55 protein-coding genes and 1 pseudogene (1 of these 56 cut by a window edge) are annotated in these 55444 nt (G+C 71.4%); 22 read left to right on the top strand and 34 right to left on the bottom strand.

The annotated features are described in order from the left end of the window. Window positions 1-80: 80 nt before the first annotated feature. The 3 genes and pseudogenes from IH50_RS0127800 to rpmG all read right to left on the bottom strand — a co-directional run. Window positions 81-395, bottom strand: a pseudogene (locus IH50_RS0127800) (cobalamin biosynthesis protein CobW); the annotation flags it as partial. Window positions 396-412: 17 nt separating this feature from the next. Further along, complete coding sequence (locus tag IH50_RS0127805; RefSeq protein ID WP_030868016.1) at window positions 413-670, bottom strand: type B 50S ribosomal protein L31; 258 nt, start codon at window positions 668-670, stop codon at window positions 413-415. Window positions 671-675: 5 nt separating this feature from the next. Beyond that, window positions 676-840, bottom strand: a complete 165-nt coding sequence (gene rpmG, locus IH50_RS0127810; protein WP_017949758.1) for a 50S ribosomal protein L33 — start codon at window positions 838-840, stop codon at window positions 676-678. Window positions 841-921: 81 nt separating this feature from the next. Here rpmG and rpmB point away from each other — a divergent pair, with 81 nt between their 5' ends. After that, window positions 922-1158 carry a 50S ribosomal protein L28 gene (gene rpmB, locus IH50_RS0127815; RefSeq protein WP_030868018.1) on the top strand — a complete coding sequence of 79 codons (237 nt, stop codon included), beginning with the start codon at window positions 922-924 and terminating at the stop codon, window positions 1156-1158. Further along, window positions 1158-1463 (top strand): 30S ribosomal protein S14, encoded by a 306-nt coding sequence (gene rpsN, locus IH50_RS0127820; protein WP_030868021.1) that lies wholly within the window; start codon window positions 1158-1160, stop codon window positions 1461-1463. The genes rpmB and rpsN overlap by 1 nt, the downstream gene beginning before the upstream one ends. Before the next feature lie 40 nt (window positions 1464-1503). Here rpsN and IH50_RS40135 read toward each other — a convergent pair whose 3' ends face one another. Next, on the bottom strand, window positions 1504-1782 hold the full coding sequence (locus IH50_RS40135) for a hypothetical protein (RefSeq protein WP_078914117.1): 279 nt from the start codon (window positions 1780-1782) through the stop codon (window positions 1504-1506). Between the two features lie 326 nt (window positions 1783-2108). Here IH50_RS40135 and IH50_RS0127830 point away from each other — a divergent pair, with 326 nt between their 5' ends. Beyond that, window positions 2109-2603: a VOC family protein gene (locus IH50_RS0127830; protein WP_030868026.1), complete on the top strand. Its 495-nt coding sequence runs from the start codon at window positions 2109-2111 to the stop codon at window positions 2601-2603. Between the two features lie 13 nt (window positions 2604-2616). Here IH50_RS0127830 and IH50_RS0127835 read toward each other — a convergent pair whose 3' ends face one another. The 5 genes from IH50_RS0127835 to IH50_RS0127855 are packed head-to-tail and all read right to left on the bottom strand — an operon-like array spanning window position 2617 to window position 5461. Next, a complete protein-coding gene (locus IH50_RS0127835) occupies window positions 2617-3510 on the bottom strand; it encodes an alpha/beta hydrolase (RefSeq protein WP_030868028.1) in 894 nt (297 codons plus the stop codon). A 15-nt stretch (window positions 3511-3525) separates the two neighbouring features. After that, the gene (locus IH50_RS0127840) at window positions 3526-4491 is read right to left on the bottom strand and encodes an amidohydrolase family protein (protein WP_030868031.1); all 966 of its coding nucleotides are present in this window, start codon (window positions 4489-4491) and stop codon (window positions 3526-3528) included. Next, complete coding sequence (locus tag IH50_RS39145; protein ID WP_030868033.1) at window positions 4481-4750, bottom strand: DUF1427 family protein; 270 nt, start codon at window positions 4748-4750, stop codon at window positions 4481-4483. The genes IH50_RS0127840 and IH50_RS39145 overlap by 11 nt, the downstream gene beginning before the upstream one ends. Continuing rightward, the gene (locus IH50_RS40140) at window positions 4747-4893 is read right to left on the bottom strand and encodes a DUF1427 family protein (RefSeq protein ID WP_078914118.1); all 147 of its coding nucleotides are present in this window, start codon (window positions 4891-4893) and stop codon (window positions 4747-4749) included. The genes IH50_RS39145 and IH50_RS40140 overlap by 4 nt, the downstream gene beginning before the upstream one ends. A gap of 7 nt (window positions 4894-4900) precedes the next feature. Continuing rightward, window positions 4901-5461, bottom strand: coding sequence for a quercetin 2,3-dioxygenase (locus tag IH50_RS0127855; RefSeq protein WP_030868035.1), 561 nt, complete (start codon window positions 5459-5461; stop codon window positions 4901-4903). 144 nt (window positions 5462-5605) lie between these two features. Here IH50_RS0127855 and IH50_RS0127860 point away from each other — a divergent pair, with 144 nt between their 5' ends. Beyond that, the gene (locus IH50_RS0127860) at window positions 5606-6511 is read left to right on the top strand and encodes a helix-turn-helix domain-containing protein (RefSeq protein WP_051767468.1); all 906 of its coding nucleotides are present in this window, start codon (window positions 5606-5608) and stop codon (window positions 6509-6511) included. Window positions 6512-6550: 39 nt separating this feature from the next. On the opposite strand, the gene IH50_RS0127865 is transcribed toward IH50_RS0127860, so the two are convergent. Continuing rightward, window positions 6551-8017: an MFS transporter gene (locus IH50_RS0127865; RefSeq protein ID WP_030868039.1), complete on the bottom strand. Its 1467-nt coding sequence runs from the start codon at window positions 8015-8017 to the stop codon at window positions 6551-6553. Window positions 8018-8262: 245 nt separating this feature from the next. Here IH50_RS0127865 and IH50_RS0127870 point away from each other — a divergent pair, with 245 nt between their 5' ends. The 3 genes from IH50_RS0127870 to IH50_RS0127880 all read left to right on the top strand — a co-directional run bounded on the left by IH50_RS0127870 (window position 8263) and on the right by IH50_RS0127880 (window position 12642). Beyond that, a complete protein-coding gene (locus tag IH50_RS0127870; RefSeq protein ID WP_030868042.1) occupies window positions 8263-8886 on the top strand; it encodes a TetR/AcrR family transcriptional regulator in 624 nt (207 codons plus the stop codon). A gap of 175 nt (window positions 8887-9061) precedes the next feature. Continuing rightward, on the top strand, window positions 9062-11353 hold the full coding sequence (locus IH50_RS0127875) for an alpha-L-rhamnosidase (protein ID WP_037873007.1): 2292 nt from the start codon (window positions 9062-9064) through the stop codon (window positions 11351-11353). A 44-nt stretch (window positions 11354-11397) separates the two neighbouring features. Next, complete coding sequence (locus IH50_RS0127880; RefSeq protein ID WP_030868047.1) at window positions 11398-12642, top strand: family 1 glycosylhydrolase; 1245 nt, start codon at window positions 11398-11400, stop codon at window positions 12640-12642. Window positions 12643-12660: 18 nt separating this feature from the next. Here IH50_RS0127880 and IH50_RS0127885 read toward each other — a convergent pair whose 3' ends face one another. The 3 genes from IH50_RS0127885 to IH50_RS0127895 form a co-directional block, all read right to left on the bottom strand. After that, on the bottom strand, window positions 12661-13539 hold the full coding sequence (locus IH50_RS0127885) for an RNA polymerase sigma-70 factor (RefSeq protein WP_051767469.1): 879 nt from the start codon (window positions 13537-13539) through the stop codon (window positions 12661-12663). Window positions 13540-13719: 180 nt separating this feature from the next. Further along, entirely contained in the window at window positions 13720-14901 is a 1182-nt protein-coding gene (locus IH50_RS0127890; protein WP_030868053.1) for a cellulose-binding domain-containing protein, read from the bottom strand. Window positions 14902-15030: 129 nt separating this feature from the next. Then, the gene (locus IH50_RS0127895) at window positions 15031-16401 is read right to left on the bottom strand and encodes a cellulase family glycosylhydrolase (protein ID WP_030868056.1); all 1371 of its coding nucleotides are present in this window, start codon (window positions 16399-16401) and stop codon (window positions 15031-15033) included. A gap of 359 nt (window positions 16402-16760) precedes the next feature. On the opposite strand from IH50_RS0127895, the gene IH50_RS0127900 reads away from it, so the two are divergent. Next, entirely contained in the window at window positions 16761-17249 is a 489-nt protein-coding gene (locus IH50_RS0127900; protein WP_030868062.1) for a carboxymuconolactone decarboxylase family protein, read from the top strand. Between the two features lie 82 nt (window positions 17250-17331). On the opposite strand, the gene IH50_RS0127905 is transcribed toward IH50_RS0127900, so the two are convergent. Together IH50_RS0127905 and IH50_RS38040 are read right to left on the bottom strand one after the other, a co-directional pair. Further along, window positions 17332-18801 (bottom strand): aldehyde dehydrogenase family protein, encoded by a 1470-nt coding sequence (locus tag IH50_RS0127905; protein ID WP_030868063.1) that lies wholly within the window; start codon window positions 18799-18801, stop codon window positions 17332-17334. A 28-nt stretch (window positions 18802-18829) separates the two neighbouring features. Then, entirely contained in the window at window positions 18830-19576 is a 747-nt protein-coding gene (locus tag IH50_RS38040) for an aquaporin (protein ID WP_051767470.1), read from the bottom strand. 224 nt (window positions 19577-19800) lie between these two features. Between IH50_RS38040 and IH50_RS0127915 the strand changes: the two genes are divergently transcribed. From IH50_RS0127915 to IH50_RS0127925, 3 genes are all read left to right on the top strand, one after another. Continuing rightward, window positions 19801-21495, top strand: coding sequence for an IclR family transcriptional regulator domain-containing protein (locus tag IH50_RS0127915; RefSeq protein ID WP_030868070.1), 1695 nt, complete (start codon window positions 19801-19803; stop codon window positions 21493-21495). Between the two features lie 256 nt (window positions 21496-21751). Continuing rightward, the gene (locus tag IH50_RS0127920; RefSeq protein ID WP_030868072.1) at window positions 21752-22288 is read left to right on the top strand and encodes an RNA polymerase sigma factor; all 537 of its coding nucleotides are present in this window, start codon (window positions 21752-21754) and stop codon (window positions 22286-22288) included. Window positions 22289-22314: 26 nt separating this feature from the next. Beyond that, on the top strand, window positions 22315-22623 hold the full coding sequence (locus tag IH50_RS0127925; protein ID WP_037873010.1) for a hypothetical protein: 309 nt from the start codon (window positions 22315-22317) through the stop codon (window positions 22621-22623). 86 nt (window positions 22624-22709) lie between these two features. Here IH50_RS0127925 and IH50_RS0127930 read toward each other — a convergent pair whose 3' ends face one another. Further along, window positions 22710-23126, bottom strand: coding sequence for a hypothetical protein (locus tag IH50_RS0127930; protein ID WP_030868078.1), 417 nt, complete (start codon window positions 23124-23126; stop codon window positions 22710-22712). Window positions 23127-23326: 200 nt separating this feature from the next. On the opposite strand from IH50_RS0127930, the gene IH50_RS40145 reads away from it, so the two are divergent. Further along, window positions 23327-23605, top strand: coding sequence for a DUF397 domain-containing protein (locus tag IH50_RS40145; protein ID WP_107062160.1), 279 nt, complete (start codon window positions 23327-23329; stop codon window positions 23603-23605). On the opposite strand, the gene IH50_RS0127935 is transcribed toward IH50_RS40145, so the two are convergent. Beyond that, a complete protein-coding gene (locus IH50_RS0127935; RefSeq protein ID WP_037873012.1) occupies window positions 23561-24430 on the bottom strand; it encodes an SMI1/KNR4 family protein in 870 nt (289 codons plus the stop codon). The genes IH50_RS40145 and IH50_RS0127935 overlap by 45 nt on opposite strands. Beyond that, a complete protein-coding gene (locus tag IH50_RS0127940) occupies window positions 24427-24759 on the bottom strand; it encodes a hypothetical protein (RefSeq protein ID WP_030868422.1) in 333 nt (110 codons plus the stop codon). The genes IH50_RS0127935 and IH50_RS0127940 overlap by 4 nt, the downstream gene beginning before the upstream one ends. Window positions 24760-24883: 124 nt before the next feature. Here IH50_RS0127940 and IH50_RS0127945 point away from each other — a divergent pair, with 124 nt between their 5' ends. Beyond that, entirely contained in the window at window positions 24884-25540 is a 657-nt protein-coding gene (locus tag IH50_RS0127945; protein ID WP_030868083.1) for a hypothetical protein, read from the top strand. Window positions 25541-25554: 14 nt separating this feature from the next. Here the strand turns inward: IH50_RS0127945 and IH50_RS0127950 are convergent, their stop codons facing one another. Both IH50_RS0127950 and IH50_RS0127955 read right to left on the bottom strand, forming a co-directional pair. Then, a complete protein-coding gene (locus tag IH50_RS0127950; protein WP_030868086.1) occupies window positions 25555-25737 on the bottom strand; it encodes a hypothetical protein in 183 nt (60 codons plus the stop codon). A gap of 155 nt (window positions 25738-25892) precedes the next feature. After that, on the bottom strand, window positions 25893-26573 hold the full coding sequence (locus IH50_RS0127955) for a hypothetical protein (RefSeq protein WP_158801306.1): 681 nt from the start codon (window positions 26571-26573) through the stop codon (window positions 25893-25895). Between the two features lie 71 nt (window positions 26574-26644). On the opposite strand from IH50_RS0127955, the gene IH50_RS0127960 reads away from it, so the two are divergent. Continuing rightward, entirely contained in the window at window positions 26645-27004 is a 360-nt protein-coding gene (locus IH50_RS0127960) for a Scr1 family TA system antitoxin-like transcriptional regulator (RefSeq protein ID WP_030868093.1), read from the top strand. Beyond that, entirely contained in the window at window positions 27001-27207 is a 207-nt protein-coding gene (locus tag IH50_RS0127965; protein ID WP_030868095.1) for a DUF397 domain-containing protein, read from the top strand. Before IH50_RS0127960 ends, IH50_RS0127965 begins: the two co-directional genes overlap by 4 nt. Window positions 27208-27249: 42 nt before the next feature. Here the strand turns inward: IH50_RS0127965 and IH50_RS42765 are convergent, their stop codons facing one another. Beyond that, window positions 27250-28185 carry a hypothetical protein gene (locus IH50_RS42765; protein WP_234328248.1) on the bottom strand — a complete coding sequence of 312 codons (936 nt, stop codon included), beginning with the start codon at window positions 28183-28185 and terminating at the stop codon, window positions 27250-27252. Between the two features lie 320 nt (window positions 28186-28505). Between IH50_RS42765 and IH50_RS38045 the strand changes: the two genes are divergently transcribed. Continuing rightward, a complete protein-coding gene (locus IH50_RS38045) occupies window positions 28506-28952 on the top strand; it encodes a DUF6086 family protein (protein WP_051767472.1) in 447 nt (148 codons plus the stop codon). A gap of 289 nt (window positions 28953-29241) precedes the next feature. Here the strand turns inward: IH50_RS38045 and IH50_RS0127980 are convergent, their stop codons facing one another. Beyond that, window positions 29242-29814 carry a TetR/AcrR family transcriptional regulator gene (locus tag IH50_RS0127980; RefSeq protein WP_030868103.1) on the bottom strand — a complete coding sequence of 191 codons (573 nt, stop codon included), beginning with the start codon at window positions 29812-29814 and terminating at the stop codon, window positions 29242-29244. 127 nt (window positions 29815-29941) lie between these two features. Between IH50_RS0127980 and IH50_RS0127985 the strand changes: the two genes are divergently transcribed. Continuing rightward, the gene (locus IH50_RS0127985; protein ID WP_030868105.1) at window positions 29942-30838 is read left to right on the top strand and encodes an SDR family oxidoreductase; all 897 of its coding nucleotides are present in this window, start codon (window positions 29942-29944) and stop codon (window positions 30836-30838) included. 91 nt (window positions 30839-30929) lie between these two features. On the opposite strand, the gene IH50_RS0127990 is transcribed toward IH50_RS0127985, so the two are convergent. Next, window positions 30930-31250, bottom strand: a complete 321-nt coding sequence (locus IH50_RS0127990) for a hypothetical protein (RefSeq protein ID WP_030868108.1) — start codon at window positions 31248-31250, stop codon at window positions 30930-30932. Between the two features lie 60 nt (window positions 31251-31310). Here IH50_RS0127990 and IH50_RS0127995 point away from each other — a divergent pair, with 60 nt between their 5' ends. Next, window positions 31311-32033 (top strand): hypothetical protein, encoded by a 723-nt coding sequence (locus IH50_RS0127995; protein ID WP_030868111.1) that lies wholly within the window; start codon window positions 31311-31313, stop codon window positions 32031-32033. Window positions 32034-32953: 920 nt separating this feature from the next. Here IH50_RS0127995 and IH50_RS0128000 read toward each other — a convergent pair. From IH50_RS0128000 to IH50_RS0128010, 3 genes are all read right to left on the bottom strand, one after another. Beyond that, a complete protein-coding gene (locus IH50_RS0128000; RefSeq protein WP_234328249.1) occupies window positions 32954-34444 on the bottom strand; it encodes a competence protein CoiA in 1491 nt (496 codons plus the stop codon). 150 nt (window positions 34445-34594) lie between these two features. Continuing rightward, window positions 34595-39289 carry a DEAD/DEAH box helicase gene (locus IH50_RS0128005; RefSeq protein WP_030868118.1) on the bottom strand — a complete coding sequence of 1565 codons (4695 nt, stop codon included), beginning with the start codon at window positions 39287-39289 and terminating at the stop codon, window positions 34595-34597. A gap of 90 nt (window positions 39290-39379) precedes the next feature. After that, entirely contained in the window at window positions 39380-42406 is a 3027-nt protein-coding gene (locus tag IH50_RS0128010; protein WP_158801310.1) for a hypothetical protein, read from the bottom strand. A 750-nt stretch (window positions 42407-43156) separates the two neighbouring features. Between IH50_RS0128010 and IH50_RS0128015 the strand changes: the two genes are divergently transcribed. Then, window positions 43157-43336, top strand: a complete 180-nt coding sequence (locus IH50_RS0128015) for a hypothetical protein (RefSeq protein ID WP_030868124.1) — start codon at window positions 43157-43159, stop codon at window positions 43334-43336. Window positions 43337-43362: 26 nt separating this feature from the next. Here the strand turns inward: IH50_RS0128015 and IH50_RS0128020 are convergent, their stop codons facing one another. Then, window positions 43363-45507, bottom strand: a complete 2145-nt coding sequence (locus tag IH50_RS0128020) for a UvrD-helicase domain-containing protein (protein ID WP_030868127.1) — start codon at window positions 45505-45507, stop codon at window positions 43363-43365. Between the two features lie 121 nt (window positions 45508-45628). On the opposite strand from IH50_RS0128020, the gene IH50_RS0128025 reads away from it, so the two are divergent. Next, entirely contained in the window at window positions 45629-46291 is a 663-nt protein-coding gene (locus tag IH50_RS0128025) for a hypothetical protein (protein WP_030868130.1), read from the top strand. Window positions 46292-46315: 24 nt separating this feature from the next. Here IH50_RS0128025 and IH50_RS0128030 read toward each other — a convergent pair whose 3' ends face one another. The 6 genes from IH50_RS0128030 to IH50_RS0128055 all read right to left on the bottom strand — a co-directional run bounded on the left by IH50_RS0128030 (window position 46316) and on the right by IH50_RS0128055 (window position 51302). Continuing rightward, window positions 46316-46864: a hypothetical protein gene (locus IH50_RS0128030; protein WP_030868133.1), complete on the bottom strand. Its 549-nt coding sequence runs from the start codon at window positions 46862-46864 to the stop codon at window positions 46316-46318. Further along, the gene (locus tag IH50_RS0128035) at window positions 46861-47931 is read right to left on the bottom strand and encodes a ParA family protein (RefSeq protein ID WP_199822143.1); all 1071 of its coding nucleotides are present in this window, start codon (window positions 47929-47931) and stop codon (window positions 46861-46863) included. The genes IH50_RS0128030 and IH50_RS0128035 overlap by 4 nt, the downstream gene beginning before the upstream one ends. A 104-nt stretch (window positions 47932-48035) precedes the next feature. After that, window positions 48036-48518, bottom strand: coding sequence for an ATP-binding protein (locus IH50_RS0128040; protein ID WP_030868140.1), 483 nt, complete (start codon window positions 48516-48518; stop codon window positions 48036-48038). A 113-nt stretch (window positions 48519-48631) separates the two neighbouring features. Next, window positions 48632-49318 (bottom strand): hypothetical protein, encoded by a 687-nt coding sequence (locus IH50_RS0128045; protein WP_030868142.1) that lies wholly within the window; start codon window positions 49316-49318, stop codon window positions 48632-48634. Continuing rightward, window positions 49315-50829 (bottom strand): hypothetical protein, encoded by a 1515-nt coding sequence (locus IH50_RS0128050; RefSeq protein WP_030868144.1) that lies wholly within the window; start codon window positions 50827-50829, stop codon window positions 49315-49317. Before IH50_RS0128050 ends, IH50_RS0128045 begins: the two co-directional genes overlap by 4 nt. An 8-nt stretch (window positions 50830-50837) precedes the next feature. Beyond that, window positions 50838-51302 carry a hypothetical protein gene (locus IH50_RS0128055; protein WP_030868148.1) on the bottom strand — a complete coding sequence of 155 codons (465 nt, stop codon included), beginning with the start codon at window positions 51300-51302 and terminating at the stop codon, window positions 50838-50840. A gap of 383 nt (window positions 51303-51685) precedes the next feature. Here IH50_RS0128055 and IH50_RS0128060 point away from each other — a divergent pair, with 383 nt between their 5' ends. Both IH50_RS0128060 and IH50_RS0128065 read left to right on the top strand, forming a co-directional pair. After that, on the top strand, window positions 51686-52558 hold the full coding sequence (locus IH50_RS0128060; protein WP_030868151.1) for a helix-turn-helix domain-containing protein: 873 nt from the start codon (window positions 51686-51688) through the stop codon (window positions 52556-52558). After that, on the top strand, window positions 52555-52755 hold the full coding sequence (locus IH50_RS0128065) for a DUF397 domain-containing protein (RefSeq protein ID WP_030868152.1): 201 nt from the start codon (window positions 52555-52557) through the stop codon (window positions 52753-52755). Before IH50_RS0128060 ends, IH50_RS0128065 begins: the two co-directional genes overlap by 4 nt. A gap of 24 nt (window positions 52756-52779) precedes the next feature. Here the strand turns inward: IH50_RS0128065 and IH50_RS0128070 are convergent, their stop codons facing one another. Beyond that, window positions 52780-55444: the 3' portion of an Eco57I restriction-modification methylase domain-containing protein gene (locus IH50_RS0128070; protein ID WP_030868154.1), read on the bottom strand. Its footprint extends 1484 nt past the window's final position; only the last 2665 of its 4149 coding nucleotides appear in the window; its start codon lies off the right edge, out of view — the gene reads right to left on this strand; the stop codon is at window positions 52780-52782.

The raw sequence follows: 55444 nt of genomic DNA on the forward strand, positions 1-55444 counted from the left end.
CGAGAACGCGGGCGACCAGGACATCCAAAACCGTTCGGGGTGTCCGCAGCGGCCAGGAATGGGTCCAAGACTCACTCCTGCTCACTGATTAGGAACGGTTCGACGGAGTCCCACAGTTCCACGACGGCCAGCCGGTGACCGCCCGCTTCCGCGAGCCGCGTCAGTTCCGGGACGAGGTCCTCGCGCAGCGCGCAGCACGCGCAGTCGTTCACCAGGGGCGCGTCGCCGCTGCCGAGCAGGCCGTCGGCGTCGCGCACGGACCGGTGCACCGAGCCGTCGACGGCGGACGTCAGGTCGTGGTGCAGGGCGACCGAACCGGGCACCGCGCGCAGGATCTCGTCGACGGCCGCCCGGCGGGCGTCGGCGTGGAGTCCGGCGACGATCGCGACCGGCAGCCGTGCCCGGCCCCCGCTCACCGCCCGCTCCGTTCGCGTCCGTAGCGCCGCTCGAAGCGCTCGACCCGGCCCGCGGTGTCCAGTACCCGCTGGGTGCCGGTGTAGAAGGGGTGGCTCGCCGAGGAGATCTCGACGTCGATGACCGGGTAGGTGTTGCCGTCCTCCCATTCGACGGTCCGGTCGCTGGTGGCCGTCGACCGGGTGAGGAAGGCGAAGTCGGCGGCCCGGTCACGGAAGACGACGGGGCGGTACGGGGGGTGGATTCCGGGCTTCACGGTACTCAGCGCTCCTCACGGAAGTCGACGTGGCGCCCGGCGACCGGGTCGTACTTGCGCAGCGTCAGGCGGTCGGGGTCGTTACGGCGGTTCTTGCGGGTCACGTAGGTGTAGCCGGTGCCGGCGGTGGACCTCAGTTTGATGATCGGACGCAGTTCGTTACGGGCCATGGACCGCACTCTACACGGTATTGAATTTCATTTTCATCTAGCTGTTAGTGTGCTGCCATCGATCGACATCGAGGAGGAACTTTGTCCGCTCACTGCCAACTCACCGGCCGAAAGCCCGGCTTCGGGCATCAGATCTCGCACTCCCACCGGCGGAGCAAGCGCCGCTTCGACCCGAACATCCAGCGCAAGCGCTACTGGCTGCCGAGCGAAGGCCGCCACGTCCGGCTCACGCTCTCCGCCAAGGGCGTCAAGACGGTCGACACGATCGGCATCGAGGCGGCGGTCGCGCGCATCCGCGCCCGGGGAGGGAAGGTCTGATGGCGAAGAAGAGCAAGATCGCGAAGAATGAACGGCGACGGCTCGTCGTGGCCCGCCACGCCGAACGCCGTGCCGAACTGAAGGCGGTCATCTCGTCCGTCCGGACGTCCGACGAGGATCGCGCCGCCGCCCAGCGGGAACTGCGCCGGCAGCCCCGCGACGCCAGCGCCACCCGCGTGCGCAACCGCGACTCCGTGGACGGCCGTCCCCGCGGTCACCTGCGCGCCTTCGGCCTGTCCCGCATCCGCCTGCGCGAGATGGCCCACGCGGGCGAGCTTCCGGGGGTGACCAAGAGCAGTTGGTGATGCGTGCCCGGCCCGCGCCCGGTGTGCGGTGCCGGGTGGTTCAGTGGCCGTCCCGGTGCCCCTCGTGGGCGGCGTGCCGATGGCCGTCGTGCACATGGTCGACATGGCCGTCATGGGGCACGGCGACATGACCGCAGCCGATTCCGTGCCGGTGTCCGTGGCCCTCGTGCGGCCGGGGCCCGGTGGTCACGCACTCGTCGATGTGTCCGTCGCGCACATGGTCGACGTGGTCGCCGCGCCGGACGGCGACGTGCCCGCGGCTCTCCTGGTGCCGGTGGTCGTGGCCCTCGTGGGTGCGGCGCTCGGTGGCGGGCGTCATGGCGTGCTCCCGGTGCGACGGTGACGGGTGGCCGCCTGGCCGCCGCCGGCAGCCGGCTCCCCGGGTCCTCCCCGGCGTCGGCCGGGTGCCGTTCGACGCCCGGTGTCCACACCGCCTCACAGCGCACCGGCTCACGGTCCACGACCGTCCGCGTCTCCGACACATCGCCGGTCCGCCCCGGAACGGCCCGCTTCGTCCGTCATCCGGAGAGTTCCGACGAACAACCACCGGCGAGGGCCGCGCGCTTGACCTGAACCGGACTTGAGCTTCTACGTTCGTTCACAGCCGCGGGAACCGACCGGCGGTGTCTTCGGAGGAGGTCCGTCATGGCCGAGTACGCGGCCGGCACAGCAGACATCGGGATTCCCGACCGTTACCGCTACGCCGTGGTCCCGCACATCATGGTCGACGACGCCGCCGCGGCGATCGACTTCTACCGGCGGGCGTTCGGCGCCCGTGAGGACTTCAGGATCGACGCCCCGGGCGGCGGGATCCTGCACGCCGAGATCACCGTCGGGCGGTCGGCGCTGATGCTGGGCGACGCGAGTGTGGACGAGGCGGAGGCCGGGTCCTTCGCCGCGCCGTCCTCGCTCGGCGGGGGCACCTCCGTCACGCTGCACGTCTTCGTGCCGGACGTCGACGCTCTGGCGGAGCGCGCGGAGGCGGCCGGCGCCGAGATCCTCCAGCCGCCGACCGACATGTTCCACGGCGACCGCACCGTCATCCTCAAGGATCCCTCGGGCCACGTGTGGGTCTTCCTGACTCACCTGGAGGACGTCTCGGAGGAGGAGTTGCGGCGGCGCCTGGCCGCCGCCGGGTGAGGGCGGCCCGGGTTCACCCGCCGTCCGTGCGGCGGCGGATGAAGTCCACGGTGCGGGTGAGGCAGTCCTCGACGTCCGTGTCGGTCAGGCCCACCCAGAGGTGGTTGCCGCCGTCGAGGAGGCACAGGTCGGGTTCGTGGCCCGCCGCCCGCAGGGCGTCGGCGAGGCGGACGGACTGCCGGGCGGGGATCAGGGTGTCGTCGGTGCCGTGCAGGATCAGGAAGGGCGGCGCCTGGGGGCCGACGTGGGTGACCGGGCTGGCGTCGCGGGCCGCGTCGGTCCGCTCCGCCGGGGCGCCGCCGAGCAGCAGGGCCTCGAAGCCGGCCGGGTCGTGGGCGTCGTAGGCACCCTCGGGGTGGTCCTCGGCGAGCGCGGGCAGGTCGGTGGGGGCGTACCAGGTGACGCAGCCGGAGACGGTGCCGGCGGGCCGGGTGAGGGCGGTCAGGGCGGCGAGGTGTCCGCCGGCCGACTCCCCCCACAGGACGGTCCGCGCGGTGTCCAGGCCGAGGTCGGCGGCGCGGGTGCGCAGCCAGGTGAGGCAGGCGGCCAGGTCGTCCCTCTGGGCGGGGTGGGGGGCCTCGCCGCTGAGGCGGTAGTCGGGGCAGGCGACGGCGAACCCGGCCCGGGCGAGCCGGGCGAAGGGGCCGGGGTTCCAGTGGCGGAAGCGGGGGCCGAGGTCGTCGCGCAGGCCCGTGCGCCAGGCGCCGCCGTGGACGAAGACCACGACCGGGACGGGGCCGGGGATGTCCTCGGGAAGCCACAGGTCGACGGTGAGCGGGCGGCTGCCCTCGGGGACCGCGTAGACGGCGCCGCGCAGCAGCCGTACGCCGTCGGCGGGGTGCGCGGGGTGCGGCAGGGGCAGCACGGCCGGGTCGGGCGGGGCCAGCAGGTGGAAGGGGAACGTCACGGTGGGTGCCTTACGTCAGCGGGCCGTACGGGGCAGGATGCGGCGGGCGTTGGCGGTGGTGAGCGCGCGCCAGCTGCCGGCGCCGTCGGGTGCCGGGGCGGCGTCCAGGCCGGCGACGTGGGCCTCCACCCCGGCGGCGGGGGTCCAGCAGTGGTCGCTGCCGTACAGGAGCCGGTCGCTGCCGACGAGGTTCAGCAGGGCGGGGAGCTGACGGGGCAGCGCGGGTCCGGCGAGGTCGTAGTGGAGGCGGCGGAGCTGTTCGACGGCGCCGGGGACCGCGGTGCCCTCGGGCATGAACATCCTCATGAAGCCGTCGATGCGGTCGGCCAGCACCGGCAGGGCGCCACCGCAGTGCGGCACGATCACCGTGAGGTCGCGGTGGCGGTCCAGCGTCCCGGCCATGAGCAGGTCGGTGACGGTGCGGGCGGTGTCGAAGATGAACTCGATCATCGGGCGGGGGCGTCCGAGGGCGGACCGCTCCCAGCACACCGGGGAGGTGGGGTGCAGGAAGACGACGGCGCGGCGCCGGCCGAGCTCGGCCCATACGGGCTCCAGGTCCGGGTCGCCGAGGTAGGTGCCGTGGGTGTTGGTCTCCAGGACCACCCCGTCGGCGTGCAGGGTGTCGTAGGCGTACGCGATCTCCTCCAGGGCGCCGTCGACGTCCGGGAGCGGCAGCGAGGCGAACAGGCCGAAGCGGCCGGGGTGGTCGCGTACGGCCTGGGCGCCGGCCTCGTTGACCTCGCGGGCCAGGCGGCGGGCGGCGGTGTCGTCGCCGAAGTGGACGCCCGGCGAGGAGATCGAGAGCATCGATGTCTCGATACCGCAGCGGTCCATCAGCTCCAGGTGCGCGGCCGCCGACCAGGTGGGCCAGGCGGGGACCCCGTCGGGGAGTTCGTGTCCGGCCTCGCGGGCCCGGCGGACGTAGGAGTCGGTGAGGAAGTGGGCGTGGACGTCGAGGTATCCGGGGGTGTCAGGGGACACGGGGGGTTCCTTCTTCTGCGGCGGACGGATCTTCTGCGGCGGACGGAGGAGGAGCGGGACGGCGCCGGGCCGGGCGGTGGCGTACGGCGGTGGCGGCGCGTTCGCCGAGCACGATGCCGGCCAGCCCGGTCAGGCCGAGGAGCGGCGGGGCGGGCGAGGTGACGTCCAGTGCCCAGTACAGCGCGCCCATGAGCAGACCGGCGGCGAAGGAGAGGCCGGCCTTGCGGAGGAAGCCGCGCGTGGCGCCGGCGGCGCTCACAGGGTCTCCAGCACGGCCTGGCCCAGCAGCATGCCCAGCAGTCCGGCCAGCGCGACGGGGGGCGGTGCGGGCGACTCGGTCCGCACCAGCACGTAGGCCACGCCGACCAGCGCTCCGGCGAGCAGTGCCTTCAGGTACGGCATGGAGCGCTCAGCTCCCGGTGCGCCACTTGTGGTCGGGCAGGAAGTTCACGTCGTACCGCTGCGGCACGGTGCCGAACTTGTGCGGCTCGGGGACGAACGGCTTCTGCGGCAGGCCGAGTTCGTCGGTGGGGGTGCCGAGGTTCTCGAAGAACCGCTCGAAGGTGCCGCCCGGTCCCGCGGCCACGCCGACGATCCGGCTGTGGTGGCGTTCGATGCGGTAGGCGTGCGGGCAGTTCTTGGGCACGAACCCGAAGTCGCCCGCCGTGAGCAGCTTCTCGTACTGCTCGCCCTCGAGGTCCTCGACGAACAGCCGCACCGCGCCGTCGGTGATGTAGAAGACCTCGTAGGTGTCCGGGTGGGAGTGGGCGGGGATGATGTCGCCCTTCGGGCCCTCGCAGGTGAAGAAGTTGAAGGTGTTCTCGGTCTGCTCGCCGCCGGCGTAGACGGTGAACAGGTCGGTGAACAGGTGGGCGCGGTCGCCCTGGCCCTTCTCGATGAAGTACGGCTTGCCCGGCTCGGGCGGGATGTGGGAGCGCTCGCGGTAGCGGGTGGCGAACTCGATGGTCATGGTGGTCCTTCCCGTTGAAGAAGTTGAAGGAAGAAGAAAATGGGACTCGTCCGGGGCGTCGGCGGCTCGCGCCCCGCCCTTTCGTGGCTCGTCCTTCACGCTAGACCGGCCGGGAGGGACGGCCTGCGTACACTCGGGCACGCGATGAAGGAAAACGGACAGTTCCCCGTGGGCCGTGCGGCGGCCGGTGTCCCGGCCGTGTCGTACCGGCCGACCCCCGGCAGGCCGCCGGGCCTGGAGGTCCTCGACCTGCCCGGACTCGCCGCCCGCGCCGTGGAGCGGGGGCTGCCCCTCACGGTGCCCGGACGTCCGGCGTTCCACGTGGTCGTCGCGGTCCGCGGCGGGCGGCTCGCGTGCTCGGTGGACTTCACCTCGTACCCGCTCACGCCGGGTGACTGGCTGTGGGTGTGGCCCGGACAGGTGCTGCAGTTCCCCGACGGGCACCGGGGCTGCGACGCCACCGTCCTGGTCTTCCCCACCGGCTTCCCCAGCGCCGCGACGGACGCGCTGATCCGGGACGGCGCGCACGTCCCGTACCGTCTCGTCACGCCGGACGGGCCGCGGCAGGCGGCCCTGCTGCGGCTCCTGGACGCCCTGGTCGAGGAGCACGCCGCGCTGTCCGACCTGCCGCTGGAGGCGTACGTCGAGACGGTGCGGAACCTGCTGTCGGTGGTCCTGATCCGGCTCGTCCACCTCGCCGACCCGCGACGGCGGGGGCGTTCCGACGGCGGCGAGCCGTTCCGGCTGTTCCGCGAGGCCGTCGAGGAGGACTTCCGCCGGACCCACCGGGTCGAGGACTACGCCGCCCGGCTCGGCTACAGTCCGCGCACCCTGACCCGGGCCACCCGGGCCGCCCTCGGCTGCGGCGCCAAGCGCTACATCGACGACCGGGTGCTGCTGGAGGCGAAGCGTCTGCTGATCCACAGCTCGCTGCCGCCCGCCGCCATCGGCGAGCACATCGGGTTCACCTACCCGACGGTCTTCAGCGCCTTCTTCCGTCAGCACACCGGTATGACGCCGACCGAGTTCCGGTCGCTGACGAAGCCCTGAAGGCGCGGGGTCAGCCGCCGGCCGGGGCCCTCCGCGGGGTCAGCCGCCGGCGGGGTCCTCCTCGGGGTCGCGCAGCCGCGGGATGAAGACGGAGAGCACCAGGGCCACGACCGTGACCGCGGCGCCGAGCCAGAAGATCCCGGAGTAACCGGCGTCGAGGTAGAAGGCGGTGCCGTCGACGGTGGTGCTGTGCGCGCCGAGGACGGCGTAGGCGCCGGCGGTCACGACGGCGCCGAACAGGCTGATGAGCATGTTGAGCATGCCGCTGCCCAGCCCCTGTTCGTCGGGCGAGACCACGCCGATCACCAGGACCGGCGCCACCGCGACGACCACGCCGGCGCCGAGGTTGGCGACGCAGGAGGTGACGACGAGCTGGAGTTCGTCGCCGTGGAAGAAGCCCACGAGGGTGTAGCCGACGGCCATGACCGCAAGGCCCGCGCACCACACCCGGCGCGCGTCGAAGCGGCGCAGGTACCGGCTGACCAGCATGCCGGTGCCGAACATCACCAGGTTCCAGCTCACGCTGACGACGGCGTTGTGGTGGGCCGTCCAGCCGAGCCCGTCCGACACGCCCGGGATGGCGGGGTAGAGGGCGAGCAGGATGGCGAGGCTCGGCAGGGTGAAGGCGACCGTCTGGCCGAGACCGCCGGCCGTCAGCGCCAGGGCGACCGGGCGGCGGCGCAGGACCTTCAGGTCCAGGATGGGGTGGGCGCTGGAGCGCTCGACGAACAGGAAGGCGGTCAGCGCGGCTGCCCCCGCTCCGAGCCAGCCCAGGGTCCGTACGTCCGTCCAGCCCCAGCTCTGCCCCTGGCCGAGGGCGTAGACCACGGCCGTCAGGCCGCCGCCGAGGACCAGGCCGCCCGGCCAGTCGAGACGGGACCCGAAGGCGTGCCGGGGGGTCTCCGGGACCAGCAGCGCGATCAGCGCGAAGGCGACCGCGGTGGCGACGGCGAGGAACCACAGGACTCCTCGGTACCCCCAGGCTTCGATCAGCCATCCCGCGAGGAACGGGGAGCCGAGGGCCACCAGGCCGACGCTGCTGCCCATGATGCCGCTCGCCTGCTTCACCAGCCGGGCCGGGAAGACGTCCCGTACGGCGGCGAACGACAGGGCGCCGAAGGGCCCGTAGAACCCGGCGATCGCCCGGCCGGCGAGGACCAGCCAGAAGCTGCCGGCCAGCGCGGCCAGCAGCTCGCCGAGGGTGCCCAGGGCCGTCATCGCGAGCATGACGCGCCGCTTGCCGTACAGGTCGCCCAGCTTGATCACGAAGGGGGTGAGCAGGGTCGACACCAGGGTGAGGGTCAGGCTGAACCACACCACCTGGGTGGTGTGGAACGCCTGGGCGACACCCGCGATGGCGTTGGCCCCGAGGATGCCGCCCGCAGCGAGCAGCTGGGTCGGCCAGGCGAGTGCGATGAGGATCAGGACCAGACGGGGTGTCCACCGCCCGTCCGCGGGGTCGCGGGGCGCGTGGTCGACCGTGGGGCTTGATGACGACGTCGTCATGCCAGCCCTCCTTTCACGGAGGTGCCGAAGGAAGGGGGGAGCATGTGGGGGAAGGGCTGAGGACGGGCTGCCGTGACGCGTGGTTCACGGGGAGGTGACAGCGCGGCAACCTGTCGTCGCGTGGGTCGATGATGACCCGAACACCTAGTGACCGCTAGGTTTCGAGAGTGTGGCCCACCTCACACAGCACGCCCACAGCCGGCACGGCCGGCCGCCGTCCCGCGCCCCGCCGGTACTGTTCTGGCATGGCGACACCCAGGGGACCTCGCGGCCACTACACGGCGGGCCGGGCACGGCGTACGCAGATCCTGGAGGCCGCCCTGCTGCGTTTCGGCAGGGACGGCTACCGCAAGACCTCCCTCGCCCGCGTCGCACGGGACGCCGAGATCACCGACGCCGGACTGCTGCACCACTTCCGCGACAAGCAGCAGCTGCTGCTCGCGGTCGTCGAGTACTGGCACGAGCGCATGGACGTGCGCTGGGAGCGCGTCTCCGACTCGGTGCGGGACGCCTTCCGCTGCCATCTGGAGGACACGGCCGAGACGCTCGGCATGCCCGGCATGGTGGAGCTGGCGGTCGTGCTGACCGCCGAGGCCACCGCGCCCGACCATCCGGCCCACGACCACTTCACCACCTGGCAGGAGAAGGGCGTCGCGGAGCTCGCCGACCGGCTGCGGGCCGGCAGCGGCAGCGGCGAGCTGCTCCCCGGACTGGACCACGAGGGCATCGCCCGCGAGTGCGTCGCCGTGGACGCGGGCCTGCTGCAGCAGTGGCTGGCCTCGGGGCGGTCCTTCGACCTGATCGCGGTCATGCGCGGCCACCTCGACCGCCTGCTGCGGGGCATCTCCACGGACGGGCAGGGGCTGTAGACGCCCCTTCAGGACCCACGGAGCCCCGGCGATTCCGCCCGCTTGTCATGAGCATGACTTACCACCCCGGACGGCACTCGCGCGTGGCGCACGTCACGCACTCGAATGCCTAGTAATCACTAGGCATTCGCTGCATGATCGTGCCTGCTCCCCCGTCACCGCCGAGAAGGGCGCCATGAACCACCACTGGACCGCACGCGTCGTCAGTCCCCGCATGCCCGTGCCCGCCGAGGGGGCCCGCCCGGCCGCGCTGCTGCGGAGCGAGTTCACCGCGCGGACCGCCGTACGGTCGGCCCGGCTCCTGGTCACCGCCCTCGGCGTCTACGAACTGGAGCTCAACGGCACCACGGTGGGCGACCACGTCCTGGCCCCCGGCTGGACGAGCTACCGCCACCGCCACCGCTACCAGTCCTTCGACGTCACCCCCCTGGTCCGTGAGGGCCGCAACGCCTGGGGCGCCCACCTGGCCGACGGCTGGTACCGGGGGCTGCTCGGCTTCAACGGCGGCACCCGGGACATCTACGGCGAGCGCACCGGGCTCCTCGCCGAACTGCACCTCGAGTACGCCGACGGCACCACCGGGACCGTCACCACCGGGGACGGCTGGCGCTGGAGCCCCGGGCCCGTCCTCGCCGCCGGTCTGTACGAGGGCGAGGAGTACGACGCCCGCCGGGAGCGGGCGGGCTTCAGCGAAGCCGGCTTCGACGACTCGGCGTGGCAGCCGGCCGACGTCGTCGACTTCGACACCACCGTCCTCTTCCCGGCCGACAGCCCGCCCGTGCGCCGCATCGAGCATCTCGCGCCCGTCGCGGTCACCACCTCGCCCACCGGACGTACGGTCCTCGACTTCGGCCAGAACCTCGTCGGGCGGCTGCGCGTCCGGGTCCGCGGCGAGGCCGGCCGCACGGTGACCCTTCGCCACGCGGAGGTCCTCGAGGACGGCGACCTCTGCACGCGCCCGCTGCGGCACGCCGTCGCCACCGACCGCTACATCCTGCGCGGCGACCCGACGGGCGAGGAGTGGGAACCCCGTTTCACCTTCCACGGTTTCCGCTACGCCGACGTCGAGGGCTGGCCCGGCGACCTCGACCCGGCCGACGTCACGGCCGTGGTCGTCCACAGCGACCTGCGCCGCACGGGCTGGTTCTCCTGCTCGGACGCCTCCCTGAACCGGCTGCACGAGAACGTGGTGTGGGGGATGCGCGGCAACTTCGTCGACGTGCCCACCGACTGCCCGCAGCGCGACGAGCGGCTCGGCTGGACCGGCGACGTCCAGATCTTCGCCCCCACCGCCGCCTTCCTCCACGACGTCCGCGACTTCCTGCGCTCCTGGCTGCGCGACCTCGCCGCCGACCAGGACGCCGACGAACGGCGCGTGCCCCCGGTGTTCAGCCCCGACATCCCGGTGATCACCCCGGTGCCGATCCCACCCGGCAACCCGCCGATGGCCGGCTGGTGCGACGCGGCCGTCGTCGTGCCCTGGGTGCTGTACGAACGCTACGGCGACACGGAGGTGCTGCGCGCCCAGTACCCGTCGATGCGCGCCTGGGTCGACGCCGTCGACCGCCTGGCCGGACCGGACCGGATCTGGGGCGAGGGATTCCAGTTCGGCGACTGGCTGGACCCGACCGCCCCGGCGGACGACCCGGGCCGCGCGATGACGTCGTCCGCCCTGGTCGCCACGGCGTACTTCGCGCACTCCGCGCGACTGCTGGCCCGGACCGCGGAGGTCCTGGACGACCACGACGACGCCGTCCGCCATCACACCCTGGCCGACGCGGTCCGCGATGCCTTCCTCGCCCGCTTCCACGCCGGCGGCGGACGCCTGACGGAGGAGACGCAGACCGCCTACGCCCTCGCCCTGTGCTTCCGGCTGATCGAGGACGACACCGAGCGCGCCGAGGCCGGACGCCGGCTGGCCGCCCTGGTGGCGGAGCGCGGCCACCGCATCGGCACCGGTTTCCTCGGCACTCCCCTGGTGTGCGACGCGCTGACCGGCACCGGGCACGTGGACACCGCCTACCGGCTGCTGACGCAGCGGGCGTGCCCGTCATGGCTGTACCAGGTCGACATGGGCGCCACCACCGTGTGGGAACGCTGGGACAGCATGCTCCCCGACGGGAGTGTCAATCCCGGCGAGATGACCTCGTTCAACCACTACGCGCTCGGCGCGGTCGCCGACTGGATGCACCGCACCGTGGCCGGTCTGGCCCCCGCCGAGCCGGGCTACCGGCGGCTGCTGGTCCGTCCCCGCCCCGGGGGCGACCTCACCTGGGCCCGGGCCGAGCACGAGACGCCGTACGGCCGGGCCGGGGCCGGGTGGAGCCGGGAGGGCGACAGGCTGCGCGTCGACGTCGTCGTGCCGCCCGACGTCACCGCGCTGGTCGACCTGCCGGGTGCGGAGCCCGTGGAGGCCGGACCCGGCCGGCACACCTTCTACGCGCCGTTCCCCGCGACCACGCGGTGACGCCCGACGACCGCCTTACCCGACCCAGTACGAGGAGCACACACATGACCCACACCAGCCTGCCCGACACCTTCCTGTGGGGCGTGGCCACCGCGGGACACCAGAACGAGGGCGACAACAGCGCCAGTGACACCTGGTTCCTGGAACACACGACGCCCTCGCTGTTCCGCGAGCCGAGCGGTCCGGCGTGCCGCGGCTACCAGCGCTGGGACACGGACCTCGACCTGGCCGCGGGCCTCGGGCTCAACGCCTTCCGGTTCTCCGTCGAGTGGGCCCGTGTCGAACCCGAGCGCGGCGTCGTCTCCGCCGAGGCCCTCGACCACTACGAGCGCAAGGTCGACGGCTGTCTCGAACGCGGACTCGCCCCTCTGGTGACGTTCAGCCACTTCACCGCACCGCACTGGTTCGCCGCGGCCGGCTCCTGGACCGCCGCCGACGCCCCCGCCCGCTTCGCCGAGCAGTGCGACCGCGTGATGGCGCGCTTCGGCGACCGCATCTCCCACGCCGTCACCCTGAACGAGCCCAACCTGGAGCAGCTGCTGCAGGCGGGCGCGAAGCTCCCCGCCGAGGCCGAGGCGCTCAAGACGCGGATGCTGGAGGCGGCAGCGCACGCCGCCGGGAGCGACACCTACGCCAGTGCGAACGTCATCCCCGCCCACCGGCAGGACGAGTTCCAGGCCGCGTTCACGCGGGCGCACCGGGCCGCCCGCGACGCGATCAAGGCCCGCCGCGCCGACCTGCCCGTCGGCGTCTCCATCGCCATCGCCGACGAGGTGGCCCTCCCCGGCGGTGAGGAACGCCGGGACGCCAAGCGTGCCGCCGTCTACGACCACTGGCTGCGCGAGGCACGCCACGACGACTTCATCGGCGTGCAGAACTACGAGCGGATCGTCCACGGCCCCGACGGCGAGGTGACGCCCGCCGGTGAGCGCAACGGGATGGGCACCGTCATCGAGCCGGCCTCCCTCGCGGGCGCCGTGCGCTACGCCCACGAGGTGTCCGGGGTGCCGGTCCTCGTCACCGAACACGGCATCCAGACCCCGGACGACGCGCAGCGCGCCGCGTTCGTCCCCGCCGCCGTCGAACACCTCGCGGCCGAGGTGCGCGCGGGGACGCCCGTCCTCGGGTACTGCCACTGGACGCTCATGGACAACTTCGAGTGGATCTTCGGGTACGGCGCCCGACTCGGGCTGCACGAGGTCGACCGCGACACCTTCGAACGCCGCCCGAAGCCGAGCGCGAAGGCGTACGCGGAGGTGGTGCGACGCCATCGGGGTCCGCGCAGGTGACCCGGTGCCCCGGCCGGCTCAGCGGCGCAGGGCGGTCTCGCTCTCCATGTGGGACAGCTTCTCGGGGTTGCGCACGGCGTAGAGGCCGGTGATGCGGCCGTCCTCGACGCGCACCGCGAGGACGGTGTCGAGCACGCCGTCGAGCCCGATGATCAGCGCGGGCAGGCCGTTGACCTCCGCCGGCCGCAGCGACACCTCGGCGGTGAGCCTGCCCAGTCCGCCCCGCAGCAGGCGGGCCACCTTGTCGGCCCCCACGACGGGCTTGAGGACGGCCTGCTTGACGCCGCCGCCGTCGCCCAGGAGGACGACGTCCGGTGCGAGGACGTCGAGCAGGCCCTGCAGATCGCCCGTCTCGACCGCCCGCCGGAAGGCGTCGAGGGCGTCCCGTGTCTCGGCCGGTGACACGGCCCCGCGCGGCCGGCGTGCCGCGACGTGCGCCCGTGCCCGGTGCGCGATCTGGCGCACCGCGGCCGGGCTCTTGTCGACGGCTCCGGCGATCTCGTCGTACTCGAGGCCGAACACCTCGCGCAGCACGAACACCGCCCGCTCGGTGGGGGCGAGCGTCTCCAGCACCAGGAGCATCGCCATCGAGACGCTGTCGGCGAGTTCGACGTCCTCGGCCACGTCGGGGGCGGTGAGCAGCGGTTCGGGGAGCCAGGAGCCGACGTAGGACTCCTTGCGGCGGCCGAGCGTACGCAGTCTGCTCAGCGCCTGCCGGGTGGTGATCCGTACGAGGTAGGCCCGCCGGTCCCGCACCGCGGCGAGGTCGACATCCGCCCAGCGCAGCCAGGTCTCCTGCAGCACGTCCTCGGCGTCGGCGGCCGAGCCGAGCATCTCGTAGGCGACGGTGAACAGCAGGTTGCGGTGGGCGACGAACGCCTCGGTCGCGGTGTCCATGTGCTCTGTTGCCTCGCTCTTCACCGGCTGCTCCCGTTCGTTCGCTTCCCACGGTCTCCCGCACACAGGACGCCGGCCGCCGGGGTTCTGTGACATGTGCGGGGAGGGTTCGTCCGGAGGACGGCCGTCCGCCCCGGCGTCCGGGCGGGACGCCGGGGCGGAATTCCGGCCGGGGAGCTGTCAGCAGCCGATGGGGTCGGAGCCGACGGCCACGTCGTCGAACCACAGGGTGTCGTCACCCGTGCCGTAGCTCTCCCAGCCCAGCCGCAGGGCGGTGGGGCGGGGCGGGGTGGTGCGGGCGAGCCACTGCCGGTCGACGTCCTGCGTCGGCACACCGTCGGCGTGCAGGCCGGGAACCTGCTCGTCGCCGAGCCAGGTGTCGAGTCCGGGGGCCGTCGTGTCGATCGCGAAGCGCAGGCACTGCCAGCTTCCCGTCGGCAGCGGCCTGCTCAGCGCCACGCCGGCCGGGCTCTGCTCCGGCAGGGTGGCGTCGTCGCTCTCCCGGTTCCACTGCAGGGCGCCGTTCTGGCCGCCGACGCGCAGGCTCCGCCCGTTCTGGGAGGAGTCGGGCAGGGACACGAAGGTGACGTGGGCGGAGGGGAGTGCGGTGGTGTGCCGCACCCACATGCGTACGTACATGACCGGACCGACCGAGGACAGGTCCGCGGTGGAGGCGACGAAGGCGTGGTTGCAGTAGCCGGCCCGGCCGTCGATCCGCAGCGACCGGCTGCCGCTGTGCGCGACGGCGGTGTCCACGGCGGCCGTCCCGGTGCCCTGGCAGTCGGGGGCGGTGAAGCGCCAGGCGCCGGACGGGGCGGAGCCGGTCTGGTCCTCGAAGTCCGAGCAGAGCGCGGCGTCGCCGCAGTCCTCGCTGGGTGGCGGGGTCGTGGGCGGGGGCGTGGTGGGCGGCGTGGTGCCGTCACCGCCGCACGGCACACCGTTGAGGGCGAAGTCGCTCGGTGCGGGGTCGGCCGAACGCCAGGTCCCCTGCAGGCCGAACTCGGCGGCGCCTCCCGTGGGCAGCGCGCCGTTCCAGCCGAGACTGTCGGCGACGACGGACGCGCCGGTCTGGGTGACGGTCGCGTTCCACGCGGAGGTCACCCGCTGGTCGCCGGTGTAGGTCCAGGTCAGCCGCCAACTGTCCAGCGCGGGGCCGAGATTGGTGACCTTGACCTGTGCGGTGTAGCCGTCGGCCCACTTGTTCACGGTGTAGTCGACCCGGCAGCCGGTCTCGGCGCCGGTCTCGGTACCGGTCTCGGCTCCGCTCGCGGGCAGCACCGTGAGGGCGGACGCCGACAGTACGGCGGCGGTGAGGACCGCGGTCCAGGGCCGGCGCGGTAATCGTGCGAGGAGAGCGCGCATTTGTGCCTCCGAGGTGAGGGGTGAGGGGTGAGGTGGGTGGGACGTAAGAGGTACGGAAGCAGGGGTACGGATTGGGAGCGCTCCCAATCGGCGGGGCGGGGGTCTGGGCGGCCGGACCCCCGTCGGAGGTCAGCTCGTGGGGAAGTCGTCCGGGGTGCTGATCCGGCTCTTGAGCAGCGCGCCGGACTCGGTCAGCACGCCGCTGCCGCTGTAGTCGGTGCCGGCGCAGGTGCCGGGCCGGAACGCCGCGCTGCCCTCGTCGGCGTCGGAGTAGGTCCAGTTCGCGTAGCTGATCTTCAGCTGGTCGAGCAGGTCCAGCCAGGCGATGCTGCTCGCCCGGTCCACCGCTCCGCCGCCGGTGGCGCTCACCGTGCCGAACTCGGAGACGAACAGCGGCAGTCGGGAGGCCGCCCGGCTCACCGTGGCGCGGTAGGTGTCCTTGTGGCTCGCGGCGTAGAAGTGGAACGCGTACATGATGTTGGTGGCGTCGACGGGGTTCGCGACGACCTCGCTCTCGCTGGAGCCGTCCGAGACGCCCAGCGAGGACCAGCCGCGGGTGCCGACGATGACGACGGCGTCCGGGTCGGCGGTCCGGATCACCGGGATGACCTGCTCGGCGTAGCTCTTGATGCCCGCCCAGCTCACGCCGTTGGGCTCGTTGGCGATCTCGTAGATCACGTTGTTCTTGGCGGCGTTGCGGGCGGCGACGGAGGTGAAGAACGTCTTCGCGCTGTCGAGGTTGAAGTTCGGGTCGCCCGGCGTGAGGGTGTGGAAGTCGATCACGGCGTACATGCCACGGGCCTCGGCCATGTCGACGAGGCCGTTCACGCGGCGGGTGAAGCCCGCGGGGTCGGTCTCGTAACCGTCCTCCTGTACGTACATGGAGATGCGCAGCAGGTCCGACCGCCAGTCGTTCGCGAGCGCGTCCAGGGACGCGTCGGTGTAGCACTGGCTGAACCACTGGATGCCGTGGGTGCTCATGCCGCGCAACTGGATGGGGCGGTCGTACTGGTTGCAGAGGTGGACGCCGCAGACGTGCAGCTGTCCGTTGATGTCCACGGGGGTGCCGTCGCCCGGGGTGGGCGGGGGTTCTTCGACGGAGCCCGTGCAGGCGACGCCGTTGAGCGTGAACGCCGTGGGTGTCGGGTTGGCACCGGTGAAGGAGCCGGTGAAGCCCAGGTCGGCGGTGGCGCCGGTGGCCAGTGTGCGGTTCCAGTCGGCAGCGGTGGCGGTGACCGTGGAGCCGGACTGCGACCAGGTGGCGTTCCAGCCCTGGACGAGCTTCTGCCCGGCGTCCGGCAGGGTGAATCCGAGCCTCCATCCGGAGACGGGGTCGCCCAGGTTGGTGATTCTCACTCCGGCCTGGAAGCCGCCCTGCCACTGGCTGGCCACCGTGTAGTCGACCCGGCAGCCGGTGGCGGCCGCCGCCTGCGGACCGGCCAGCGCCGTGAGGCCCAGGACCGTCGCACAGGTCGCCAGTAAGGCCAAAAAGCGTTTCACAGCGTTCCTCCTCGTGCGGTGCGAACTCATGCAGTGCGAACTGATGCGGTGCGAACTCGTGCGATGCGCATACGTGCGATGACTCGCGTCGTGCGGGCGCGGCGTGGTGCAGCGCAATGGGAGCGCTCCCAAAGCCCATCGGCCCGTGACCGTACACCGACACGCCGACGCGCGATAGCCATGTGACGGCCGAAGAATGCCGCGGCGCGGGTGACTGCCGCTCATGCGGAGGCGTCCGGCCCCGCCGACGCGAACGGTGGCGCACGTCACACCTCCCTCCTGTCACAGGGAGCGAACCTCCGGCATCTCGTGTTCAGACCAGCTCAACACCGCAAATGAACATGAGTGAGGACGAAACCATGAATAACCGATTCAACCTGTTCGAGAACCAGCTCGCCGCCCGGTTCGCCAAGCGGTTCGCCGGCGCGGCCCTGGTGATCCAGGACTCGCCGCTGCCGAAGTCCACCCAGGAGCTGGTGTCACTGCGCGCCAGCCAGATCAACGGCTGCGGCCACTGCGTCGACATGCACGTCAAGGAGGCGGCGGCCGCCGGTGAGAGCGCGGTCCGGCTCCACCTGGTCGCCGCCTGGCGCGAGTCCACCGTGTTCACGGAGGCCGAGCAGGCGGCCCTGGCCCTCGCCGAGGAGGGCACCCGGCTCGCCGACGCCTCCGAGGGCGTCTCCGACGAGACCTGGGCCCGGGTGCGCAAGCACTACGACGACGACCAGACCGCCGCGCTGGTCACCCTGGTCGCCCTGATCAACGCGGCCAACCGGCTCGCGGTGATCACCCACCAGAAGGGCGGCTCGTACGAGGCGGGCATGTTCGCGGCGACGGTCAAGAGCTGACCGGAGGACTGACCGGAGGACGCCTCGGGCCGGCCCGGGACCGTGTGCCCCGGGCCGGCCTCGGGCCGGCCCGGGGGGCCCGTCAGATCGGGAAGTGCGCGTGCCCCCTGACCTGTGCCGTGACCCAGCGGGTGTCGGTGAAGGCCTCGGCGCCGGCCTGGCCGCCGAAGCGGCCGTAGCCGGAGCTCTTCACGCCGCCGAAGGGGGCCTGCGGTTCGTCGGCGATGGACTGGTCGTTGACGTGGACGATGCCGGTGCGCAGCCGGCCGGCGACCGCCAGGCCCTCGGCCAGGTTCTCGGTGATGACGCCCGCGGTGAGTCCGTAGGGGGTGTCGTTGGCGAGCGCGACGGCCTCGTCGGTGCCGTCGACGACGTGGACCACGGTCGCCGGGCCGAAGATCTCGTCGTAGTAGATCTTCATCTCCTTGGTGACCCCGGTGAGGACGACCGGGCGGATCAGGGTGCCCGGTTCCTCGATCTCACCGGTGCCCGCGGCCAGTTCGGCGCCCTGGGAGACCGCGTCCGCGATCAGCGCCGAGACCCGGCGGGCGGCGGCCTCGTTCACGACCGGACCGACGGCCGTCGCCGGGTCGCTCGGGTCGCCGCAGGGCAGGGCCCGGACGCGGGCGGCGAACTTGGCGGTGAACTCGTCGGCGACCGAGCGGTGGACGATGACCCGGTCCACGCACATGCAGATCTGGCCCGCGTTCATGAAGGAGCCGAAGACCGCGGCGTCCACCGCGTAGTCGACGTCCGCGTCCTCCAGTACCAGCAGGGGGTTCTTGCCGCCGAGTTCGAGGACGGCGGGCTTGAGGTGCCGGGCGGCCTGGACGCCGATGGTGCGGCCGGTCTCCGTGGAGCCGGTGAAGTTGACCATCCGTACCCGGGGGTCGGAGATCAGCGCGGAGACCACCTCGGCGGCGTCGGCGCGGTCGTTGGTGACGACGTTGAGCACGCCCGCGGGCAGTCCCGCCTCGTGCAGGACGTCGGAGATCAGCAGGCCGCAGGCGATCGGCGCGTCCTCGCTGGGCTTCATCACCACGGTGTTGCCCATCGCGATCGGCAGCGCCACCGCGCGGACGCCGAGGATGACCGGTGCGTTCCACGGCGAGATCGCGGCGATCACCCCCTTGGGCACCCGCGTCTGCGTGGAGAGGACGCCGTCGGCGTCGGTGGCGAGGACCTGGCCGGTCGGGCGGCTGACCTCGGCCGCCGCCTCCAGCAGGATGCCGGCGGCCAGGTGGGCGTTGAAGCCCGCCCAGGGAGCGGCGCCGCCGACCTCCGTGGCCATCAGCCGTACGACCTCCTCGGTGCGCTCGGTCATCAACTGCGCGGCGCGCAGGAAGATCCGGCGGCGTTCGGCCGGCTTGGTCGCGGCCCACGCCTCGAACGCGGCGTCGGCGGCGTCCACGGCACGGCGTACGTCGTCCGGGGTGCCCGCGGCGATCTCCGCGCAGACGGCGCCGGTCCAGGGGTTGGTGTCGGACGTGGTGCGGCCGGAGGAGGCGGGGACCTCCTGGCCGTCGATGATCAGTCCTCGGGAGACGGACACGAGATGCTCCTGTCAGGGGATGTGAGGCTCAGGCCTGGGCGGGCGAGGAGGCGGGGCCGGTGGCCCGGCGGGTGCGCAGGGCACGGTGGGCGAGGCCGACGAGAGCCGGGGCGGCCACCGGCGCGATCATGTAGTTCCAGAAGTGCTCGTACGTCCTGGAGAGCAGGGCCGGTCCGAAGGCGCGCGCCGGGTTGATGCTCGCGCCGGTCACGGTGCCCAGGGTCGCGACGACCACGCCCACTCCGATGCCGATGACCGCCGGGATCAGCGCCCCCAGGGCGGGTCTGGTCATCACCAGCGCCACCGTCACGAAGACCGCGGCGAGCGCGGAACCCTCGACGAGGAACAGTTCGACCGTACCCGTCCCGGGTGCGGGGTGCACGGCCCCGTGTCCGACCCGGCGCACGGCATCGCCCCACACCAGTCCGGCCAGCGCGGTACCGGCCGCGGATCCGGCGAGCTGCGCGGTGACGTACGGGAGGACGGCGCGGGAGGGGAAGAGACCGCTCGACCACAGGAAGACGGTGACGCCGGGGTGCATGTGGCCCCCGGACCCGCGGCCGGGCGGCGAGTACATCAGGCCCGCGATGAGCGCGGCGACCGCGACTCCCGCGACGGCGAACAGGGCGTCCGGGTCGCCGATCGCCAGCGGCGAGGCGGGGTGGGCCAGCCAGCGGATCAGGCTCACCACGGCGAAGAGAAGCACCGTGGTCAGCGCGAACTCGTACGCGCTGTGCCGGACGAGATCCGCGCGGCTCCGGGCGGAAGTGCTCATGGAGTCCTCATCAGGGGCGGGGGCAGGGGCGAGGCGGGGGCGGTCCGGCGGGACGCGTCCCGCACCACACCGGACTACCTTTTTTCGCTGAGTGAACTTACTTTCATTGACCGAGTGCGCTGAGTGTGGGCGATCGCCGAGACGGCTGTCAATGGCCGGTAGCGTTCCCCTGGAGACGGGTACGGCCACACGCGCCGGGAAGCCGACATACGGGAGGAAGTGCCATGGCGCCGGGCGTTTCGAGGGCGGCACCGCAGGCACCGCAGGCACCGGCGGACTCCCCCACGGAAGCCGCCGGCCCGCTGGAGCGCGGGCTGGCCGTGCTGCGGATCGTCGCGGACGCCCCCCACTCCGTGCGCCCCAGCGATCTCGCCCGCGCGACCGGCCTGGCGCGATCGACCGTCGACCGGATCGCCGCGACCCTGACCCACCTCGACCATCTGCGCGCCGTGGGACGCGACCTCGTGCCCGCCCCGCGTCTGATGGAGTTCGGCAACGCCTACCTGCACGCGAGCGGCCTGTCCCAGGCGCTGCGGCCGAGCCTCGACCGGCTGGCCCGCGCCCTCGACGAGTCGGTCTCGGCGATCGTCCTCGACGGCTGCGACGCACGCATCGTCGGCAAGGCCGTCCCGCCCGGCCGGATGATCCCCCTGGGTTTCCGTGTCGGCGACCTTCTGCCCGCCGAGCGCTGCGCGGCCGGTGCCGTACTCGCCGCCGGATGGGGGCCCGACACGTACGAGGCGTGGCGGGCCCGCCGTGCCGCCGACCCCCTGGACGAGACCTTCCCGGCCGTCCCCGCGCGCCGCACCGCTCCTGTCCCCGAGCGGACGGAGGCCGACTTCGCCACCTGGACCGCGACGGCCGACGCGGACGGCTGGGCACTGGACGACCAGCTGGTCGCCCCGGGCCTGGTCGCACTGGCGGTCCCGGTACGCGACCCCGGCGGCCGGCCCGTCTGCGCGATCAGCGTGCTCGCGCACACCAGCCGCCACAGCGGCGGGGAACTGCGCGCGCAGGCGCTGGCCACGATGACGGAGGAGGCCCGACGCATCGCGGACGAGCTGTACGACACCTCGAAGACGACCGCCGTGCCACCCGCCACCGCCCCCGCCTACGCCGACGCCAAGCCGGAACTGGGACCGTCCTTCCTCCAGGCACTGGCCCGGGGCCTCGCCGTCCTGACCGCGCTCGGCCGGCGGCGCGGCGGTCTCACCCTCGCCGAGGCCGCCGAGGCCTCCGGGCTCTCGTACCCCAGCACCCGTCGCAACCTGCTGACGCTCCGTCAACTGGGTTACGTGGAACAGCTCGGCCGCCGCTTCCTGCCCTCCCCGCGCGTCCTGGAGCTCGGCTACGCGCGGCTGTCCACCCTCACCCTCGCCGACATCGCCCAGCCCCATCTGACCGAACTGGCAGGACGGGTACGGGAGTCGGCCTCACTGGCGGTCCTCGACGGCACCGAGGTCCACTACGTGGCCCGCGCCGCCGCCCAGCAGATCACCAGCGCCCGGATCATGCCCGGCACACGACTGCCCGCGTACGCCACCTCCATGGGCCGGGTCCTCCTCGCGGACCTGCCCGAGGCGGACCGGCGGGACCGGATCGCCGCCTCGCACCCCAGGGCCCTGACCCCGCACACCCTCACCTCGCCCGACGCGCTCGGCGCAGAGCTGGACCGGGTCGCCCATGAGCAACACGCGCTGGTCGAACAGGAGTTGGAGGCGGGACTGCGCTCCCTGGCCGTACCGGTCCGGGACCGGGACGGACGGGCCGTCGCAGCCGTGAACATCGCCCTGCACGCCGGCCCCGAGCCACCCGAACACACCAGGGACACCCTCCTCCCCGCACTGCGCGCCTGCGCGGCCCGCATCGAGTCGGACCTGGCGGTCGCGTTCGCCGACGGTCCCGTACGGACGGGCTGACCGCTCCGCGCGGTCCGTCCTCACATCGGCCGCAACGGCGCTGAATCCTTTTCCGCCTCAGCCGCCTCTTATCCGTGAACCGGCCGAGCGGGCCGACGGACACCAGGAGGAACGAAGCATGACCATCGCGATCACCGCAGTGGCCGGTGTACTGCTGGTCTGCGTGTGCAGCGTGACGTTGCTCAAGCGGAGGAACCGGAGCCGTGGCTGATCCGCGCCGGTCACGACCGCAGATCACCGGACACGAGCAGGACACATGAGCCGGAGTTCCCCCTGGCCCGACGAGCGGCTGGTCAAGGCCGCCCAGGACGGCAGCATCAGCTCGCTGACCGCTGTGATCGTGGAGTCGCAGCCCCATGTGCGCAGGTTCGCGCTGTCACTGTGCGCCACACCGCAGGACGCCGAGGACGCGGCTCAGGAAGCACTGATCATCCTCTACCGGAAAATCGGCACGCTCCGCGCATCCGGCGCCCTGGCCTCCTGGATGTTCCGCATCGTGCGCAACGAATGCCTGCGGCACCTACGGCTGCTCACCTCCGCCTCCGTCGCCGAAGAGGCCGGCAGCGATCCGGCGCCCTCCGCGGAGACCTCGGTGCTGCGGCGGCTGGACGCCGAGCGGATCGCCGTCGCGATCAGCGGTCTTCCCCGCGACCAGCGGCAGGTGCTGATCATGAGAGACGTCCAGGGGTATCCGGGCCGTCTCGTCGCACAGTCGCTCGGCCTGAGCAACGCGGCCATGAAATCGAGGCTCCACCGGGCCCGGGCCGCTCTGCGGCAAGCCCTGGCGGCCTAGGAAGCAGCCGAAGGAGAGACACCACCGTGAAGACCGCCGAAACCGGCAAGCCCGTCCGCGCGGAGGCGGGCTCCGCCGTCTCCTCCGTCCCCCGGCACCTGCTGCGCGGTGTTCTGGGCTTCGGCCTGATCACCGGCTCGATCGCCCTGGTGCCCTTCGCCGGCCCCGCCGCCCTGCTGGCCGCACCCCTGGGCCTGGTCGCCCTCCGCGGCTGCCCGGCCTGCTGGATGATCGACCTGGCGCAGACCGTCTCCCGCGGCCGTCTGGAACGCAACTGCACGGACGGCGTCTGCACCCTGACGAAGGCGGGCGGCACTGGTCTGCCCCGGGTCTGATGGAGTCGGGTTGCCGGAGAACTGATCCAGCGGCATCCGGAGGCCGCCATGCCCCGCAGCTGTCCGCGCGAGTTCCGCCGCCGGGTTCAGACCGGTCGCCCGTGCCGTGTCACCAACCCGTGCCGTGTCACGGAGGTGATGACGGAGGAAACAACGGCGGTCACGACGAGGCTGCCGATCATGACCATCCCCACGCCGACCATGAAGAGGCCGCTGGCGTCGTCCGACCAGTCCAGGAAGGCGGCAGCGGTCAGGCCGGTCGTGGTACCGGCCACCGCGCCCACGACGTGGTTCCGGAACGCCGCCCAGCACACCGGCACCAGCAGGGTCGACACCAGCCCGATCACCTGCCACGCCTCGTACGGACCGGTCGACGAGCCGTCGGGGTGCACGTCACGGTGTTGGTCCCAGCCCAGCCACACGGCCCACATCACCGACGCCGTCACGGCCGGCACGAGGGCCGACGCCAACCGGGGAAGCAGTTTCACAAGTCCTTGACGCATGCCCCGATCCTCCCGCCGCACGCCGTCGTCGGACAGCGCTCACGTACTCAGATCCGTCCGAGTACGTGAGCCGGGGAGACGGGCCACCTGAAGTTCCCCTTGAACGTGGACGGTTGCTCCCGCGTTGCGCCACACATGGAATGCTGCGTTCACAGGCCCTCAACCCGAGGAGTCCGCCAGGTTCATCGAGCGCTTGACCGATGAGCCATGAGCATCGACCAGCACGTCGAGCAGCCCGGCGACCTCGCGTGCTTCACAAGAGCAGCCGCAGCGGAACCAACGGCGGCGACTGCGTCGAGGTGGCTACCGCAGCAGACGCCGTGTACGTACGGGATTCCAAGGCCGTGGGTGACGGTCCCGTACTGCGGGGTCGGCCGGGACGAGTGGGCCACGTTCGTGGCGCGCTCCGCATCAGCCCTCACGGCATGCGCCGCCTACGTCCGTGTGTCCTCGCCCACAACCGTGTCCCAGGCCGGTAGCGGTACGCCGTCGGACGCGCTGATCCGGGTCACCTCGCACCGCATCCTGCGGACGGCGGCGAAGAGGCGTCGCCGGGCCGCCGGGCCGTCCTCCGGCGGGAACGAGATCCGGATCTGGTGCGGGTGTGACATGTCGTAGGTGAGCAGCCAGTCGGTACCGACGGTGGCGAAGTGGTCCTGGCCCGAGTCGCCCTGGGCGGAACGCCAGGTGCCCCGGTCCGCGGTCGGGGTCAGTGCGTCCCGGAGGATCGCCAGGCGCCGGTCGTGGGCGAGCGGCCCCTCCGTGAGGCGCAGGCAGCGGTGGTCGCGGGGCCGGAACGCGTTGAACCACGGGGCCGGCCCCGGTTCCATGTCCGCGAGCAGCCGGGAGTCGACGCGTCCCCTGGTCCATGCCTCGACGAACCCGGCGGCACCCATGGGATGGGTCTCGTACCGGCCTTCGCTGCTCCACACCACGACGGGCCAGTTCTCGGCCGTTCCGGTGGTGAGCCAGCAGAGCCGGTCGGCGTCGATGGTGGTGCCCCAGATCAGCAGGCCACCCGGAGCCGGATGGAGAGGGTACGGGTAGCGCTCCCGGTCCCTCTCCGCCGTACCGGACGGCGTGCCGCTCTGCCACGCGAGGCCGTTGTGCCTGCTCGTGCCGAACGGGGTGCGAAGGTTCAGGTAGTCGCAGAACTCACCCCACCCGTACGTCTCGACGAGGTGCTTGTAGTCCTCGGGCAGCGGCGTCCCGAGCGCGGCCTCCACCGCCGGCCAGTCTCCGTGGGCGTCGACGGGAGCCTGGGGCGGCGTCATGAGCTGTGTCAGTTCCGCGTTCTCCGTCACGGCACGTCGCGGCGTACGAGCGCCCTGGCGAAGGGCTCGCCCGTACGGCGGGCGTACGTCATCCGCTCGCGCACCTCCCGCAGCGTGCGCGGACGGAATCCGGGCCCGCCGCAGCAGCTCTTGTGGAAGCGGACGCCGGCGTGCAGGAGGACGGACAGCGTTCGCCAGGCCGCGGTGTCCCGGCGCGGGGGCGCCGCGAATGCCGACCCCACGTGGATCAGCGGCTGCGCGCAGCGGGGGCAGGTCCGGTGCGGCCTGTCCCTGTCGTAGGGCTGCTTGTACGAGGCCCGACAGGGCAGGCAGACGTAGGAGGTCTTCGCGTGGCCCATGCGGCAAGGGTAGGCGGCGCCCGCGCGAAGCTCGACGCGTTTTGGGAGCCGGGCTTCCTTGTAGATCTTCGGGGATCCCTCCCGGCGGGGCCGTCGCACGGTGGCCGTGCGGAACGGAGGCGCCGTGCCGCACACTCTCCGGGTGATCGTGTTGCAGCCCGTCCTCGAAGTCGCCGCTTCCCCCGGTTTCGCGCTCTGGCCCGTCGCCGGGATCGAGCCGTACGGCTTCCTGCCGCTCAGCGGCGCGCTCACGCCCGCCGAGGTCGGCACGGCGGTCATGAGCATCGCCGCCCACAACGACGTCGTACCGGCGGCCGACGACCACCCGTCACGGCCCGAGGACCCGCTCGGCTCCTTCCTGCACGGGCTGCTCACCATGGACGGCCTCTTCGTCTCCGGTGGCCTGCGGGTCACGGACACCGCCTCCGGCGTCACCTTGCTGCCGGGCTGCTGCAACGGCCTGGAGGAACGCGGCGACTGGTTCGACGTCCTCGACGGGAACGGCTGGGCTTCCTTCGGCCACGACCCGTCCCCGCTCGCCGAACGCCACGGCGACGCCGTCCGCCTGACCGTGGACGCCGACCGGGACGACAGTCCAGTGATCGAACTCACCGCCGCAGACCTGCGACGTCTGCTCACCGGAGCGGAACGCGACCTGACCGAGTTCCTGGCCCTGACGGCCGCATGGGCCGCCCGGCAACTTCCGGACCACGCAGCCCCGGTGACGTCCGCCCTCACCCGCGCCCTGCTGCTCCACGCCCCGGACCTGCCCTGCGCATAGGCTCTCGCCAGCCATCATGTGCGCGGAGACGCGGCTTGCGACGCCGTCGGCACCAGGCGCGGCGGCAGCGGGCGAGGAGGGTTCCCGTAGGCGGCGTGCGCCCGCTCCTGTTCGCGGTGCCAGATCTTCAGCAGGGCCTCGTCCGTCTGCGGGACGGCCAGACCGGCCGTCCTGAGGATGTCGCGGAAGCAAAACACCGGTCCACCGTCCGGTCACGTGACCAGAGCGGACAGCAAGGGATCCTCAGAGGGGGCCTTGCCGTCGACTGCGGTCAGTCGCCGCGGGAAGTCCGACTCGACCCGCCCACCGTTCAGAAGTACGGCAGGGATCGTGTCTCCTTGTGCGGCCACTGTCACCAGTTGCCGGGAAGCCGATCCGCCGGGTCTTCCGTGTCGGCCTGTGCCCCCGCCGGAGACGGCGTCGACCGCGTCTTGTTCGCCGTGCGCAGCCTGCTCTCGTACTTCTCCAGCCAGGCCGTCCTCTTGATGTCTTCCTCAGCCGCCCGCAGAGCGTTCTCAAGGCGGACCACAGGATTCTCGGGCGCCTCCCTCATGAACCTCTTCCGCTGACGCGACGATAGTTGCCGCCCGTCACGCAGGGCGAGCCACGCGCGAGCCTGACGGACGGCCTTCTTCGCCCGTTTGCGAGGGAACTGACTCAGCTGAGGCTGAAGTTCGTCGAGCCGGACGACGAGTCCACGGACTTTTCCATCGTGGCGCTCGGCGCCACCAGTGTTTCGGGCGTACGAGACGCGGCGGCGCTGTGCCTTGGCGGACACCGCTCCGCGCTGGGCTGCCGGCTCTTCCGGCGCGAGCGACATGCGCGGTGGCATGGTCCTCGACGGTGTTCCATAGGCTGCGAAGACCCGCTCCGTCTCGATGTCGACCCAGCGCTCCAGGCGGGGCGAGACCTCTGCGTACAGGACACCGAGTCGGGACAGCACCCTGGACAGGTACGGGAGTGGTTCCCCGTTCTCCCGCAGGAGCACGGAGAGGACCGGCACGTGCTCCCGCAGCGGGCTGTCGACCGCCACCAGGAGAGTCTGGCGGTCAGTGGTCGAGTGCGCGGCCAGCTCGGGGCTGACCGTGTGGGCCATGGCTTCCCATGTGGTCGTGCATCGCAGACGCGCATGGTGGGCCAGAACGTCGCGCAGGGCCGTCACCAACTGCCGTCATGCGGGAGCAACTCGCGCGGCTACGGGACTGCGTCTGCATGCGGAACGTGGACATTCAGGTGATGCCGACCCGGCGGGCCGCACACAGCGGGGTCAACGGCCAGATCGTTCTGCTGGAAACCGTCGAACGACGACAGTTCGTATCCATCGAGGCCCAGGGGATCGTGAACATCCGCTCCGACCGGAACGAGGTCAGCGAGTTCTGCCTCCAGTATGGAATGCTGCGCTCACAGGCCCTCAACACCGAGGAGTCTGCCAGGTTCATCGAGCGCTTGGCAGGGGAGCTATGAGCATCGACCAGCACATTGAGCAGCCCGGCGACCTCGCGTGGTTCAAGAGCAGTTACAGCGGGACCAACGGCGGTGACTGCGTAGAGGTGGCCGCCGGCCCGGGTGCCGTGTACGTACGGGACTCGAAGGCCGTGGGCGACGGGCCCGTGCTGCGGGTCGGCCGGGACGAGTGGGCCGTGTTCGTGGCGCTCGTGGCCGGATAGTCCCGCCCGGATCCTCGGGCGGGACCATCTCCTGTCGGTGGCTCACGCCTCGATGCGCAGCCAGGTGTCGCCCGTGCGGAGCCAGAGGGTGCCGTCGCGGCCCTGTCCGCAGCGTCCGACGACCCGGCCGGGGACGCGCAGTGTGCGGCGGTCGGTCGCCGTCCAGGTGGTGCCGTCGAACTTGGCGCGGGTGAGTTCGACGGTCCGCCGGTCGTGGTCGCGGCGGGTCAGCACGGCCCGGTCGCCGCGCACGGCGAAGCCGTCCGGCTGGTGAACGGGGCTGGGATGGCTGGTCACTTCACCGGTGGACGGGGTGACGCGGGTCAGGAAGGTGCCCGACCTGCTGTGGGTGTACCAGACCAGCCACACCCGGTCGCCCTCGGTCGCCGCGGTGCACCCTTCCAGCGGGTGGGCGGGCAGCCGGTCCCCGGGGGCCCACGTCGCGCGGCCTTCGGTGTCCCAGCCCGCGAGACCGGCTCCCGACTCGGGGTGACCGCCGTAGATGCCCTCGTCCCCGTAGGCCGTCCAGATCCCTCCGTGGCGGTCGGTGATCAGGGCGGGTATGTCGTCGCCGACACAGAACTCGTTCTCGGGCGTCCCCGAGGGGGAGAACACCATGGCGTTGGGCCCCCAGAGGCCGTCGGCCCCGGGCCGGGGCGTACGGCCGCTCACCAGCAGGAAGCGGGAGTCGGGCAGCAGGGCCAGGTGGCTCGGCCAGAGCCGGACGTTCTCCACCGTGGTGCGCCGCTCCCCCTGTGCGGTGACGGTGACCAGTTCGCCCGTGAACGGGTTCTTCGGCCGCCATGCGTGCCATCCCTTGCCGTAGCGGCTGCGCTCCAGGTGGCGCCGGTGGACGAGCATGACCGCGAGTTCCCCGGCCGGCCCGGCGCTCCACCACAGGGCCCGATGCCCTCGGAAAGTGTCGGCGGCGGGCAGGCTCCACGCCTCGTGCGCCGCGATGCCGGAGTCGTCACTCATCCGTTGACGGGTCATCAGACGTGTCACCTCTGGAACTCCGGTGGCCCACGCCGACCGAAGATCCCGACTCTACCAGCCCCGGATCTCGGCCTCTCCGTACCCCCGCCGGCTGGTGATGAGAGCGTTTCTCCAGCCTGGAGGGCGCAAAAGGCGAGGTGGGTGGGCAGGTCGGCTGGAGAAACGCTCCAATCTTCTGCCTGACGTGGCGCCACCGGGCGACGCGCGGTGCCCCGCCGGGGCCGCGTCCTACCCGCGTGCGTGCCGGCCGCCTGAACACCTACCCTGCGCCAGGGCGATCGGGCCGGAACGGAGAATCGACGATGAGCATGTACTTCGACCTGGGTGACGAGACACTGTGGAACCCTTCGAACGGTGCCGGCCGCCTCTTCATGCGGCAGGTGGAGGTCTTCGAGGCGGAGCTCGGGCTGCCCTCGGGAATCGGCCAGGGCCGGTACTGGCGTGACCCGGACGTACTCGAAGTCGATCCGGTCGCGTACGCGGAGTTCGTGCGCGGCCTCGTCGTGTGGCACCGCGAGACACGTCACTCCGTGATCCTCACGCTCTCCGAGGGGTTCGCGGCGACAGCGGTCGCGCTCGCGCGGCGGGCGGGGATCGAGGTGGAGATGCCCGCGGCAGGGGCCGGCGATGTGTGGGGTGGCGTCCGACGCGACGTGCAGGTTCCCGGCGACGTCCGGGCCTCGTCGGCCGCCGTCGTCGACGCCCTGGACACGCGGGCGCGGGAGGTGGACCGCTGGATGGCCCGCTGAGACGGTTCGTCCGACACCGCCGTCCGCCGCCTCTCGCTCACCGCCTGTGGTCGTACGGGATATGGCTCACGCCTCGACGCGCGGCCAGGTGTCGCCCGCGCGGAGCCGGAGAACCCGTCGCGGGTCCGGACGCGGGGCGTCCGGCGACCTGGCCGGGTACGCGCGGCGTGCGGCGGCCGGTCGCCGTTCAGGGGGTGCCGTCGCGCTCGGCGCGGGTGGGTTCGGCAGTCCGCCGGTCGGGGGCGCGGCGGGTCGGCACGGCCCGGTCGACGGTCCGTCGCCGTGCCGGTCACCTCGCGCCGGACGTCATCGCCACGAGTTCGCCCAGCACCTCGCGCTGGATGTCGGTGAACGACCGCTCCTCGCCCTCGGCGACCCACGTCCCGAAGGCCACGCCGAACACCGTCACCCCGGATTCCGCGGCCAGCCTGGCCGTCACGTCGGGGACTCCGCGCGACCGGAGGGCGGCGGCGATCGTCGTGGCCATCCCCGCCATCTTCAGCAACTCCCGTTCCTGCAGCGCGGGGTTCTCGGAGATGATCCTCTGCCGTCGCCTGGAGTGGTCGCGCCGCTCCGCCGCGAAGAACGGCGCCGCCGCCCACAGGCCGGCCTCGACCATCTCGAGCGCTGACGCGTCCGGCGCCGCCCCGGCCACGCCCTCCACGAACGCCTCCTCCAGCAGGATCTGGCCCCCGAACAGCACCTCACGCTTGTCGGCGAAGTGACGGAAGAACGTCCGCTCCGTGACACCGGCGGCCTGGGCGATGTCGGCCGCGGTCGTCCTGTCGTAGCCGCGGCTGACGTAGAGCTCCGTCGCCGCCGCCTGTAGCCGATCCCGTGTCCCGGGCTCCCATCTCACCATGCCCCCACTTTAGTGATGACAGACGCTGACGTGACAGCTACAGTGATGTCAGTCGCTGACGTCAGTGACTGACATCGCCTGCCTGGTCGGCATCGACCGGGCTCGAACATCGGAAGAGAGCTTTCCCATGCGTGTTTTCGTCACCGGAGCATCCGGATGGATCGGCTCGGCCGCGGTCGACGAGTTGCTCGCCAACGGCCACGAGGTGACCGGGCTCGCCCGCTCTGACGCCTCGGCCGCGTCCCTCGACGCGAAGGGTGTCCGGGTACGCCGCGGCGACCTGGACGACCTCGACGGCATCCGGGAGGGCGCCGCGGCCGCCGACGCCGTCCTCCACCTCGCCAACAAGCACGACTTCGCCGACCCCGCCGCCTCCAACCGGGCCGAACGGGCCGCCGTGCGGACGATCGGCGACGCCCTCGCCGGATCGGGCCGTCCCTTCCTGCTGGCGTCCGGCATCGCCGGCCTGACGCAGGGCCGCACGGTGACCGAGGAGGACAGGTCACCGTTCCACGGCCCGGACTCCCCCCGGGGCGGCAGTGAGAACCTCGCGCTGGAGTACGTCGAGCGCGGCGTGCACACGGTGAGCATGCGGTTCGCCCCGACCGTGCACGGCGACGGGGACCACGGCTTCATCGCGACCCTCACCGCGATCGCCCGCGAGAAGGGCGTCGCGGGCTACGTCGGCGACGGCACGAACCGCTGGTCGGCGGTCCACCGGTCCGACGCCGCACGGCTCACCCGGCTGGCACTGGAGAAGGCCCCGGCGGGGACGCTCGTGCACGCGGTGGACGAGGAGGGCATCCCCGCCCGGGAGATCGCGGAGGCCATCGGACGAGGGGTCGGCGTCCCCGTGGCCTCGATCGAACCGCAGGACGCGGAGCGGCACTTCGGCTGGATCGGCCACTTCTTCGCCGCCGACATGCCCGCGTCGAGCGCGCGTACGCGGGAACTCCTCGGCTGGGTGCCGAGCGGGCCCGGCCTCGTTCGGGACCTGGAGGCCGGGCACTACTTCCGCGCCTGACCGGGCACGGCCCGCGCGGCCGCTCCGACAGCCCGGCCGCCGCGCCCCGGAGAAGGTTCCGGCGGGACCGCTCCGCCGCGCGGCACGGGCGTCAGGGGGTCGGACGGCGCATGGGCGGCCGGTTCAGCACCTCGATGTACTTGATCCGGCCGTACACGACATCAAGGATCAGCATGCCCTCCGAAGGCGAGAGCGGTACGCACCGGTAGCCCTCGCCGTACGGCTTACCCTTCTGGTGCACCGCCGTGTACATGCTCTGGCAGAAGTCGTCGCCGCAGCCGCACAGGGCGACCAGACGGACATCCCACACGCAGATGGCCGACTCGCGCTCTCCCTCGTCCTCCAAGAGGGTGGTCAGTTCGGCGATGAGGTCGGGGAAGACGTCACGGACGAGGGGATGCTCCTGCTCCATGCGCGGAGGGTAGCCGGAGCGGCGACGGGACGGTGCGGTGCGGCCAGGGAGGTGGAGTAGATGGTGGACGCGACGGCACGCCCGCTGTGGACACGTGCTCTCGTCCGGGAGTCCGCGAGGGCCCGGCACCTCCTCGCCGCGGGCGAGTGGCGCCTGTCCCCGGCCGACGCCGAGGCGGTGAGGGCCGTCCTCGCCCGCCTCACCGCCCCGCTCCCGACCCGGCGGGGCACAGCGGTACGAGCGAGGACGACGGACCGCGACAGACGGCTTCAACGCATACTGCGGACCGCCGTCCGCCACCTTGACGCCGGTACCGTCGGTCCGCCCGCCGCCGCCCTCCTGGCCGCCGTCGCCCGCGCCCTGCTGCCCTGGCACGCGGCCCCGAACCCGCCCCCCGCGGCGGCGGCCCCGCAGTACGGCATCGCGCCGGACACGACGGAACGCACGGCACCGCCGACCGAAGCGGGCGAAGCCCTGCTCCCCGGCCTGGCCGCGCTGTTCACCGCCCTCGCCGCGACGAACACGCCCGGCGCCGTCCCGCTCACACCGCCGGTCGAGTCCTGGCAGGCCCGTCACGCGGGCAGATTCCGTCGCTACACCAGACCCGCGCGGGATGTGTGGGCGGCCGAAACCGTCGGCTGCCCGGAGTGCGGGGGCAAGGACGGCCCATGGACGGTGACCTGCGACTGGCACCGGGCCACGTTGGGCTGCCCCTGCGGGACGGTGATGTCCGAGCACGGCCTCGCCTTCTCCGAGATCTGGCTCGTCCTGCCGGAAACCTGACCGAGTCTCCGGGGCAGCGCACCTCGCGAGCGGCCCCTCGCTCCGGACGACCGGGGCGTCCGGCCGTCAGCCGCGTCACAAGCCGTGAATCCGCACCTGTTCGATCCAGGTGCGGCAAGGAACGAGGCCCGTTCCGAACGACTGCCGTGTCAGCGCCGAGCCGTCCATGATTCCGCCGTGTTCTGCGGGAACCGGCCCTCGCTGCGCGGGATCGCACGGGAGTCGGTACGGGCGTTGTACGGGCCCAGCACCGTATCCGGGCCGTTGCAGCGTGCGTTGAGCAAGGTCCGGTGGACGTATTGGGCGCCGCCGTGTGTGGAGCATGTGGTGCTCGTGTCCTCCATAACGGTGCGAACCTAACCGCACCTGCCCGCCGCCGACGAGAACCTGACCGTCGAGCGGCTGCTCCAGGACAGCGGGGCGAGTTGGACGATCCTGTGTTCGACATAGTCCCCCTCGAACGCCCTGTGGTGGGCGGCGTCGATCCAGGTGCACTATGCGGGCATCAGGCTTTCCGCCGACATCACGGCGGTGGCCCGGGCCGCGCTGACCGAGCCCGGTCACCACAGGCGGGCGGACGTACGCACTGACCGGACCGGAACGCATCACGCCCCGGCAACAGACCCGAGCCATTGGGGCGGCCCTGGGACACGATGTGTCCGTCGAGGGGACCGGCCGGGAAGAGGCGCACCAGAAGATAGCCTCTTCATGGAAGAGCAGACCGCACACTCGGTGCTCGACTTGATGGGCGGGGACGTCAACGATGAGCTGCTCACGGTGCATGACACGGACCAGCGGCTACCCGGCTCCCCGGCCAAAAGCTTGGAGCAGTGGGCCGTGGAGAACGTCGCCGCGTTCCGTTGGCGGTTCGACGGGTGCACCGCAGTCTCCCGCGGGATGCCGGGCGGCGCGTGGGTTCATTACGACGACTTCCTCTTCTTGGACTTCTTCCCGAGGACCGGCAACGGACGGGCGTCCCTCAGGATGCCGCCCTTCCTCTTCGCCCTCTCCTGCGGACTCACCAGCGTCCGGCGCTTCCGTTTGCTCTTCTTCACCTCGCTGTTCAGCCAGTCGCGTGCCGTCCTCATTTCCCGCAGTAGATTGATGTGTTCGGATTTCGGCAGGGTGACTATCGAGTCTTCCGCCTGCTCGAGAAGACCCACTACGAGCCTTTCGTTCCGTCTCTCCCGTGCACCGCGCAGAGCCTCATGAAGTGGTGTGACCTCCAGTACCGAGGCGCGGGCCTCGACATGGACGATGGTCCGCTGCACCGGCGGCTTGGCTCTCGGCGCGACGATCCGTCCGTCGGCGGTGAGCGCCAGACGCGCCGGAGCGGTGCGGGACGGCATTCCGTACACAGCGAACGCCCGGTCGGCCTCCCGCTGGCACCAGCGCTTCAGCACCTGTGTCGTGGCCGGTGTCCCGCCGGCAACGGCGGCGACGACTTCTCTGATGTAGGGCGGTGGTTCGCCCTCTCCGGTTCTCAGAAGGGCCGACAGCAGTGGTGCGCCCTCTCCGCCGGCTTGCTCCACTGCGATGAGCAGACCGGCCCGGTCCTGCGGAGAGACCCCCAGCAGGTCGCCGCCGGCTGTGCGGCACAGCGCCTCCCAGGTGGGCCGGATCCGGAAGCGTGCGGCGTTGATCAACGCTTCCCTCAGCGCACGGACCTGGCCGCCTCGCGACCTCGGCGCCGCCGCGATACCTGCCACATCGAGAGGTCGCAAGCCAGAGGTGCGGCGTCGCAGCTTGACTCCTGGCACCCGCAGCCCCTCGGGAGTCATGGCGCAGGCCCGGAGCGGCACCCATTCGGTGTTGTTCTGGGGGCCCTCCGCCCGGAGACGGATGTGCCGGGCCGCGCCGTGCGTCTCGAAGCGGAAACGAAGCAGATACCCGTACTCGTCGCACAGTTCTTCCACGGTTTCCGGTTGCACGGTGCTCGGCCCGAGGACCCAGTCGAGGGTGGCCGCCTCACGCGTCAGCCGATCACGCATGCTGGTCCACTCGGCATGAGAGAGCTTGCTGAACTGGAAGCGTACGTGCTGCTGCCCGCCGTTTCCGGTACGGAAATCAACGGCGTCGCCGGGCCCCAACCCGAGGTTTCGTGAGGTGGCACGTCCTTTGATCCCGATTCTTCCGGTCCAGGCGGCGAGGTCGTCCTTGAGGAAAAGGTGATCGGCGCTGTTGGCGCCCGTGGCCGTGCGGTGGCAGGAGGTGTGGGGCCGGTGCGCGAAGTGGCAGACCTTGTCCCGGTACAGGCGGTCGGAAAGCTCGTTGCCGCAGCCGCCGAGCTGAGTTCCGCACCAGTATGTGGAGGCACGGTGACCGCGGCGCCACCGCAGCAGTTCGTCGGCGTCCGTCGGCAGGATGATCGCGCGTCCCGAGTTCGGGCTCCCGATCACCGCGGTCTGCACGAGCCTGCTGTCCGGACCACTCACTGCTTCCCCCGGGGGTCGCCCGCACCTGCCGGGGACGACGTCACACTGATCGTTTCCAGCACCAGTATGTGGTTCCTACACTTACTCCACAAGCTGTCCTCTCTCCCACTTTTCGCCTCCGTGCGGTCAGCTACCGGCTCCTGACAAGGCACCCAGGAGCACCATGGCTTCGCGGCGGCTCAGCAGTTCGTGGAAGCGCTCATTGCGGAAGGTCCGAAGGCACGCGTAGCAGCTGCTCTCGGGTCCGCACTCACAGCCGTCCATCCGGGCGACCGCCGCTTCGACGACGGCTTCGAGATGCTCGCCGATACGGATCGTGTTACCCGCGCCGCCCGGCGTGGTGTCGAAGAGCAGCAGCGACGGCATGCCGTCGGTTCCGGTGTGGACCGTGCCGTCGATGTCGTCCCTGCTGATCTCCAGGTGGGTGGCCGCACCTTCCAGCAGTGCGTAGAGACCGGAACGGAGGGTTTCCTGCGTCGCGCTGAGGGCGGTGAGCGAGTCGAGGTGGATCTGGAGGAAGTCCGTCTGGTACCGGTGCGCGAGGGAGACGACCCGGAGCGGTCCGGTGCACTGCGCGTCCTTCAGCAGATGGGGGTGTGCCGCACCCCGGGACGCCGCTCGCGCGTGCGGACGGCCCCAGCCGCACCAGTCGCAGATCTCGTACCCGGCGCCGCCCGGCCCCTCCGAGACGACGACCATCTCGCCCCGGGCACCCGCCGACCAGGCCGTGGTGTGTCCGGAGGTGAAGACAGTGGTTCCCTCGTGGACGTCCGCGGTGTCGGTGGACATGTGGACGTCACCGTGCCAGGAGCGGCGTGGCGGTGTCTGTCCCGGGTTGCGCTGGGGTCCGCGCGCGGCGACGAAACCGTAGACCGGCTCGACGTAACGGCGCGGCGCGGAGGTGGACAGCGTGCCGCAGGCGGTGCAGGTGGGATCGACGGGCTCGGTGGCCTCACCATAACGGCCACAGGCGTCGCACACGGTGTAGTAACGGCTGACCAGTTCGCGGTCGGGCAGGCGGTAGACGCCTGCGGACGCCCACAGACGACCGCCCGCCACGATCTCGGCTCCCGGCGCGTACTCGTGGACGGCGGCACTGAGATCGCGGGTGAGTTCGAGCTGTCCCGATACGGCGCCGCTGTCCTGCGGGATGCGCAGTTCGACGGTGTCCACGGGGAAGCCGTACTTGGGCAGGACGTTGCGGTTGGCCAGGACACCGAGCAGGTCACGGTGCGTCAGGTTGCGGATGACCTTCTCGTACATGTCCGCCAGCCGGTACTTCCGGGCGGCCACCGCCTGGTCGCGCCGCTCGCTGTAGGCGGTGACGTCCTGGTCGAGGATCTGTCCCGCGGCCCGCAGCAGCCGGTCCAGTTCACCGATCCAGGAGCCCGACTCCACGTCGATCTCGTCCTGGACGCTTGCGGGAAGCACCCGGCGGATCGAGGCCGCCACGCTCTCCGGGACGGGCGTGAGCCAGTCGCGCACGATGTGGGCCGCGGTCTCGCCGGTGGTGTCGTCGGGCAGGAAGAACTCGCCCGCCGTGCGCCAGATGCGGCCCCGTTCCTCCTTCATGGCGCGGAAGAACGCGGCGAGGGCGATCGAGTGGGCGTGGCGGCGGTCGATCCGGACGTTGTCGACGGGGACGATCGGGGCCCGGACCTCTCCAGCGATCATCCGGTGGGGTTCCGCGAACCGTGCGAGGTCGTGGGGACGTCGCTGGGCGTAGGTGAGGACGAGCGCGGCGGAGTCCGCGCGCCGGCCGGCGCGTCCGGCCCGCTGCACGTAGTTGGCGGTGGAGGGCGGCATGTTGCGCAGGACGACGGCCTGCAGTTCGCCCACGTCGACGCCGAGCTCGAAAGTGGTGGAACAGGAAAGGGCGTTGACCTGCCCACGGACGAACTCGCCCTGGATCTCGGCGGCTTTTTCGCCGGTCCACTGGGCCGTGTGTTCCTGGGCGCGCAGCGGAACGGGGTCGAAGGTGCGGTAGAGGCGGCGAAGGTGGCCGTCCGTCTCGGTGGTCGGCTTGTACTCCTCGAGACGGCCGGTGCACCGCAGGGTGGGACACACCCCGCGTACGGACACGGCGACGACGCGGCGGCAGCGGTCGCAGGCGTGGAGCGGCTCGCTGTCCTCGGTGACGGACCGCAGACGCAGCCAGGCGTGGTCGAGCCGGCGGACCGCGCCGATGCCGGCCTGGTTCTCCCCCTTCATCCAGTCGACGAGGTGTCCGGTGGTGAGGTCGGTCCACAGCCGGCCCAGGATCTCCAGGGCGGCCCCGCGCCGGTCGCCCTGGTGTCCGAGGGCGTCGAGCACCCGCTCCAGGTAGTCGACGCGCCGGTTGGAGACACCCGCGCCACTGGGCAGCCAGCTGATCACCTTGCGTTTGGCGTCGGACCCCTTGGAGCGGACCCAGACGGGTCCGCGGCGCGGGGCGAACGCCTCGTCGCCCGCGTCGACGTCCTCGGGCATGGTGAGCGCACCCTGGTTGCGCACGGTGCGCAGCAGTTCCTGCACCAGCCACCAGGCCTCGTCGTCGGTCAGGCCGAGGGAGGTGAGCGCGGCGGGCGGCTGCCAGAAGGGCTCGCGGTCGAGGTCGACCCGGAGCAGCCCGAGTCCTTCGAGCGACTGGCGGTCGTCGACGCTGAGCACTTCCTGCATCACCCACAGGGCGACCTCGCGCTGCTTGGCCTGGCGCGAGTCGTTGCGGCGGAAGACGCCGGCGCGGTCGGCGGCGCGGATGGTGTGGGCGACGAGGTCGCCGATGTGCAGCGGCTCCTCGGGGTCGGTACAGCCTTTCAGCGCGGCCTGGGTCATCAGGCGCCGGTGCTGGATACGGGTGTAGGACTCCTCCAGGTAAGGGGCGAAGTAGGCGGCGGCCTGACGGCTGTCGCTGAAGAACAGCAGCTTGCGGCCACGTCCCGGCAGCGCGGCGGCGGGTCCGTCGGTCGCCGGGGGCAGCGCCTGGTAGAGGGCGGTGCCGAGGACGGAGGCCGCGGCCTCGTTGCCCGTCTCGAAGAGCCGGATCATGCCGTGTCCGCGGGCACCGCAGGAGAGGCAGGAGGCCGGGGTTCCCTCTCGGGTGTCGAGCTGGTGGACGCGGCGCAGTTCGGTCCCCCGGCAGTCGTCCGCCGTGCAGGCCGCCGTTCCGGCGGGGTGCACGGCGGCGCAACGGGTGCACAGCCTGCGTTCGCTGAGTCCGCCCTTGGCGCTCTCGCCGAGGGTTTCGTCGTCCTCGTCGACGCCGGCGCCCGAGTCGTCCCCGTCCAGGAGCAGCCAGGTGTGTGGCTTGTCCGGGGATTTGCGGTGCGCGAGACGGGACCGCGCACCGGGGCCGTCGAGGGTGCCGTGCAGGTGGACGGCGCCACAACGGCGGCAGGCGCCCAGCTCGAAGGAGGGCCGTGCGCAGTGCGGACAGACCTCGTGGCGGGCCAGGTCGAGGTGGGGGCCGTTCGGGTCGAGGCAGGTGAACGCGCCTTCGGTGGCCCGTGCGAAGAGGTGGTAGCGGGCGGAGAGAACGGGGGCACCGTCGGTGTCCGTCACTTGACTCGCGAGCTGGATGAGCGCGGTGACGGCGGCCGGTCCCACCGGATCGCCGGGGAAGACGGCCTGCGCGATGTCGCGCACGGGCCGGGGTCCTTCGGCGAGGGCCCGGCGCAGGGCGGCGGTGCCGGCTTCGGCGGCGAGGGCGGCGGCCGGGGTGGTGTCGGCGGGCAGTCCGTGCATGCGTGCGGCCGACACGATCTCGGGGCCGGGGTCGGCCGTGGCGGCCAGGCGCAGGTACTCGGTGGTCGGCAGCGGTCCCCAGTGGGGACCGCCGGGCGCGGCCACCCGTGTCGCGGTGACGAGGTCCTGTGCGGCGGGGTCGTCCGCGTCCCAGTGGAAGGGGACGTCGAAGAGGGCCTGGGCGAAGGCGGTGACGGCGGCGGGGTTCTCCTCCGCGCCGACGGTGGCGCTGGTGGCGATGGCCTGGATGTCGCGCCCCTGGCCCACCCGGTCCTTCAGCCGGCGCAGCAGCATGGCCAGTTCGGCGCCGCGCGCTCCGTCGTAGACGTGGGCCTCGTCGACGACGATGAACTTCCAGCCTCCCGCGTGCTCCCCCTCGAAGAGGTCCATGTCCTGGGGGCGGAGCAGCAGGTACTCCAGCATGGCGTAGTTGGTGAGCAGGAGGTGGGGCGGGGTGGCGCGCATCTCGCGACGGCTGAGCAGCTCGTTGGGCAGGCGCGGTTCGCCGGGGTTGAGCTGCTCGAAGGTGTCGGCGGCGCGGCGCGGGTCGTCCTTGGTGTCACCCGTGTAGCGGCCGAAGGTGATGTGGGGGGTTGCGGCGAGCAGTCGGCGTAGGCGTTTCATCTGGTCGTTGGCCAGCGCGTTCATGGGGTACAGCAGGAGAGCGCGGACGCCGGGGCCGAGGGTGCCGCGGGCGTGTTCGGCGGCGAGCGCGTTGAGGATGGGGAGCAGGAAGCTCTCGGTCTTGCCGGAACCCGTGCCGGTGGCGACGACCAGGTTGCGTCCGGCCGCGGCCTTGCGCAGTGCCTGCTCCTGATGCCGGTACAGGGGGCGGTCGGCGGGCAGGGCGGGACCCGTCAGCTGCCGGAACGCCGGGTCCAGTACGCCTTCGCCGATGAGTTCGTTCAGGGTGGCGCCCGGCGCGTAGGCGGGGGTGGCCTCCAGCAGGGGGCCCTTGGTGAGCAGCGGGCTGGTGTCGATGGCCTGGGCGAGGGCCTCGGCCAGGCGGGGTTCGCGCAGCGGCAGCAGGGAGCGCAGGTAGCGGCGGTAGGTGTCGCTGATCAGCGTGGACGTGGCGAGCGGGTCGAGGCTGTGCACGGGCTGGCTCCGGGTCTGCGGCGGGCGGGGCGGGTGTGACGGGGACGATGGCCGAGGACTGAAGGCCGGTATGGCTGTCTCCGGCGGGGTTCAGCCGGTGGTCTGCACGGTCTCCGCGGTGACCAGGCATTCCGCGAGGGCCAGGTCGACGGCGGTGAGATCGGGCGTGTGGACGGCCACGGACGCCCACAGCGACCGCAGTCCTCGCTCCAGTTTGACGGCCCGAGGGTTTCCCGCAGCGGCGATTCGGGCGATCAGGGCGCATCCCAGTGAGAACTGGGGCACCCGCATCCACGCTTCACCGGGGCTGCGCAGCGTACCCGGCTCCCGGTCGCGGAACGCCGTGGCCAGGAGGGGATGTCCGTCGTCGAGGAAGTTCCCGACGGCCGTCAGCCATTCCTCGCACTCCTCGCGCACGGTGTAGTACTGAAGGGTGCGGCGGTCGCGGAACGCCTGCCAGGCGGCCGCGGTCCGGGTGTCGGTGTCCAGGAGTCCGCGCGGCACGACACCCGCCGTGCGCCACACGGCCTGCTGCTGGATCTCGGGAAGCTCGTTCAGGGCTCGGGCGTGGCCGTCGAACCGGCCGACGGTGCGGCTGGGGTCGTCCTGCCCGGACAGGATTTCTGTACCGGCGCTTCCCAGGAACTGTCCCACCTCGTCGAGGAGTTCCTTCTCCTCCGGATACAACTCGTCGATCTGATAAGCCGGGTCGCCGGACAGGTACGGCAGCAGCGGCGCCGTGAGCAGCAGCGCGCACAGGGGCGCTCGCCTCCAGACCGGGCGTACGGCGACCGGATCCGTCACCTCCCGGATGCGCAAGGCGGCCAGGCCGCTGCCCACCAGCGCGGCGGCCAGTTCGCCGGAGCGCAGGGAACTGTCGGCCGCTCCCAGGAGGGCGTCGGGCCCGGCCTCCCCCAGTGCCTGCACGCACTCTGCCGGTGCGGTCTCCTTCGCGCCGCACTCCTGCAGGTCCCGGCCGCGGGCGGCCACGATCCACTGGTACGGAACGGCGTCGGTGCCGCGCGGCAGCGTTCCGCGCCCGCCCAGGTACTCCGTGGTCCGGGCCGCGGCAGTGCCGTCGACGACCGAGGATGTCCAGGGGGAACGGCGCAGTACCAGGGTGTCGCGGTCACGCAGGCTGGGCCAGGCAGGCGCGGCGTCGGCCGTGTGGGTCCCGGCGTGCAGGCTCACGACGAGCGGGCCGGCCGACCGCCAGGCGGCGGACAGCGGGATGCGACCGCTGCCGTCGACCGGCACGCTCAGCGGTTGCCGCCACGGGGCGAGGACCTGGTAGAGCCGGGCGGTCAGCTCGCCGGGGTGGCGCAGCCCGCGCAGCAGCAGCCCGGTGCCGTCCGGTACGACCCCCTCCGCGATGGGCTGGGTGCGGACGGTGCCGACGTGCACGTCCTGCCCCGCGACCAGCAGCCGCAGTTCGGCCTTGGCGCAGTCGCGGACGGTGTCCGTCAGGGCGGCCAGGGAGTAACGCAGGTCGCCTTTGCGGGTCCGGACGCGCCGTTCCGGCTGCAGGCTGACCAGGGTCGTTCCCTCGACGACGAGCACCAGTTCGGGGGTCACGGCCACCGCCTGCTCGGGCAGGCGCACGGTCAGGGCGCTGTCCCGCGCCAGGTCGGCCGCGTCGATGTCGAGCGGCCGGATCGACCAGGGAAGAGGACTGCCGTCGAGTTCCAGGCGGACCTCGGAGTACGGGACGAGCGCCTGGACCCGGAACCCGCGCGTACCGTCGCGCAGGACGAGGTCCCTGGTGGTCTCGTACGGGGCGAACTCGACCGCGCTCCGGGAGACGGTGACCGGTCCACCGCTACGGAGGTCCAGTCGCGTCGGCACCAGTCCGCCCTGCGGAGCGAGCAGGCGCCACTCGGCCGAAGGCGTGGCTTCGACGCCTTCGGCCAGGAAAGCGCTGAGGCGGCGCCGGCCCCGCCGCCCAGGGCGGTGGACGAGGATCTCGTACGGGCCGAGCAGTGGGCCGGGAACATGCTCCCAGGGGTCGAGAAGAGCGCCGGGCGCGCCGGTGCGGCAGGCCAGGACCGTCTCGTGGCCGGGGCGGCGCACCTCCACCTGCCAGTGCTGTGCCTCCGGCTCCCCCGGCCGGCGCCGGAGCCGGAGCGCGGGCCGCCGGTTCCACACCGGTGCTCCGTCCTCACCGGCGAGCCAGGGCAGCGTCACACCCCCTTCCCAGCCGAACGACCGCCCGACCGCCACCTCCAGCCACCTGCCCGGCGCGGCTCCGGAGGTACGGAGCCGGGTCACGTCGGCCAGGGACACCTGGCTCAGGGTCCACCCGCTCCAGCCGTACGGGGTGGGCAGTTCGACGACCGCGGCCGGCCCGCCCTCCGTCTCCAGGGTGCCCACGTGCAGCAGGTGGACCTCGGCGGCGGGCAGCGGCTCGTCGAGGGGAAGGCGATGACCGTCGGCGGCGAAGGCCAGCAGGACGGTGTCCGGGTCGACGACGGCCGACGCGTGGACGGTGCCGGCCGGGTCGGTGGCCTCGACGCGGCGGACGGGGCCGGGCAGGACCCAGTGCGGCGGCGACGCGGCGAACGACTCGCCGTCGGCCGCCAGCTGCCAGCCGGCTGCGTCCGGACCGCCGGGCAGGGCCAGCAGGACGCTGCCCGCGCCGGGCCCGAGACGGAGCTCCGGAGGAGCCGTGACCACCTGGGGCGCGGGGACGAGCGAGGGGGCGTCCGGCAGGTCCGCGATGGTCGGCGGACGCCAGGTCCAGCCCAGCGAGCGGGCCGCCTCCTGTGCGGCTGTGAGCCAGACTTCATCGTCCGTCGCTGCTTTCGAGGCGGCACGACGGCGGCCGAGTTCGGGACGAGCCGTGACGACACGCGCCCGCGCCTCGGACAGCAGGTCCGCGAGGCCGGGACTCTCCCTCTGCGTGCTGAGCGCCACGGCATGCACCGTGCAGGCGGGCCAGCGCGTGAACACGGTGTCCCACGGCAGACCGGACCGCTTCGCGAACAGCACGTAAGCCACGAGTGCTTCCATGACGAGCGCGGTCCGCCGGACGACGGAGTCCGTCCTGTCGACGGCCGACGGCTCCCCCGCCTCGCGCCACGCCCGTTCGCAGTCGTCCAGCAGCTGCGTGGGATCCACCAACATGTTTCCCTCCCCGACCGGACCGTACTTCCTTGCAGTCCGGACCGGCTGATGTTTACCTTTTTACCATTCCTTCACGTCAAAGCCGCACGGACTCCGCATGCGGCTCCGGCTGTCACGTTGTCAGTGGCGGGTGGTCCAATACGAGAGGGTTCGTTACACCGCTGTTCAGCACATGGAGGCACGTCGATGACGACAGACGTCGAGGCCGGAGCGTCAGCCGCGCTGTACGCCGGGCTTCTGACCGCAGCGGGTCCGGAGCGGAACCTGACGCTGGTTGCCCTGCGGCGGCTGCTGGTCGGCACGGACAAGGACGCGCTCGCCGAGGTACTGGGCCGGCTCGCGCAGGAGGGAGTCACTCTTCCCGTCTCTGTAAGGGACTTGTTCGGTATCCCGGTCAGCGGTCCGGCAGCGCCGTCCCGACCGGGCCGCTCGGCGCCCGCACGGACTCCGGGCGAGGCGTCCACCCGTGTCGGGCCGCTCCCCGCCGTACCGGCCCAGAAAGCACCTGGTCCCCGCTTCAGTATCGTGCTGACCCCGGACAGTCGGCTGGACCTGACAGCGCTGACGATACGAACACTGCGTCCGAAGCGCGTACCGGCCGCTCCTCCGACGCCCAAGCCCATAACGGCCCGGTCCCTTCCCCCGGCTGCCCCCGCCAGGATTTCGCCACCGTCGGCCGACATGCTGGCGTGCCCGTCCGCGCTCTGTTCCGACCCTCCTCATACGCACCGAAAAGTCAACTTCATGGGTCAGATCAGGGTGGACGGACAGACGATCGGCACCCTCGCGGAGTTCTCCGGGAAGATCGTCACCGTCCTGCTGGAGGACAGGTGGTTCCGGGTTCTGCACGAAGGCCGTGAGATCGCGGCCGTGCCCCGGCGTCACCGGATCGAGATCGGCACGTACCACGGCAACCCGCGCTGAGTCGCCTCGAACTCCGCGTCGCACCATCACCCCGGCAGGAACTCGCTGGGCCGCCCGCTGTACGACACGTACAGCGCCTCCCGGGCCCGGGTGCAGGCGACGAAGAGAAGACAGCGTTCGGCCGCCAGGTCGGTGGCGTTCTGGAGGCCGTCCACGTCGGCGGGGGTGACGGCCGGAGGGAACGGGAAGGCGCTCGCGGTGGCCCCGGCGACGGCGACACACCGGTATTCCAGTCCCTTCATGCTGTGCAGCGTCGACACCCGCACCCCGACCGCGCTGTCCGGTTCGCCGTCGCGCACCCGGACCACGGGGACGCCGGCCGCGGTGAGCCGGTCGGCGAGCCTGCCCGTCAGGGTGTTGAAGCGGGCGCAGACGGCGATGTCCGACGGGGCGACTCCGGCCTCCGTCCAGCCGCGCACCTGCCGGACGACGGCGTCGGCCTCCTCGTTCTCCGACCCGTGCCCCTCGCACACCGGGTGGGCGCCGTGCAGCAGGGAGCGGTAGCCGGTGAGGGTGTCGTGGCCGTCACCGGTCAGGTCGGCGACGGGTTCGCTGTCGAGGAGGGAGCGGGACCAGCGCAGGATCTCCTCGGTGGATCGGTAGTTGACGCGCAGTCGTCCACTGCGGCCCGCGACGGCGATGCCGAGGGAGCGCAGGGAGACCCGGGCGTCGTAGATCCGCTGGTGGGGGTCGCCGGTGACGAACAGGTCGTCGGGGCCTTCCGGGACCAGCGCGCGCAGCAGCCGCCACTGCGCCGGGTGCAGGTCCTGCGCCTCGTCGACGACGACGTGGTCGTACGACGGGCCCGCACCGGGTTTGTCCCGCAACAGCCGGGCCGCCTCGGCGCAGACCTGGAGCCAGGTGTGCGACCGGGTGCGCGCCAGCTCCTCCTCGAAGAGGGTGACGGCCCGCCAGATCCGTCGCCGCTGGGCCCGCCCGAGCGCGCTGCCGCGTCCACGCCGCTCGCACGCGAGGTACTCCTCCTCGCCGCGCAGGTCCTGGGCGAGGATCACGTGCCGGTACTCCTGCGACAGGAACGCCTCGTTCCAGGGCAGGTCGAGACGGCGGAGGAGGCGCTGCCAGCGGATCCGCTCGTCCTTGTCGCCGAGCGCGCCACCGGGGTTGCCCCGCAGCTGCCGTACGGTGCGGTGGGCGACGGCGTCCACGGTGGTGACGTCGACGCGGGCGAGCAGTTCCTCGTCGTGGTCGAGCAGCAGCGCGAGGCTGCTGTACAGGGAGCGGGCCAGGGCGTTGGTGTAGGTGGTGAGGAGGATCCGCGTGTCCGGGGCCCGGTCCAGCAGGTGCTTGACGCGGTGCAGGGCGACGACCGTCTTGCCGGTGCCCGGTCCGCCGGTGATCTGGGCCGGGCCGGCGTAGGCGGGCCGGTAGGCGATGCGCCGCTGGGTGGGGTGGAGGAAGATCCGCCAGGCCGCGAAGGGCTTGGCCAGGATGTCGGCGAGTTCGTCGGCGCCGGTGACGAGCGCGATCCGGCTCCTGGTGCGGGTGACGGCGGCGGCCAGGTCGTCCCCGGTTCTGTCGTCCGCGGCCTCGGGCTCCTTCTGCCGCACGGCGACCAGTTCGCGGTAGATGTCGTTCGGGTCGAGGCCGTCGGCGAGCAGCCACAGCGCCTCGAACTGGTCCTCCGGCATCAGCGAGCCGAACGCCTCCAACTGCGCCTTGCTGGTGACGGTGCGGGCGGCGCGCAACGTGACGTCGTCGATGCCGAGGTGCCGCAGCACGGTGTCCGACCAGGGGGCGAACAGAAGCTGGGGAGCGGCGGCGGCCTCCTGCGCGAAGAGCGGGGTGATCTGCTCCATCGCGGTCAGGTCGCGCACCTCCAGGCAGCGGGTGACGCTGTTGACCGTGTAGAGCCGCCGCTTGGCCCAGGAGTAGGCCTTGTCATGGCTGACGACGTGCACGAAGACGAAGAGGTCGCTGCCGTCGTCGGGCGCGAGCAGCACGATCCGCAGTCCGTCGTCGACGCGTATCGTGCGCATCCGGGGATCGCGGGAGCTGACCACCGACTCCAGGTGCAGCCCCTTGTCCGCGTGCAGCTGCGCGACCGTCAGCTGCTGGAACTTGGCCATCGCCTTGTGGACGCGGGCGCGGGCCGGCCGGTCCAGCCGGTCGACGCCCTCCCAGAACGTGTTGGTGATCGCGATCTGCGGCATGCTCCCCACCCTCGTCGGCGTCGGCCTACGGTACTGCTGTTGACTGAGTTTACGAAAGAGATGATGATCGTCGCGCATGATGCCGCCCCTCACGTGGGCACCCTGAGTACGGGAGTGGAGCATGGCTCTGGAGTTGTCGGCCGATTCCTTCGGTCCGCCCGGTGATCCGCTGGACGAAGTGATGGCTCGGCTCCGGCCCGGCTTCGTGCCGAGCCCCGAGGACGTCAGTCTCCTTTTCGAGGCCGCCCGCACGGTTCAGCGCGCGTTCGAGGAGGTCGGGCGGGCGAACACCGTCCTGGACGAGGTCTCCGACCTCGGTGAGCAGATCGAGGCGGCGCTGGAGGACGGTCTGGGCCGACGGGCTCGGGCGGAGATTCCCGTCCTGCTCAGCGCTCTGCGCGCCCAGGCGGCGCGCGTCGAGCGGTCCGAAGCGGTGCGCGCGGTCGCCAACCGCATCCTCGGCAACGACGGCGGGGACGAGCCCGAGTCCCTCGATCCCGTCCCTGCCCTCACCTCCGACCTCCTGCCCCGGGTGCCCTCGGTCTACGACGACGAGGAGGAACCCGGCAGCAGTCTCGCCGACCTGTGGGAGCGCCAGGAGCGGCTCGAGCGGGTTCAGGACCGGGTCCGCCGGGAGCGCGTGGAGCGTGTCGCCGCCCACCTCGCCTCCCTCGCGGAGATGGTCGTCGACCGCTCCTTCACCGACCCCCGGTTCACCCGGGCGGCGCTGGACGAGATGGACCGCGCCTACGCCTTGTGGTGTGCGTGCCTTGACGAGGCCTGAAGGAAGACTTCGCGCTCCTTCACTTCACGCAGGCGGATCCTCGGCCTTCGGATCGCCGGCCTCGCCTTGCGGCGCCGTGGGCTGCTCCGGCCGCCCGCGGAAGGCGGCTCCCTTCGCGGTCCGCGATTCGACGCGATCCACGATGCGTTCGATGACGCGTTGGGGGTCCTTCCACTTCATCGCCAGCCGGTCGTGGTCCATTCCGTGTTCCGAGATGATGTCCCGCAGTTGTTCGAGGTCGAGTTCGCCCAGGCGCGAACGGAGCCCCGCCTCGCCGGACTCGGCGAACACCGTGAACGGCTCGATCACTCCCGGAGCTCGCCGGCTCCGCCTGGGGCGTTCGACCGGGCGGGGTGTGGTCTGCGGCTCGGGAGGGGCGAGGGCCTTGCCCAGCGCCCGGGCGAAACGTGGCGTGCGTGCGGCTTCGGACGCCACCACACCGAGGACGCGCGCAAGGGTCGCCGCGAGCTCCGGATCGGACGCACCGAGCTTGATCAGGGCTTCTTCGGCCTCCCTCGCCTGGGCGTACAGAGGGCTGTTGTCGTCGGGCCGAGTTTCGCTCTGCTCGGTCACGCCTTCTCCTCGACCAGCTCGATGAACTCCTGCGTCATGGCACGGAAAGCGTCGAATCCGCCCTGGTACCCATACTTCTGCCGCAGGGTACCGCGACCGACGAACTCCGCCGAACCGGCGATGTCGTTCTTCTCAGGGATGAAGGTCGACAGCACGACAGGGAGCTTCTTGTCCTTCTGAAGTTCCCTGACAGTGTTCCAGTGGACCGTCGAGTTCGCCTTGTACTTCGTGATGACGATGCCGATCTCGTTGATACTCTCCCCCAGACTGTCCGCGAAGGCCCGCACCCGCCGCTGGATCTGCGGAATTCCGTAGGTGGACAGCACGTCGGGAATGGTCGGGATGATGTAGCCCTCGGAGATGCGCAGACCGTTCAGCGTCACGATGCCGAGGTTGGGAGGACAGTCGACGAGCACGTAGTCGTAATCATCAATGATTTTGCGGATGGCCTTGCGCAGGAGATCAGTGGGGTTATTGGAGTAGAAGCGGCCGCTCGGCATGGACGCCAGGCGGTCCTGGACGTCGATGAGGTCCAGGGACGAAGGCAGAAGGTCCACCTGCGTCACCGCGTCCACCGACGAGACGTTGCGCTGGAGCGTCTTCTCCAGGGAGAACTCAGCCGGTTCGCCTTCGGGCCGGAGGGCATCCGTGAACAGGGTCGCCAGGGTGTGCCCCTCGTCGTTGAGTTCCTCCCACCTCTTCTCCCCAATCAGGACCGTGGTCAGGTTGGTCTGCGGGTCGAGGTCGACGACCAGGACCCGCTTGCCGAACTCCGCGGAGAGGAACTCCGCGAGACCCGCCGTGGTCGTGGTCTTCCCGACACCTCCCTTCAGATTGATGGTCGAGATGACGTGAGCTTTGGGAGCCATGAGTTTCTTCCTTTGTCTGAGGTAGCGCTGAATCCGACTCGCCCGGAAAACCGGACCGCTTCGCAGGTCCGCGACGGGATCGGGGAAGTGTTTGTCACGGGCGCGCCAATTCGCTACGACCGTCCGGCCGACCCCCGCCATCTCCGCCACTTCGAACAGTCCGACGAGTTGGTCCTCCGCCTCGGGCGTGCCTTCCATGACGCCTCCCCCGTGAGCGGCCTTCACGTTTGACCCGTCCAGCGTGAAGGCCGTTCACAATTACCGTCAATCCCCAAGTCCCCTGTATGGGAGCGCGGTTAAGTTCACGCGCCCCCCTTGAGCGCGGGTTCGTGCCGGGTGCACTCCGCCCAAACCGTCTTGCCACCCGGGTGATGGGGCTCGCAGCCCCACGCATCCGCGAGAGTCGCGACAAGGAGCAGGCCCCGGCCGGACTCCTCACCCGCGTCGGCGTCCGGGGCCGCGGGTACAGGCAGGCGGTCGCCCCGCGCATCGGTGACCTCGATCCGGAGGGCGGCGGACGTCAGGGTGAGGGCGAGGCGCGCGTTCCTGCCTCGCACCCGGCCGTGCCGGGCGGCGTTCGCGGTCAGTTCCGCGATGAGGAGGGACGCCGTGGCCTCGCTGTCGTCGTCGGTGCGGGGTCCAGACCGCTCCTGCTGTGCGGCGAGCCAGCGCTCGGCGGCACGGCGTGCGGTGTGCGCGCCGTGCGCCGTGGTGGGGAACAGGATGCGGAAGTGCCCTGTGACGACGATCGGTTCACCGGGTGCGGTGACGGTTTCCTGGTTCACCTCACCGAGGGTGACCGAGTCGTCCTACCGTGGAAAGCACTGCGGACGGTACGCAGGGTGACTGTCCCGGTACCCACGGTGTGGTGTACGGGTGCGATGCGGCCGGTTCGCCCTCATCCCTTCGACGTCGACGAGGGCGGCGCGGGGAGAGGGCTGACGCCGGGTTCGAAGTGGTCACGGATGTAGATGCGTGTGCGCTGTGACGTGTACTCGTGCACATACACGCTGACGCATTGCTTGTCGGACAAGCCATACTTCTCGGAGATGTCCTGCTCCTCCGTGACCTTGGGAGAGCCGGGACAGACGTAGCCGTAGCGCATGCCGTCCTTGAGCGTCTCGGGTTCCGGAAGTCCGAAGTGCGCGAAGTAGTGGGGTGCGGCGTCGGTCTGCGCGGAGGCCGGTTCCAGCCACTTCTTCTCCGGCGGGTACTGCTTCAGATAGGCCTCCGCCTCCGCCCTGGTCAGGGTGAAGGTGAGGATGCCCGTGTCGAAGCGGGAAGTGACCTTGTAGGCGGCCTGCGGAGACCGGGCCGTGGCCGGAATGCCGAGGTGCAGCTGCTCGCTCATCCACTCCGGTGTGATCCCCTCGGCCCACCGCACGTCCGCTGCCTCCTTGCCCAGGCGGTCACCGGGTCCGGCGTCGTCCGGTCCGTCGAGGAGCCGGCCCGCCGCGACCACGGCGCCCGACAGGACCAGCACACCCGCGGCCACGCCGGCGACGAGCCACGGGCGGCGACCACCGCCGCCTTCGGCGCCGCTCGCGTCTTCCTCGGGTGTCCGGAAAGGATTCACTTCGTTCACCGCCCGTCCGCCCTCCCCACCGGCATGCCGGTCGCACGGTCCTGCTGTTGTTCTCGGCCGGGGTTCAAGCGTCCGTCCCTGCTGTCGTCGGGACCCGGCAGCGGGTCGTCGTTCGGCTTCGAGGAGCCGAGGTCGTAGTGGTGGACGCTGCTGCTGCCCGCCATGTCGAATTCCTGGGCGAAACCTACCCGGTGCAGCTTGGCCATCTGCCCATCGGGGATCTCCAGCGGACCGATGTCGACGCCCTTGCCCTCGTCCCAGTTGTACCGGTCCCAGACGTTCACCTGGTAGTCGACGCCGATTCTGGGGTTGCCGTTCGCGTCCGGGACCGCGGTCACCACACCGGTGACGTTGGTGTTGGCTCCGCCCACCGCGTAGAACCAGTTGGTGTCGACCTCCTTCCCGAAGTAGAAGCTCTCGGGATGCTTCACCTCGACCGGGAAGGCGACCGGCTTCCCGCCGTTCTTCCTGAACTCGTCGAGCGCCTGCCTGCGCCAGTCGTCCTGGCTCAGCCTGACCGCCTCGTCGACGTACGCCTTGTAGGAGGGGACGTCCGCCAACATCTTGTCCACAGGCAGGTTCATGGGACTGCCGCTGTTTCCCAGGTAGTGGGCCATGTGGCGGGACGCGTCCGTCATACCCTGCCAGTCGGCCCCCTCCGTCAGCAGTTCCATCTTCTGCTTGGTGGCCCACTCGTCGAAGCCCGGCGACTCGGACCCGTGCTTCCCCGAGCCGGCGTCCGCCGCGATCTGCGGCATGGTGGGGCTCAGGATGCCTGCCGCCATCAGGTCGTCCTTCTGCGCCTGCCAGAGCCGTGCCCGTGCCTCGGGGCTCAGGGACTCCCACAGGCGCCGCAGTTCGGCCCGCTGCTCCGGGTTCGCGTCCCCGCCGAGCCCGGCCAGTTCCCTCGCGCGCGGCAACTGCTCCTCGTCCAGGGACGTGTACGTGGCGTGGCCCGCGTTGTGCGGGTCGCCGCCGTGACTCTTGCGCAGCGCGCGTACGGCCGCCGCGTCGACCTCGGCGGCGTGCCGGACGATCCCCGTGAGGGTGTCCGCATACCACTGCATGCGGTCCTTGGCTCGCTGGTCGGGGCCTTCAGGGGTGCACATCGCCTCCGTGACGCGGACCGTCCCGTCCGGGCCGTCGAGGACGAGGAGCCCCGGATCCGGCGGAGTCCGGCCCGGGTCCCCCTTACGCGCATCGTCCGTGAGGACCCGCGCCCGCCTCTGGCAATACGTCAGCTCGCCGTGTGCGTCGGTCAGGACGTTGGCTATGCTCTCGGCCTCCGCATGGAGATCCGCGAACTCCTTGGCCGTCTTGCGCACGAACTCCTTGGTCACGCCGGCGTTGACGCCCTTCCAGCGGGCTCCGTCCGACTTCTTCGTCAGGCCGTCCCGCACGTCGGTCGCGAGCTCGGCCAGTTCGCCGGCCATCGTCGCCCAGTCGGAAGCGGCCGTGCCCAGCTTGGCGAGGTCCAGGGCCATGAGGTCCGAGTACGAGAAACCACCCATGGCACCTCCTACTTGAAGTAGTCGTTCAGCACCGAGACGGGCAACGTCCCCGTACGGCTGCGGACCTCGGCGGCTATCTTGGCGTCCTCCCGTGCATACAGCTTCTTGCTGTAATCGAGGTGGTTGGAGATGTGAGCGCAGGCCTGCAGGACGTGCTTCACCTGCGAGGTCCAGACCTCGACGGTCGACTCCAGTTCCGAACCGAGCCCGAGATCGTGCCCCTTGAGCTCGGCGGCCGCCCGCATGGTGGACCCGGATCCGTTCTTGTCCGCGCCCACCCCGGCGATGTCCGCCCTCTTCTTCAGCTCGCCGTGGAGAACGAACGCCTCGTGGCCGACGGCCCCGAGATCGTCCTGGTGCACCACGAGGTCCAGGTCGCCGACGCCTCCCGGTCCGGTCTGGTTCAGCCGCATCCGGGCGGCCTGGCCCTCCGACGCCGCGGCCTTGGACCTCTCCCACTCTTCCCAGACCACTTCGCTCCCCCGTTTCCCGTCCTACCGCGGCGGGCTCCACCGCAGCCGCCGACCACCGCCCGCACAAACTTACCAACTCCCTTCGTCCGATCGGTGATTGGCTTTACCCCGCTTCTGACCTGCCCTGTCGCGCCGTGAGCCGACATCCGGCGGCATGACGTGCGGAGGCAACCCGTGAGAGCGGTCGGTTCACCAGGTGCGGTGACGGTTCCCTGGTTCACCCCACCAGGAGTGACGGAGTCGTCCTACCGTGAGGAGCACCGCGACGGTACGCAGGGTGACTGTCCCGGTGCGGACGGTGCGGTGTACGGGCGTACGGGCGTGACGTGGCCGTGCCGTCGCCGGTTCGTCCTCGGTACAAGGAAACAGGGTGGTGGTACGGCATGGCAGCACAGCCGGGTGCGGGGGTTCCCACGAGCGGCGAGGCGGACGGCACGGACGAGGTCGCGGACCTGTTTCGGGCGCTCGGCCGGCAGATCAAGGTGGCCCGGGAGCGGGCCGGACTGAGTCAGAAGGAGCTGGGCGACCGGCTCGGGTACGGGGAGGAGACGATCTCCTCGGTCGAGCGGGCACGGCGGACGCCCCAGCCGGAGCTGTTGGTCGCGGTGGACCGGTTGCTGGAGTGCGGGGGTCTGCTGGCCTCGGCGGCGGAGGATGTGGAGCGGGCGAAGACTCGGCGAAGGGTGCGGCATCCGGAGTGGTTCAAGGACTATGCGCGCTTGGAGCAGGAGGCGGTGGAGCTGCACGACTACAGCTCACTCGCCCTTCCCGGACTCCTGCAGACGGAGGCTCACGCGAACGTGGTGTTCCGGACGCGTCAGCCTTTCCTGGACGAGGCAACCGTCGAACAGCGCGTGGCCGCACGGCTGGACCGCCAGCAGATCTTCAACCGCTGGCCTCCGCCGTTCACGACCTTCACCATCGAGGAATCCGTCTTGCGTCGCCCGCTCGGCGGGTGGGACGTTCATCGTGAACAGTTGGAAGCCCTGCTGAGGTTCGGCAGGCTACGCAGCGTGGAGCTCCAGGTGCTGCCGATGGAGCGCAAGGAACACCCCAGTCTGGGCGGACCGTTCATCATGCTCACCCCGAAGGGAAAGCCGCAGGTGGCATACCTGGAGGTCCAGCACATCAGCCGACTGATCACAGATCCGGACGAGGTACGTATCCTTGCCGCACGCTACGGCAGCATCAGGGCACAGGCACTGACGCCAGAAGAGTCGCTGACCCTGATCAAGAAGATGCTGGGAGACCGATGAACACCGAACAGCCCGCACGGCTGAACTGGTTCAAGAGCAGCTACAGCAGCGGCGAAGGCGGCGCGTGCGTCGAGGTCGCCGCCGACGCGACCGCCATACACGTACGCGACTCCAAGGAACGCGGTGGCCCTCAGCTCGCATTCGCGCGGAGCGCATGGGCCGGGTTCGTCGCGGACCTCGGGCGGGACCGGACCTGACCGGCCTACCCGAGGTCACGCTGCTCAGGCCTCGTGACGCGGCCCCTCCCCCGGCGGCGGGTCCAGTACGGTCCGGTACTCGCCGCCGGTCGCCCGGGCCTGCGCCATGCGGTCGTAGACGTCGAGGATGAGGTCCTTGGTGCGGTAGGCACCGCTGTGGGCGGCCTCATCCTCGCGCTGGACCACCGGGAATGTCTCCATGACGTATTCGACGTCCGCGCGACTGACCCCGTAGAGGTGGAAGAGCGCCGCGTCCAGCTCTACGCGCAACAGTTCGCGGCGTTCGTCGTTCCAACGGAACGGGGCACCTGCGCAGTCGAGGTCTGCGGCAAAGCCGGCCATGTCCCAGCTGGTGTATGTCAGTTCCAGCACACGATCGATGAACCAGCGCACTCCGCCAGGTGCCTCATGGAAGACGGTGAGCCCCGGCACCGGCAGTTGATACAGATATCCGTACGTCAAGTGCGTGCCCGCGATCTTCTGACGGATCACGTAGTCAAAGACATACGACGACATGCAGGCCTGGAGCAGGGCAGCCGATTCTGCACTCTTCGGGAACACGAGCGGGTTGGTGTGCCCGACACCGTACGGCGGGAGCACTGTAGCCATGGTGGTGCGGGTATCGGTGGAACGGGCGATGTCCCGCCACCCCATCAACCACCCGTTCCACCACTCCCGGTCCGCCAGCCGCGTAGCAACCCCCGGCCACATGATCCGGTTGCCCTTCTTGTCCCGCTTCCCCGAGTCCACGTCGAACTCCGGCACCCAGTACCGGGGCAGTGGAGCGAAGTCGGGGTCGTCGTGCTGTTCCGGCGTCACACGCGGCAACGTGCCCATGTTGGCCTGCGCCTGGGTCTGACCCTCGTACGTGCCCAGGCGGTGGTCGAAGTGGTGGAGCATCTTCGCCTCGTACAGCGGGAGGTACCGCCGCTTGTCCCCCTCCTCGGGGCGGACGAACACATTGCCGGTGAGCCGCCAGCCCTCGCCCTCCAGCTCCTCCTTGCCGCGGAAAAGATGGGAGTCGTTAGACATGTCGAACATGCGCATGAACGTCAGGCCCCACGGATTGGTGCCGCCCCAGCCGTTCTCGTCCGGCTCCTTCATCAGGACCGGAACCCGGCGGTAGACGCCCAGGGTGATCTCGGCGTCCCGGCGGGTGCGGAACACCGGGAGCGTGCCCGTGTTGGGGTTGACCAGCAGGATCTCCTCCGGGGGCATGGCGAACCGCCGGCCGTCCAGGTCCTCCATGTACCGGGTGCCGAAGGCGAAGGACGCCTCATCGACCCGCGTGCCCACGCCGGTGGCGGTGAGCAGGGAGAAACGCACCCGGTGGTCCACGTCCCGGCTCAGGATGAACGCCTCGTTCTCGAAGTCCAGGAACGACGCGAGCCGTGCCGTGCGCACCAGGTCGGAGAAGAACGGCGCCGTCGTCGCGTCGGTGGCGATGCCCGTCGGCAGGACCAGACCCAGGCGCCCGGTCGGGGCGATCCCCAGGGAGGCCGCCTCGGCGAACACCGCGTACGTGTTGACGTCGCCCCGCCCGGCCAGCGGGAACCGGCCGGAGTCGCGCAGCAGATGGCTGACGCCCTCGGAGAGGCGGCGGGCGTCGATGAACTCGGTGTGCAGCGCGCGGTTCGTCTCCTCCTCGCTCTCGGCCAGCGCGTCGATCATGCGCTCGCGGGCCGCCTTGTTCGCGGCGTTCGCGATCTCCTCGTTCCGGGTCGCGAAGAACTCCTGCTCCTGGAGCTTGACCCGCTCCCACGGCGGATTCCCCAGCACACAGCTGAACCCGCCCTGCCACCCGGTGCGTTCGTCCACGCCCGGCGCGTCCAGGTCCGCCGGGACCCGGAACACCTCGGGGAACTCCAGGTGCCAGTGGAAGAAGTGGTACTCCTCCCGCAGCCGCTCCAGTTCCTCCAGCGTGCCGTCCGGCAGGCGCGCGCCGCCGTCCTCCGAGTGGAGCGCGAGCAGCGACTTGGTGGTGAGGGCGGGCGGCGTGGCGGTCTTCGTCTTCTTCCAGACGAACGCCGCGCACCACGCGTCCGCGAGCTCCAGAGCGCGGATGTAGTCGCGGGACGTGGTCAGTGCGCGGTACTCACGGGCCTGGCCCTGGACGTCCTCCAGATCCTGCGAGTCCGCACCGGTGATCAGGGAGAGCTTCTCGCCGAACTCGGCGTTGGAGCCCAGGACGAACGGCTCCTCGGCGAACAGCTCCCCCTGGCTCACCCCGCGCCGCAGCGCGGCCCGCCAGGCCGCGCGCTCCGACGCGTTCCGCTTCTTCAGGTCGGTGACGTGCTTGCGGTCGTCGCCCTCCAGCGGCTTGAACGCGTCGTCCGGCAGACCGCCGGCCAGCAGCTTCGGGGTCGTGCCGAGCAGGCCATTGCCGTGCTTGATGTGGGCGTCGAGGAAGGTGAGGGGCCGGCCCGGCTCCATCGCCTCGATCCACAGGGAGACCTTGGCCAGTTCGACGGCCATGCGGTTGAGGTCGACGCCGTAGACGCAGCGCGAGACGACGTCGCGCAGGGCGTGCCGTACATCCTCGGCGCTGGGCTCGGGGTCGTCCTTGCGGATCTCGGCGAGACGGCGGGCGATACGGCGGGCGGCGGCGACCAGGAAGTGGCCGGAGCCGCAGGCGGGGTCGCAGACCGTGAGGGCGAGCAGGGCGTCCTCGCGCTCCTTCGGCGTCGTA

The sequence above is a fragment of the Streptomyces sp. NRRL S-37 genome, from assembly GCF_000721605.1.
Taxonomy (GTDB): Bacteria; Actinomycetota; Actinomycetes; order Streptomycetales; family Streptomycetaceae; genus Streptomyces.

What these genes read in the sequence shown, in the direction of transcription:
- rpmG (WP_017949758.1), bottom strand. Translation starts at nt 840, where the DNA reads ATGGCCCGTAACGAACTGCGTCCGATCATCAAACTGAGGTCCACCGCC.
- rpsN (WP_030868021.1), top strand. Translation starts at nt 1,158, where the DNA reads ATGGCGAAGAAGAGCAAGATCGCGAAGAATGAACGGCGACGGCTCGTC.
- IH50_RS40135 (WP_078914117.1), bottom strand. Translation starts at nt 1,782, where the DNA reads ATGACGCCCGCCACCGAGCGCCGCACCCACGAGGGCCACGACCACCGG.
- IH50_RS0127830 (WP_030868026.1), top strand. Translation starts at nt 2,109, where the DNA reads ATGGCCGAGTACGCGGCCGGCACAGCAGACATCGGGATTCCCGACCGT.
- IH50_RS40140 (WP_078914118.1), bottom strand. Translation starts at nt 4,893, where the DNA reads ATGCCGTACCTGAAGGCACTGCTCGCCGGAGCGCTGGTCGGCGTGGCC.
- IH50_RS0127855 (WP_030868035.1), bottom strand. Translation starts at nt 5,461, where the DNA reads ATGACCATCGAGTTCGCCACCCGCTACCGCGAGCGCTCCCACATCCCG.
- IH50_RS0127860 (WP_051767468.1), top strand. Translation starts at nt 5,606, where the DNA reads ATGAAGGAAAACGGACAGTTCCCCGTGGGCCGTGCGGCGGCCGGTGTC.
- IH50_RS0127865 (WP_030868039.1), bottom strand. Translation starts at nt 8,017, where the DNA reads ATGACGACGTCGTCATCAAGCCCCACGGTCGACCACGCGCCCCGCGAC.
- IH50_RS0127870 (WP_030868042.1), top strand. Translation starts at nt 8,263, where the DNA reads ATGGCGACACCCAGGGGACCTCGCGGCCACTACACGGCGGGCCGGGCA.
- IH50_RS0127875 (WP_037873007.1), top strand. Translation starts at nt 9,062, where the DNA reads ATGAACCACCACTGGACCGCACGCGTCGTCAGTCCCCGCATGCCCGTG.
- IH50_RS0127880 (WP_030868047.1), top strand. Translation starts at nt 11,398, where the DNA reads ATGACCCACACCAGCCTGCCCGACACCTTCCTGTGGGGCGTGGCCACC.
- IH50_RS0127885 (WP_051767469.1), bottom strand. Translation starts at nt 13,539, where the DNA reads ATGGACACCGCGACCGAGGCGTTCGTCGCCCACCGCAACCTGCTGTTC.
- IH50_RS0127890 (WP_030868053.1), bottom strand. Translation starts at nt 14,901, where the DNA reads ATGCGCGCTCTCCTCGCACGATTACCGCGCCGGCCCTGGACCGCGGTC.
- IH50_RS0127900 (WP_030868062.1), top strand. Translation starts at nt 16,761, where the DNA reads ATGAATAACCGATTCAACCTGTTCGAGAACCAGCTCGCCGCCCGGTTC.
- IH50_RS38040 (WP_051767470.1), bottom strand. Translation starts at nt 19,576, where the DNA reads ATGAGCACTTCCGCCCGGAGCCGCGCGGATCTCGTCCGGCACAGCGCG.
- IH50_RS0127915 (WP_030868070.1), top strand. Translation starts at nt 19,801, where the DNA reads ATGGCGCCGGGCGTTTCGAGGGCGGCACCGCAGGCACCGCAGGCACCG.
- IH50_RS0127920 (WP_030868072.1), top strand. Translation starts at nt 21,752, where the DNA reads ATGAGCCGGAGTTCCCCCTGGCCCGACGAGCGGCTGGTCAAGGCCGCC.
- IH50_RS0127930 (WP_030868078.1), bottom strand. Translation starts at nt 23,126, where the DNA reads ATGCGTCAAGGACTTGTGAAACTGCTTCCCCGGTTGGCGTCGGCCCTC.
- IH50_RS40145 (WP_107062160.1), top strand. Translation starts at nt 23,327, where the DNA reads ATGAGCCATGAGCATCGACCAGCACGTCGAGCAGCCCGGCGACCTCGC.
- IH50_RS0127940 (WP_030868422.1), bottom strand. Translation starts at nt 24,759, where the DNA reads ATGGGCCACGCGAAGACCTCCTACGTCTGCCTGCCCTGTCGGGCCTCG.
- IH50_RS0127960 (WP_030868093.1), top strand. Translation starts at nt 26,645, where the DNA reads ATGTGGTCGTGCATCGCAGACGCGCATGGTGGGCCAGAACGTCGCGCA.
- IH50_RS0127965 (WP_030868095.1), top strand. Translation starts at nt 27,001, where the DNA reads ATGAGCATCGACCAGCACATTGAGCAGCCCGGCGACCTCGCGTGGTTC.
- IH50_RS42765 (WP_234328248.1), bottom strand. Translation starts at nt 28,185, where the DNA reads ATGAGTGACGACTCCGGCATCGCGGCGCACGAGGCGTGGAGCCTGCCC.
- IH50_RS38045 (WP_051767472.1), top strand. Translation starts at nt 28,506, where the DNA reads ATGAGCATGTACTTCGACCTGGGTGACGAGACACTGTGGAACCCTTCG.
- IH50_RS0127980 (WP_030868103.1), bottom strand. Translation starts at nt 29,814, where the DNA reads ATGGTGAGATGGGAGCCCGGGACACGGGATCGGCTACAGGCGGCGGCG.
- IH50_RS0127985 (WP_030868105.1), top strand. Translation starts at nt 29,942, where the DNA reads ATGCGTGTTTTCGTCACCGGAGCATCCGGATGGATCGGCTCGGCCGCG.
- IH50_RS0127990 (WP_030868108.1), bottom strand. Translation starts at nt 31,250, where the DNA reads ATGGAGCAGGAGCATCCCCTCGTCCGTGACGTCTTCCCCGACCTCATC.
- IH50_RS0127995 (WP_030868111.1), top strand. Translation starts at nt 31,311, where the DNA reads ATGGTGGACGCGACGGCACGCCCGCTGTGGACACGTGCTCTCGTCCGG.
- IH50_RS0128015 (WP_030868124.1), top strand. Translation starts at nt 43,157, where the DNA reads ATGGGTCAGATCAGGGTGGACGGACAGACGATCGGCACCCTCGCGGAG.
- IH50_RS0128020 (WP_030868127.1), bottom strand. Translation starts at nt 45,507, where the DNA reads ATGCCGCAGATCGCGATCACCAACACGTTCTGGGAGGGCGTCGACCGG.
- IH50_RS0128025 (WP_030868130.1), top strand. Translation starts at nt 45,629, where the DNA reads ATGGCTCTGGAGTTGTCGGCCGATTCCTTCGGTCCGCCCGGTGATCCG.
- IH50_RS0128035 (WP_199822143.1), bottom strand. Translation starts at nt 47,931, where the DNA reads ATGGAAGGCACGCCCGAGGCGGAGGACCAACTCGTCGGACTGTTCGAA.
- IH50_RS0128050 (WP_030868144.1), bottom strand. Translation starts at nt 50,829, where the DNA reads ATGGGTGGTTTCTCGTACTCGGACCTCATGGCCCTGGACCTCGCCAAG.
- IH50_RS0128060 (WP_030868151.1), top strand. Translation starts at nt 51,686, where the DNA reads ATGGCAGCACAGCCGGGTGCGGGGGTTCCCACGAGCGGCGAGGCGGAC.
- IH50_RS0128065 (WP_030868152.1), top strand. Translation starts at nt 52,555, where the DNA reads ATGAACACCGAACAGCCCGCACGGCTGAACTGGTTCAAGAGCAGCTAC.